At 54.1% G+C, this 57671-nt stretch carries 51 protein-coding genes and 1 pseudogene (1 of these 52 running past the window's edge); 14 read left to right on the top strand and 38 right to left on the bottom strand.

The window, feature by feature from the left end; translation table 11 throughout:
• The 5 genes in view from HYD27_RS23305 to HYD27_RS23285 are tightly spaced (at most 60 nt apart) and all read right to left on the bottom strand, a layout consistent with a single transcriptional unit that may run on beyond the window.
• On the bottom strand, window positions 1-1290 hold the 5' portion of the coding sequence (locus HYD27_RS23305) for an ABC transporter permease (RefSeq protein WP_219219086.1). The gene continues 30 nt to the left of window position 1, outside the view; 1290 of the gene's 1320 nt are visible here — the first part of the coding sequence; it begins with the start codon at window positions 1288-1290; its stop codon lies beyond the left edge, outside the window.
• Window positions 1283-2185, bottom strand: a complete 903-nt coding sequence (locus HYD27_RS23300) for an ABC transporter ATP-binding protein (RefSeq protein ID WP_219219084.1) — start codon at window positions 2183-2185, stop codon at window positions 1283-1285. Before HYD27_RS23300 ends, HYD27_RS23305 begins: the two co-directional genes overlap by 8 nt.
• Before the next feature lie 4 nt (window positions 2186-2189).
• On the bottom strand, window positions 2190-3122 hold the full coding sequence (locus HYD27_RS23295; protein ID WP_219219082.1) for an ABC transporter ATP-binding protein: 933 nt from the start codon (window positions 3120-3122) through the stop codon (window positions 2190-2192).
• Between the two features lie 16 nt (window positions 3123-3138).
• The gene (locus HYD27_RS23290) at window positions 3139-3534 is read right to left on the bottom strand and encodes a GntR family transcriptional regulator (RefSeq protein ID WP_219219080.1); all 396 of its coding nucleotides are present in this window, start codon (window positions 3532-3534) and stop codon (window positions 3139-3141) included.
• A 60-nt stretch (window positions 3535-3594) separates the two neighbouring features.
• Entirely contained in the window at window positions 3595-4323 is a 729-nt protein-coding gene (locus tag HYD27_RS23285) for a hypothetical protein (protein ID WP_219219078.1), read from the bottom strand.
• Between the two features lie 280 nt (window positions 4324-4603).
• Here HYD27_RS23285 and HYD27_RS23280 point away from each other — a divergent pair, with 280 nt between their 5' ends.
• Complete coding sequence (locus tag HYD27_RS23280) at window positions 4604-5386, top strand: MBL fold metallo-hydrolase (protein ID WP_219219076.1); 783 nt, start codon at window positions 4604-4606, stop codon at window positions 5384-5386.
• A 401-nt stretch (window positions 5387-5787) separates the two neighbouring features.
• On the opposite strand, the gene HYD27_RS23275 is transcribed toward HYD27_RS23280, so the two are convergent.
• Complete coding sequence (locus HYD27_RS23275; protein ID WP_219219074.1) at window positions 5788-6753, bottom strand: tyrosine-type recombinase/integrase; 966 nt, start codon at window positions 6751-6753, stop codon at window positions 5788-5790.
• A gap of 214 nt (window positions 6754-6967) precedes the next feature.
• Between HYD27_RS23275 and HYD27_RS23270 the strand changes: the two genes are divergently transcribed.
• From HYD27_RS23270 to HYD27_RS23260, 3 genes are read left to right on the top strand one after another with little or no spacing between them, the layout of a single operon-like run.
• A complete protein-coding gene (locus HYD27_RS23270) occupies window positions 6968-7396 on the top strand; it encodes a chemotaxis protein CheW (protein WP_219219072.1) in 429 nt (142 codons plus the stop codon).
• A 30-nt stretch (window positions 7397-7426) separates the two neighbouring features.
• Window positions 7427-9412, top strand: a complete 1986-nt coding sequence (locus HYD27_RS23265) for a chemotaxis protein CheA (protein WP_219219070.1) — start codon at window positions 7427-7429, stop codon at window positions 9410-9412.
• Window positions 9413-9441: 29 nt separating this feature from the next.
• The gene (locus tag HYD27_RS23260) at window positions 9442-11031 is read left to right on the top strand and encodes a methyl-accepting chemotaxis protein (protein WP_219219068.1); all 1590 of its coding nucleotides are present in this window, start codon (window positions 9442-9444) and stop codon (window positions 11029-11031) included.
• Window positions 11032-11129: 98 nt separating this feature from the next.
• On the opposite strand, the gene HYD27_RS23255 is transcribed toward HYD27_RS23260, so the two are convergent.
• From HYD27_RS23255 to HYD27_RS23225, 7 genes are all read right to left on the bottom strand, one after another.
• The gene (locus HYD27_RS23255) at window positions 11130-11594 is read right to left on the bottom strand and encodes a DUF420 domain-containing protein (protein ID WP_219219066.1); all 465 of its coding nucleotides are present in this window, start codon (window positions 11592-11594) and stop codon (window positions 11130-11132) included.
• A gap of 26 nt (window positions 11595-11620) precedes the next feature.
• Entirely contained in the window at window positions 11621-12547 is a 927-nt protein-coding gene (ctaG, locus tag HYD27_RS23250) for a cytochrome c oxidase assembly factor CtaG (protein WP_219219064.1), read from the bottom strand.
• Window positions 12548-13076: 529 nt separating this feature from the next.
• Complete coding sequence (locus tag HYD27_RS23245) at window positions 13077-13400, bottom strand: cytochrome C oxidase subunit IV family protein (RefSeq protein ID WP_219219061.1); 324 nt, start codon at window positions 13398-13400, stop codon at window positions 13077-13079.
• Window positions 13401-13402: 2 nt separating this feature from the next.
• A complete protein-coding gene (locus tag HYD27_RS23240) occupies window positions 13403-14029 on the bottom strand; it encodes a cytochrome (ubi)quinol oxidase subunit III (RefSeq protein WP_219219059.1) in 627 nt (208 codons plus the stop codon).
• Window positions 14030-14035: 6 nt separating this feature from the next.
• Window positions 14036-15874 carry a cytochrome c oxidase subunit I gene (gene ctaD / locus HYD27_RS23235; RefSeq protein ID WP_219219118.1) on the bottom strand — a complete coding sequence of 613 codons (1839 nt, stop codon included), beginning with the start codon at window positions 15872-15874 and terminating at the stop codon, window positions 14036-14038.
• Between the two features lie 128 nt (window positions 15875-16002).
• Window positions 16003-17052: a cytochrome c oxidase subunit II gene (coxB, locus tag HYD27_RS23230; RefSeq protein WP_219219057.1), complete on the bottom strand. Its 1050-nt coding sequence runs from the start codon at window positions 17050-17052 to the stop codon at window positions 16003-16005.
• Window positions 17053-17460: 408 nt separating this feature from the next.
• Window positions 17461-17649 carry a hypothetical protein gene (locus HYD27_RS23225; RefSeq protein ID WP_019913840.1) on the bottom strand — a complete coding sequence of 63 codons (189 nt, stop codon included), beginning with the start codon at window positions 17647-17649 and terminating at the stop codon, window positions 17461-17463.
• A 640-nt stretch (window positions 17650-18289) separates the two neighbouring features.
• Between HYD27_RS23225 and HYD27_RS23220 the strand changes: the two genes are divergently transcribed.
• Both HYD27_RS23220 and HYD27_RS23215 read left to right on the top strand, forming a co-directional pair.
• The gene (locus tag HYD27_RS23220; protein WP_219219055.1) at window positions 18290-18628 is read left to right on the top strand and encodes a DUF4870 domain-containing protein; all 339 of its coding nucleotides are present in this window, start codon (window positions 18290-18292) and stop codon (window positions 18626-18628) included.
• A 118-nt stretch (window positions 18629-18746) separates the two neighbouring features.
• Window positions 18747-19775 carry a diacylglycerol/lipid kinase family protein gene (locus HYD27_RS23215; RefSeq protein WP_219219053.1) on the top strand — a complete coding sequence of 343 codons (1029 nt, stop codon included), beginning with the start codon at window positions 18747-18749 and terminating at the stop codon, window positions 19773-19775.
• A 347-nt stretch (window positions 19776-20122) separates the two neighbouring features.
• Here HYD27_RS23215 and HYD27_RS23210 read toward each other — a convergent pair whose 3' ends face one another.
• From HYD27_RS23210 to HYD27_RS23195, 4 genes are read right to left on the bottom strand one after another with little or no spacing between them, the layout of a single operon-like run.
• The gene (locus tag HYD27_RS23210; RefSeq protein WP_219219051.1) at window positions 20123-20716 is read right to left on the bottom strand and encodes a xanthine phosphoribosyltransferase; all 594 of its coding nucleotides are present in this window, start codon (window positions 20714-20716) and stop codon (window positions 20123-20125) included.
• Window positions 20717-20763: 47 nt separating this feature from the next.
• Window positions 20764-21069: a hypothetical protein gene (locus tag HYD27_RS23205; protein ID WP_219219050.1), complete on the bottom strand. Its 306-nt coding sequence runs from the start codon at window positions 21067-21069 to the stop codon at window positions 20764-20766.
• A gap of 43 nt (window positions 21070-21112) precedes the next feature.
• Complete coding sequence (locus HYD27_RS23200) at window positions 21113-21973, bottom strand: TrmB family transcriptional regulator (protein WP_228745270.1); 861 nt, start codon at window positions 21971-21973, stop codon at window positions 21113-21115.
• A 35-nt stretch (window positions 21974-22008) separates the two neighbouring features.
• Complete coding sequence (locus HYD27_RS23195; protein WP_219219047.1) at window positions 22009-22782, bottom strand: zinc ribbon domain-containing protein; 774 nt, start codon at window positions 22780-22782, stop codon at window positions 22009-22011.
• Window positions 22783-22983: 201 nt separating this feature from the next.
• Here HYD27_RS23195 and HYD27_RS23190 point away from each other — a divergent pair, with 201 nt between their 5' ends.
• Both HYD27_RS23190 and HYD27_RS23185 read left to right on the top strand, forming a co-directional pair.
• Window positions 22984-23358, top strand: coding sequence for a hypothetical protein (locus tag HYD27_RS23190; protein ID WP_228745269.1), 375 nt, complete (start codon window positions 22984-22986; stop codon window positions 23356-23358).
• Window positions 23359-23649: 291 nt separating this feature from the next.
• Window positions 23650-24294 (top strand): GTP pyrophosphokinase, encoded by a 645-nt coding sequence (locus HYD27_RS23185; RefSeq protein WP_219219114.1) that lies wholly within the window; start codon window positions 23650-23652, stop codon window positions 24292-24294.
• 418 nt (window positions 24295-24712) lie between these two features.
• Here the strand turns inward: HYD27_RS23185 and HYD27_RS23180 are convergent, their stop codons facing one another.
• Both HYD27_RS23180 and HYD27_RS23175 read right to left on the bottom strand, forming a co-directional pair.
• The gene (locus HYD27_RS23180; protein WP_219219045.1) at window positions 24713-25498 is read right to left on the bottom strand and encodes a hypothetical protein; all 786 of its coding nucleotides are present in this window, start codon (window positions 25496-25498) and stop codon (window positions 24713-24715) included.
• Window positions 25499-25529: 31 nt separating this feature from the next.
• Window positions 25530-28619 carry a DEAD/DEAH box helicase gene (locus HYD27_RS23175; RefSeq protein WP_219219044.1) on the bottom strand — a complete coding sequence of 1030 codons (3090 nt, stop codon included), beginning with the start codon at window positions 28617-28619 and terminating at the stop codon, window positions 25530-25532.
• A gap of 500 nt (window positions 28620-29119) precedes the next feature.
• Here HYD27_RS23175 and HYD27_RS32480 point away from each other — a divergent pair, with 500 nt between their 5' ends.
• Window positions 29120-29242 carry a hypothetical protein gene (locus tag HYD27_RS32480; RefSeq protein WP_255596501.1) on the top strand — a complete coding sequence of 41 codons (123 nt, stop codon included), beginning with the start codon at window positions 29120-29122 and terminating at the stop codon, window positions 29240-29242.
• A gap of 712 nt (window positions 29243-29954) precedes the next feature.
• Here HYD27_RS32480 and HYD27_RS23170 read toward each other — a convergent pair.
• The 6 genes from HYD27_RS23170 to HYD27_RS23145 form a co-directional block, all read right to left on the bottom strand.
• Window positions 29955-32405, bottom strand: a complete 2451-nt coding sequence (locus HYD27_RS23170; RefSeq protein ID WP_219219043.1) for a glycoside hydrolase family 31 protein — start codon at window positions 32403-32405, stop codon at window positions 29955-29957.
• Between the two features lie 182 nt (window positions 32406-32587).
• Entirely contained in the window at window positions 32588-32968 is a 381-nt protein-coding gene (locus tag HYD27_RS23165; RefSeq protein WP_219219041.1) for a RidA family protein, read from the bottom strand.
• A 100-nt stretch (window positions 32969-33068) separates the two neighbouring features.
• A complete protein-coding gene (locus HYD27_RS23160) occupies window positions 33069-33731 on the bottom strand; it encodes an NAD(P)H-binding protein (protein ID WP_219219039.1) in 663 nt (220 codons plus the stop codon).
• A 53-nt stretch (window positions 33732-33784) separates the two neighbouring features.
• On the bottom strand, window positions 33785-35056 hold the full coding sequence (locus HYD27_RS23155; protein ID WP_219219037.1) for an MFS transporter: 1272 nt from the start codon (window positions 35054-35056) through the stop codon (window positions 33785-33787).
• Between the two features lie 121 nt (window positions 35057-35177).
• Window positions 35178-36575 (bottom strand): ATP-binding protein, encoded by a 1398-nt coding sequence (locus tag HYD27_RS23150; RefSeq protein WP_219219035.1) that lies wholly within the window; start codon window positions 36573-36575, stop codon window positions 35178-35180.
• A 483-nt stretch (window positions 36576-37058) separates the two neighbouring features.
• Window positions 37059-37259, bottom strand: coding sequence for a CsbD family protein (locus HYD27_RS23145; protein WP_219219033.1), 201 nt, complete (start codon window positions 37257-37259; stop codon window positions 37059-37061).
• A gap of 463 nt (window positions 37260-37722) precedes the next feature.
• On the opposite strand from HYD27_RS23145, the gene HYD27_RS32160 reads away from it, so the two are divergent.
• From HYD27_RS32160 to HYD27_RS23120, 5 genes are all read left to right on the top strand, one after another.
• Window positions 37723-38628, top strand: a complete 906-nt coding sequence (locus HYD27_RS32160; protein ID WP_228745268.1) for an FMN-binding protein — start codon at window positions 37723-37725, stop codon at window positions 38626-38628.
• A gap of 48 nt (window positions 38629-38676) precedes the next feature.
• On the top strand, window positions 38677-40557 hold the full coding sequence (locus HYD27_RS23135; protein ID WP_219219031.1) for an FAD-dependent oxidoreductase: 1881 nt from the start codon (window positions 38677-38679) through the stop codon (window positions 40555-40557).
• A gap of 302 nt (window positions 40558-40859) precedes the next feature.
• Window positions 40860-41309, top strand: coding sequence for a hypothetical protein (locus tag HYD27_RS23130; protein WP_219219030.1), 450 nt, complete (start codon window positions 40860-40862; stop codon window positions 41307-41309).
• A gap of 18 nt (window positions 41310-41327) precedes the next feature.
• On the top strand, window positions 41328-42308 hold the full coding sequence (locus tag HYD27_RS23125) for a polyprenyl synthetase family protein (RefSeq protein WP_219219028.1): 981 nt from the start codon (window positions 41328-41330) through the stop codon (window positions 42306-42308).
• A gap of 216 nt (window positions 42309-42524) precedes the next feature.
• Complete coding sequence (locus HYD27_RS23120) at window positions 42525-42998, top strand: hypothetical protein (RefSeq protein ID WP_219219026.1); 474 nt, start codon at window positions 42525-42527, stop codon at window positions 42996-42998.
• 818 nt (window positions 42999-43816) lie between these two features.
• Here the strand turns inward: HYD27_RS23120 and HYD27_RS23115 are convergent.
• From HYD27_RS23115 to HYD27_RS23055, 13 genes and pseudogenes are all read right to left on the bottom strand, one after another.
• Window positions 43817-44701, bottom strand: coding sequence for a UbiA-like polyprenyltransferase (locus HYD27_RS23115; RefSeq protein ID WP_219219024.1), 885 nt, complete (start codon window positions 44699-44701; stop codon window positions 43817-43819).
• 1 nt (window position 44702) lies between these two features.
• Entirely contained in the window at window positions 44703-46004 is a 1302-nt protein-coding gene (locus tag HYD27_RS23110; protein ID WP_219219022.1) for an aspartate aminotransferase family protein, read from the bottom strand.
• A gap of 148 nt (window positions 46005-46152) precedes the next feature.
• Entirely contained in the window at window positions 46153-48075 is a 1923-nt protein-coding gene (locus HYD27_RS23105; RefSeq protein WP_219219020.1) for a peptidase U32 family protein, read from the bottom strand.
• A gap of 20 nt (window positions 48076-48095) precedes the next feature.
• Window positions 48096-48887 (bottom strand): energy-coupling factor transporter transmembrane component T family protein, encoded by a 792-nt coding sequence (locus HYD27_RS23100; RefSeq protein ID WP_219219019.1) that lies wholly within the window; start codon window positions 48885-48887, stop codon window positions 48096-48098.
• Entirely contained in the window at window positions 48880-49779 is a 900-nt protein-coding gene (locus tag HYD27_RS23095) for an energy-coupling factor transporter ATPase (protein ID WP_219219018.1), read from the bottom strand. The genes HYD27_RS23100 and HYD27_RS23095 overlap by 8 nt, the downstream gene beginning before the upstream one ends.
• Complete coding sequence (locus HYD27_RS23090) at window positions 49755-50624, bottom strand: ATP-binding cassette domain-containing protein (protein WP_219219017.1); 870 nt, start codon at window positions 50622-50624, stop codon at window positions 49755-49757. The genes HYD27_RS23095 and HYD27_RS23090 overlap by 25 nt, the downstream gene beginning before the upstream one ends.
• A 29-nt stretch (window positions 50625-50653) precedes the next feature.
• On the bottom strand, window positions 50654-51205 hold the full coding sequence (locus HYD27_RS23085; protein WP_219219016.1) for a Gx transporter family protein: 552 nt from the start codon (window positions 51203-51205) through the stop codon (window positions 50654-50656).
• A complete protein-coding gene (locus HYD27_RS23080) occupies window positions 51189-51581 on the bottom strand; it encodes a NusG domain II-containing protein (protein ID WP_219219015.1) in 393 nt (130 codons plus the stop codon). The genes HYD27_RS23085 and HYD27_RS23080 overlap by 17 nt, the downstream gene beginning before the upstream one ends.
• Before the next feature lie 222 nt (window positions 51582-51803).
• The gene (locus tag HYD27_RS23075; protein ID WP_309242117.1) at window positions 51804-53381 is read right to left on the bottom strand and encodes an HD-GYP domain-containing protein; all 1578 of its coding nucleotides are present in this window, start codon (window positions 53379-53381) and stop codon (window positions 51804-51806) included.
• Between the two features lie 459 nt (window positions 53382-53840).
• Window positions 53841-54782: an alpha/beta hydrolase gene (locus HYD27_RS23070; protein WP_219219014.1), complete on the bottom strand. Its 942-nt coding sequence runs from the start codon at window positions 54780-54782 to the stop codon at window positions 53841-53843.
• Between the two features lie 1448 nt (window positions 54783-56230).
• Window positions 56231-56521, bottom strand: a pseudogene (locus HYD27_RS23065) (LURP-one-related/scramblase family protein); the annotation flags it as partial.
• 173 nt (window positions 56522-56694) lie between these two features.
• A complete protein-coding gene (locus tag HYD27_RS32760; RefSeq protein WP_219219013.1) occupies window positions 56695-57039 on the bottom strand; it encodes an LPXTG cell wall anchor domain-containing protein in 345 nt (114 codons plus the stop codon).
• A partial coding sequence (locus HYD27_RS23055; RefSeq protein WP_219219012.1) for a hypothetical protein occupies window positions 57032-57671 on the bottom strand: 640 nt, incomplete at its 5' end. The genes HYD27_RS32760 and HYD27_RS23055, both read right to left, overlap by 8 nt.

The raw sequence follows: 57671 nt of genomic DNA, 5'->3' as shown, positions 1-57671 counted from the left end.
GATCTCCTTGATGCTTGGGCGTTTGCCGTACATCAGGACACCGGTGCGGTAGATCTTGGCTGCGAGCCAGCCCAGTACGAAGGTCGTTGCCAGGAGAATCACAAGCGAAATTGCAATCTCCCAGAAGGCGACCTCCCCTATGCCGATACGCAGCAGCATACTGAGCGGCGAGGTGATCGGAACATAGCTGGCCACCTTCACGAGCATCGCATCAGGGGTTGAGATGCTGAACAGCGGAACGTAGAAGTTAATGAAACCGAACATCATAACCGGCATCACCGCCTGGCCCAGGTCCTCCGTCCGGCTCACAATGGAGCCTACGGCCGCATACATCAGGGCATACAGGAAATAACCCAGTACATAGAGGATAAGACCATATACAAGAATGCCGTAATTCAGCTGGCCCAAATCCAGATCAAAATCGGTCAGTACACCGGCATTATGCGGAAGCAGCAGATTGGCGGCTATACTGGCCGAGATAATGGCAATCTGCAGCAGGCCGACCAGGAAGATGCCGATGACCTTGCCGAACATTTGTGTCAGCGGCGAAGCGCTGGTAATCAGAATTTCCATGATGCGGGAGCTTTTCTCGGAGGTCACTTCAGCCGAAATCATATTGCCGGTCATTGTAATCGACATGAAGAACAGAATCAGCAGAATATACACAATCACATAATTGATAATCGGCTTGGATTCTTGGGGTTCGCTCGCGCCATCGGTTCCATCGGCGCTAAGCTGCTGGGTGGCGATGGACACCGGTGCGAACATGGCTGCTACCTGCTCCTGGGTCAGCTTATCGCCGGCAATCAGCTGCGTATTGACCTGCTGCAGCGCAGTCTGCAAATAGCTCTGTACGTCTCCATCCAGGTCTCCGTCCTTGCTGTGGTAAGTTACCGGAGGCACGCCTTCTCCGCCTTGTGCGGCAAATGTAAGGTAGCCTGCAATATCCTCGTTCTCCAGGCCCTGCTTCAGGGCGGCATCCTCCGCCGAAGCATACGCTGTGAATGTCACCTTGTCCGCTTCTTCATCTGCATTTGCATCCGCAGCATCCGCAGTTACAGGAGGCGTATAAGCAAGCAGGAGCTCGGCGGCACGGTTGCCCTGTTCGGCCACAACTCCGATCTGCGTATTCTTTGCGGCTCCATCGTCGCCCCGGAACACCTTGATGAAGTACGGAATGTTCATGCCGATGCTGAGCAGCAGCACCAGAATCAATGTTGTAATCAGGAAGGACTTGGTTCTCACTTTGTTTTTGAAGGTAAAGCCGATAATCGTCCCCATCTTATTCATGAGATTCACCCACCGCTCTGATAAAGATTTGGTTCAAGGTTGGCTCCTTGATTTCAAAATGCTCAATTTCGCTGACCGCCATCGCATGCTGCAGAATACGCTGCGCTGCGCCGATTTCGCTGATGGAGAGCACATATCCCCGCTCCTGCCGCTGCACAGCGCTTACTCCGGCGACGCTTTCCAGTCCGTTCACTTCGCCCGCTGTCCTCAGCACAACTTCCTCGCGCGGGTAGCCCTTCTTGATCTCCCGGATGTCACCCTGCACGACCGTATTGGAACGGTCGAGGATGGTAATGTTGCGGCACAGCTCCTCCACATGCTCCATCCGGTGGGTGGAGAACAGAATGCTGGTGCCCTGGTCGCGCAGTTCCCTTACGGTATCCTTGAGCAGCTCCACATTGACCGGGTCCAGACCGCTGAAGGCCTCGTCCAGGACCAGAATTTGCGGCTTGTGGACAACGGCGGCGATAAAGCCCATTTTTTGCTGATTGCCCTTGGAGAGCTCTTCAATCTTCTTATTATAGTAATCCGGAACGTCGAAGCGGTCCAGCCAATAGCGGAGGCTCTTATCCGCATCGCTTGCCGCCATGCCGCGCAGCCGGGCCAGATAGATAATCTGGTCGCTTACCTTGACCTTCGGATACAACCCCCGCTCCTCCGGGAGATAGCCCATCAGATGCTGCAGCTCATTGCTGAACGCTTTGCCGTTATAGAGAATCTTCCCCTCATCGGGATAGATCAGTCCCAGCACCATACGCATGGTCGTTGTTTTGCCGGCGCCGTTGGCACCCAGCAGTCCATAAATCTCGCCTTGCTCCACCTTCAGACTGATTCCATTCACCGCAGTCTTGTCTCCATACTGCTTCACTACTTGCTCCAGCTTCAAAGCTTCCATTCTTCTAGTCTCCTCTCTCCTGGTCAATCAGAATCGGGCCATGCCCCTGTGTCCATAAGCTTAGGATTTCATCCAGCTCCAGAATCCGGCTCTTGATAACCTTTACGCCCATATCATGAATGCGTTTCTCGTTGTGCTGTGTTTGCGGGGTAATAAATGAAGCGACGCCCGTTGTCTCCATGGAGAAATCCAGCACTCCCGGCAGCTCCGCCGCAAGCTCCCCCAGTTCTTCCTCATTCTCCGCCTGGACCCAAATCTCGCTCCAGGAGCCGAACAGGCTGTCCTTCTCGGCCATTCCGAGCAGCTGTCCCTGATGCAGCAGCACGATATAATCCGCGAGCCGCCGCACCTCTTCGACAATATGGGTGGAGATCACTACAGTAGCACCGCTCTCATCCATATATTTGCGCAATGTCTCAATCATCGCCTTCCAGGCAAAAGGGTCCAGTCCCGAGGATGGCTCATCCAGCAGCAGCAGCTGCGGGCGTGCCGCCAGGGCAGCGGCAATCTCGAACTTGCGGCGCTCGCCCTTGGACATTCGGCCCAGCCTGGCGTCCAGCGGAACCTCGAATTTCGCCAGCAGCTCCCCGAAATAGCCTTGGTCCCAAGCCGGGTACCAGTGGCGGCGGAATTCAGCCGCCTCTACGGCACTCCAGTATTTCTCCTCCGGCTGCGGTGTTTCCGGCACGTAGGCAATGCGCTGGCGGAGCGCAAGCGGGAGTCCGTCCGCATAGGGCTGCCCGTACCAGAGGATATCCCCCTCCTCAGGGAAGGTCAGCTGCAGAAGCATATGCAGCAAGGTGCTTTTGCCGGAGCCATTCTGGCCCACCAGTGCGGTAATATAGCCTTGCGGGAGCTTCAGATCAAGCGGACCTATCGTCTTGCCCTGCCGTCGCTTCTTGCTTACTTTCCGCAGCTCTATGGCCTGCTGTACCATTGAATGCCCCCACCTTTCACTCCTGCGCTTTATATTTGTCCTTCACAATCTCCATGAACAGCTCTGCCAGCTCCGTTTCCGAGCATTGTACCGACAGGCCAACCTCCACCGCGCTCTCCAGCGCCTTGCGGACCGTCTCCCTTTTGTAGCCTTCCATCGTCCCTTCTCCCACATGGGAGACAAAGGTGCCCGTACCCTGTCTGGTGCGAAGCAGGCCTTCGTTCTCCAGATCCTGGTAGACCCGGCGCACTGTAATCACGCTGCATTTCAATTCACCGGCAAATTCGCGGATCGAAGGAAGAAGCGTGCCTTCGGTGATCACTCCGCTGATAATCAGCGATTTGAGCTGGGTTTCGATCTGGTGATACAGCGGCTCGGCGCTGTTCTCATTGATTTGTATCGGAATCCACATGGTTCCCACCTGCCTTCCAGCCACCGGCAAGCTGGCTTGCCTTTTTGCCCCGCAGCCCCCTCATACAACATCACGGCTCTTCAGCCGGTATAGGGTCCATTTAGAGAATACCTGCACGGACACGGTTCCCAGCAGCAGTGTCCCCCACATCAGCGGGGAGGCAAAGCCCCATTCTTTCGAGCACTGGATGCTGTACAGGAACAGATTGCCCCCAGCCAGCCGGATGAGCAACGCTATGCCCAGGCTGAGCAGCATGACGAGAAAGAAAATACAGCAATAGGCTTTGCCGCTGACCAATAATTCAACGAAAATATACAATCCGGTTAATATAAATCCATATCCGATCCAGGTTAGCGCAAAAACAAGATAGGCAGGTACGGACAGGTCCTCCCGTATCTGTCCGCTGAGTACGTATGTCAAGCCGAAGTACAGCATTCCGTTAAGTGCGAAGGAGATTACCGCATGCAGCTTTCTTTTGCACAGAATTACAAAGGCAGGAACAGGAAGGCTCCTCATATAGGCAAGCATCCGGGTATACGAATCCTCGCTCCAGTACTTCATTGTCCGCCGGGAAAAGGTGAAGCCGAGCATCGGAATCATGGCGAGCAGCATGAAATCAGCCGTCATCCTCTCACCCCCCGCTCCCAGGGTTTCGTCAAAAATCAAGCTCATGAAAAGGGACATATAACCCATGAGCAGGATGGAAAACGCCAGTGCCCACACCAGCTTAAGCTTATCGGCCCGGAAATCTCCCCGGATAATAACCCAGACATCCTTGATTGTTGTCATGAACTCCAACCTCGCTTTATCGTCTCATCCGCGCAAGCGTCAATAAATGCACTGCGGTGTATATCTCTGTGTGCTTACTGTATATATCTATATACACAGTATATGGTCTATGGCTTTCAGTGTCAATCCAGTTTTTGATACGTGTGCGGTCCCGGGTAACCAGCATCTTTGCCGCTTAATATAATTATGGGTTGGGGAATGCTTGTCCCTGTGCTACGCTTGCAGGAAGCAGCGGCTTCAACACTTTTTGAAGCAATAATATAATGCACTGGAGGCTCCTATGATTAATGATCCCTGGTTTACTGTACAGCAGATCGATGACACGACCTTCGCCATCAGCGAATACGGACATTGGGAAAAGGTTCATTCCTTCCTCCTGCTCGGGCAGGACAAGGCTGCGCTTATTGACACCGGGCTTGGAATCGGCAATATCCGAACCATTACCGATCAGTTAACCGGCCTGCCGGTTGAAGTCCTGACCACACATGTGCATACGGACCATATTGGAGGCCACGGTGAATTTGAGCGGATTTGGGTGCATGAGGGAGATCTGGAGTGGCTGGTGCACGGCATCCAGGGACTGTCTATTGAACAGATCCGCCGGGACATCGGCAGAGAGCTCAGCCGGCCGGTACCGGTGGGCTTCGATCCGGAAAGCTATCAGCCCTTTCAGGGGGAACCCGCAGGGTTATTACGGGATGGCGATTCGGTTGAACTCGGCGGCAGAGCATTGACTGTGTATCATACGCCGGGGCATTCTCCGGGGCATCTTGCTTTCTTGGATGAGAAGAACGGTTATTTGTTTACAGGGGATCTGCTGTACGACGGGACTCCAATCTATGCCTTTTACCCCTCCACCAGCCCGGTGGACTTGGTTCAATCTCTGGAGAGGATCGGAAAGCTTCAGGGAGTAGAGAGGATTTTCGGTTCGCATAACACATTGGGTCTTGAGCCGGAGATTCTGACCGAGGTGCGGCGTGCAGTGCAATTTTTGCGGGAAAATAATCTGGTTGCCTTCGGCACGGGCCTCCATGCCTTCAAAGGCTTCAGCATACAGTTCTGAATACGGCACGCCTGTGATAATGCGGACTGCAGTTCCGTTACTGCCCGGAATGACTGTTATATAAAGGATTTCGGATGCAAAAAAGACGCTGTTCGGGGTGCCAGCCATGCACAGACGCTTAGACCTGTTCAGGCAGCGAAGGACTGTCCCGCTCCATTCTCGTGGCGCACAGACAGTCCCTCATTAAATTCCATTAATTCCTCAATTTAAGTTCGATTAAATATGTATATCATGGCGATATTTGTCGTACAATATCACTTATGCGACATTTTTCCCGTTAAAGAAGGATGTCCCTTGCATACTTGCGCATCACAATACTATCACGCGTTCATTATAGGCCATTTCCATACTGTTGTATAGGAACTTTCCAGAAAAACTAGCGTATATTGTCAAACTTTGTCTTATTGTATGAAAATCCTCAGGCTGTCCTCCACAAAATCGGGGGCGGCCTTTTGAATTTGCTGCACTGTGTGCAAATAACGCTGCGTAGTATTGATGTGGGAATGCCCCAGCGTTTCCTGCACCTGCTGAAGTGAGGCGCCCTGCAGCAGAGCAAGCGTAGCATTGGTATGCCGCAGCCAATGGGGAGTCAGCTTTTTTTCAATCGGGCTAACCTCTCCCGCCCTCTTGATAATGCGTTCCACCTGCCTCGAAGATAACGGAAACATAGGAAGCTCACCGTCCGGTTCCCCATTTTCGGCAAGAGTGCTGGAGAACTCAGCGTATAGGTGCCAGAGGATTGGCGGCACCTTGATCTCTCTGCGTTTGCCCCCCTTGGCCTTGGCAATTGTCAGCCAAATCGAGGTTTCGAGAGGATCAGTATGGAAATCGCCCCATTTCATTGCCGTCAGCTCGGATACACGCAAGCCCAGCAAGACCAGCGTCAACCCGATCAGATAGTTCCGCGGGCTCTGTTTCTGCAATTCCCCCAGCAAACTCCCAACCTCTCTTTTGGTCAAAAAATTTCTTCGGCTGGTTACCGCAATCTTGGGGATACGCACGCTTGAGGTTGGATTGGAAATAAAAATGGCAATATGCTGATCACTGCCCCATTTATAAAATGATTTCAAAGGGGCGATAAAGGCGGCAATGCTCGCCGGGGCCAGCTGCCTCGGATAGCTGTAGCCCCCTTGGGTCAGAAATATTTTATAAGCCTCGATTTCCCTCCATGTAACCTCCCGCAAGGGTGTGCCCGCTATGAATTTACGGAAAGCAGCAATCGCCCGCTCATAATTACGGCGCGTATTTCCGTTTGCGCAGCAGGTTGCCAGGAACATTTGTACGATTTGATCGTCACCGATTACGGTCTCCCCAGAGTACACCAAACCCAACTGTACACCATTAGATTCTGCCTGTTCTATTGTCATTTCACCTGCTCCTCCATGAATAAAAATGTCGCATAAGTGATATTGTACGACATCTTCCCGTTTTTTTTACACCATTTCCTTACAATCGCAGCGAATCCATTGTCCCATAGCAGGAGCACTGGCTGCGCGAATCCTGAAGAAAGGGGGGCAGAAGTCCCCGCACCAGCGGAGTATCTGTTCTTAAACCACTCATTTGAGAAACCGGAGGAAAGCTATGGAGGCGACAATACAGAAGCAATACGTCGAATTCGGGGTGGACAACGAGCATTACGCCATTCCTATCTCCGACGTCCATGAAATTATCAGAATGCAGGAAATCACGGAGGTTCCGAACGGCCGCCACTACGTCAAAGGCATTATCAATCTTAGAGGGAAAATTGTTCCGGTGCTGAGCTTGAGGGTGCTTCTGGATATGAAAGAGGCTGCCGAGACCAAGCACACACGCATTCTGGTTGTCCATCACCAGGAGGAAGCAATCGGCGTCATTGTTGACAATGTAAACAAAGTGACCACGTTCAGCGATATTCAGCCTCCGCCGGAGAACGTCTCCGGAATCAGCGGTTCCCTCTTCACCGGGATTGGGATTTCCTCTTCCGCCTTGGTCGGAATTCTGAAGCTGGATGAGATACTGCTGCGCGTATAACCGAAGGCCATGAGAGAGAGAAGGCGAACTATGGTTGATATATCCGAATATCGGGGGATTTTCCTGGAGGAATTGGAGGAGCAGCTGCAGCTTATAGAAGATGAGATCCTCCGGCTGGAGCAGACCGGGGAGACCGAGGCCGGGATTCAACGATTTTTCCGGGCGGCGCACACGCTTAAGGGCTCTTCAGCTTCGATGGGCTACAACAAGCTGAAGGAGGTCACCCATCACCTGGAGCATCTGCTTCATCAAATGAGGAATGGCGAACGGCAGGTCACGCAAGAGCTTATCCGTCTGTTCTTTCAGACCTTGGATGGAATGCGTGCGCTGCAGGGCGAAATCGCTGCCGCAGATCACGAGACCACCGACGTTTCCGGGCTGATCCGCAAGCTTGGCTCGTATGGAGCAGGCGGACAAGGCAGCATTCCCGTTATGCAGCTGCCAAGCGGAGAGGACGCCCCCCTTCCGCTTCTCTGGTTTCACGTCTGGCTGTCCCCCGACTGCGAAATGAAGCTGCCGCGCCTGCATCTCATCGATGCCAAACTGCGGAGCCTCTCCACCGTCCTGCGCATGAAGCCTGAGCTGGAGGAGATGGATATCAACGACAGCCGGCTGGACGGTGCGTCCTGGATGCTGGCCCCCGAAGGGGATATTCACGGGCTGCGCCGGCATATCGCTTCCATGATCGATGTCGAAAATATCTACATAGAAGAAGTGAAGGACACTGCCCCCCAGCGGACCAAGGTCAGGCTGGCGGAGCCTGAAACGGATAACCGGGCTGACCGGGAGCATTTCGAGGCAGCACCGTTTGCAGCCGACAAAGTTAAGCCCCCAACAATCCGCGTCCACGTCGAGCGGTTGGAGAAGCTGATGAATCTGGCGGGAGAACTGGTGATTGATCAGGCCCAGCTTCACCTCTTAAGCCGGAGGTTCCACCAGAAATACGGGGCAGACAGTATGACAGAGGAGCTTGGACAGCTTGCAGACCACCTGGTGACCGTCACCCGCGAGCTGCAGGAAAGTATGATCAAGGTCAGAATGCTGCCCATCGAGCAGTTGTTCAACCGGCTGCCGCGTATGGTCAGAGATTTGTCGCACTCACTTAACAAACAAATCGGGCTGGTGATTGAGGGCAAGGAGACAGAGCTTGACCGGACACTGATTGAAGAGCTGGGCGACCCGCTGATCCACCTGCTGCGAAATGCGCTGGATCACGGCATTGAAACCCCGGAGCTGCGGCGTGCCGCAGGCAAAAGCGAAACGGGTACCGTCCGGATCGCCGCCTCCCATGAGGACAACCAGATCATCCTTGTCATTGAAGATGACGGCGCAGGCATCGATCCCGAAGCCGTTGCCCAATCAGCCATCAGCAAGGGCATCATTACAGCCGAAGAGGCACGGTATATGAATGAGGATGAAGCTTTGCGGCTGATATTCAGACCCGGGTTCTCTACAGCCACCCAAATCAGCGATATCTCCGGGCGCGGGGTGGGCATGGATATTGTCCGCAATGACATTGAGCGGATCAACGGAATCATTGACATTGAGACTGCCAAGGGGCAAGGCACCCGGTTTCGTATCCGCCTGCCGTTGACTCTGGCGATCATCCGGGGGCTGCTCGTAATTGCAGGCAATAAGACCTTTGTGATTCCTATGAGCAATGTGGCCGAAATTTTGCGCATCCCAGCGGAGGACATCCGGAGTGTGCGGGGCAGACCGGTGATCACAGCTCGCAGCCAGCTCGTTCCGGTAGTCTGGCTGCATCATTTTCTTCAAATCCCAAGAGCAGAAGCAGCTCCGAACACCCTCCCTTTGATTATATTGGGACAAGGCGAGAAGCGGCTTGCACTGGCGGTAGACGCCCTGGTTGGCAATCAGGACATTGTCATTAAGCCGCTGGGCTCATACATAGGCAAGACAGAAGGCATCGCCGGGGCAACTATTCTTGGAAACGGCAAAGCCGCGCTTATCATCGATACCGCAAGCCTTTTTGCACAATGGAGTTATATGGTCTGACAAATACATGTTAACTGGAGGAAACTGGTATGAAGTGGTTCTATAATTTAAAAACAAGCGTGAAATTAATCTCAGCCTTTTTGGTGGTCGCTGTCATTTTGGCCTTCGTGGGAATGTATGGACTGAACAATCTCGGTTCGATCAACGACAGCCTGGAGGATATGTATGCCAACAATCTGGTTCCCGTCTCCTCGCTCCAGAACACTCAGAACAGCTTCTCCCTTATGCGCGTCAACGCCAGGGATTTGTACATTAAGGAGACGCTGGGAGAACGTCAGGAACGGGTGGAAGAGTATCAGGCGGAAAAACAGAATGTGCTGGATAATATCGCTGCATTCCGTAAAACAAAGCTCAGCGAGGACTCTGCCCAGGCGATCGCGCCGTTCGAAGCCGCCTGGAACGAATATTTGACCACTTACGAATCTCTAGTCAGCATGTCGCTTGCCGGACAGGACGAGGAGCTGTTAGAGATGCTGCGCGGCAGTACTCTGAATAACCAGGCAGATACGCTCAAGCAAATCATCAATAATCTGATCAGCATCAATATCCATGAGGCGGACCAGGCCAGACAGAATGGAGCTTCCCTCTTTAGCTCCTCGCGGACCATTACGCTTTCTGTCGTTGCAGCTGCTGTGCTGCTGTGCGTCTTGCTCGGCTATATGATCTCCCGGATCATTTCGAAGCCGCTGGCCAAGGTAGTCCAGATCCTCTCCAAGGTGGCGGATGGTGATCTCCGCAGCCAGGCGGATATTGACACCAAAGACGAAATTGGCATGCTGGCAGTCAGGGTCAACGAGATGGTGCTCAATCTCCGCAGCACCGTCGGGACTATACTTACCCATTCCCAAAGCCTTTCCGCAGCAGCGGAGGAGATTTCAGCCAGTACACAGGAGGTGGCGAGCGGAAGCACAAGCACTGCGAATGACGCCGGAACAATCAGCGAATTGTTCAAAGAGCTCTCCAGCGCTATCCACTCTGTGGCCCAGAATACTGAACAGGCCTCCTTCATCTCGGATGAGACCGTCCGGATTGCCGAGGACGGCAATACCATCATTCAGGAATCCATGGAGAGCATGCAGTCGGTAAGCGAACAAATGTCGCGGCTGGAAGAGGACTCCCAGAAGGTCGGGGATATTATTGATGTCATTGAGGATATTGCCGATCAGACCAATCTGCTGGCACTGAATGCCGCCATTGAAGCGGCCAGAGCCGGAGAGCAAGGGCGCGGGTTCGCCGTTGTAGCCGATGAGGTGCGCAGGCTGGCCGAACGCAGCGGCGAGGCAACCAAGCAAATTACGGGCATTATCAAAGGCATGCAGGTGAACACACGCGATAGTGTGAATGCTGTTCAGGGAAGCGCCGAATTGTCGGAGAAATCCGGCGCCTCCTTCCACAGGATTGTCACCATGGTCAATAACGCCGGCCAGAAAATTTCCGAAATCGCTGCAGCCAGTGAAGAACAAGCGGCACAATCAAGCAATGTCCTGGCCGCCGTCGAGAACATTTCCGCCACCACCCAGCAGTCAGCCGCAAGCAGCGAGGAGACCGCCTCCTCTGCCCAATCCCTGGCCAGTCTGGCCGAGGAGCTTCAGAATACCGTTTCCTCCTTCCGTTTGTAGCTTATTATAGTTGAACAAAAGACCTGTGGGCCTGCCCGTTCCAAAACGGAACCGCAAGCTGCACAGGTCTTTTGGTACTCTTAGAATTCTACGGTAGGTTAAGCGCCCAAAATAACTTCCCACACCGGCTTCGTATGTCCGCCCGGATAAAATATGTACAGCAGCACATAAACCATAACGCCCGTAATCGCCGTAATGAACCAGATTACCGAGGTCACTCTTCCCCATTTCCGGTGTTTGGCATACTTGGCCTTGAAGCCCAGTGTCAGCGTAGTGATTCCGAATACGGCGGCCACTGTCGCCAGCACAATATGGAATATCAGAAAAATGTGGTACAGGAGCGACAGCTCCTCCGGTCCGCCCCAGGATGTATTGCCCACGAACACCGTTCTTGACACATATACGATGAAAAACAGCACGGCAGCGACTGCCGCGGCAATCATTGTCTTCTTGTGCGCCTCGCGCTTGCCTTTGATAATTTGTCTCCAGCCAACAGCCACCAGCACCGCGCTAATGACGATGAAAGATGTGCTGATCGTTGGAAACACTGTAAAAATATCCATGATTATCCTCCTCGGTGCTCTACCCGCTATACCCGGGTCAAAACACGCTCCTCCAGCTCGGAAGAGGGTGCGGAGAGTTCCGCCTCGTCTTGCCCGTTCTCTTTTTTATACCAATGATAGAACACATAAGCAAGCATCGAGGCAAAAATAAATTCCTGAATGAACTTCATGGCAATCCCTCCCACCTGCTGGTCCACCTTGGGCGACAGCCACCCGAAGAAGGCGGGACCGCCAAAAGCCTGCAGCAGCGCCGCCGGACTGCCGGACACACAGTATCCCATCGCCCGCGCCCAGGTCTGCGGATCGTTATAGGCCGCATACAGCGGTACCCCCGCAAAAATAATCAGTCCGCACGCCGGGGTCAGCAGCACCATATTCAGAAAGATAAAGCCGATCTGGCCAAGCCCGCTTAAGCTCTTCAGTTCCGGCAGCGGATTAATCAGGTTCCACCACATCAGTGCCGAAGTCAGGAACAGCACAGCGTAATAAATCCGGTGCACCGCAAAATGCAGCATGACATAATCATGGATCGCGGGGAGATGATACAGCGAAAAGAGCCCGTTGAACAGGAGCGCTGCCGCCACAGGCTGGGCCAGGAAGGACAGCCGCCGCAGCGGTAGAGGAAGTGACTTCAGAAGAGCACGCCAGCCCCAGTCCGGAATGCCCAGCAGGATCAGCGGCACCGCCACCAGGTAGGAGAAAGCCATGCTCACCATGTGAAAAGAGAAAAAGATATGCCCCAGCAGACTGAGCGGACCGCCCTGGGCGAGATAAAGCGCGAGCATGCCGCCAACGAAAGAAAGCCGCCGCCACAGCGGCATCGCGGATGAACCCGGGAACCGTCCGGCAAGCGGGCCTATCAGAACAAAGTACCCGGCTGCCAGCAGCAGCATTGCCGCCAGAAACAGCGGGCTCCACAGCTCGGCAAAGCTGAAATAATTCAATCCCAGCATGCTTCAAAGACCTCCTCGCACGGGATGTATTGTCCAAAGGGCCGCCCGCAAGCATTCAGGACGTTCGCGAAGACAGCCCGCAGGCCTGTGCACAAGCGCTGCGCTGCACATGAGTAAGGCGAGCCGCCGCCACTGCATATCCCCCGCCTGCCCGCCGCAGCGGCCGTGAGTGCAACTGCCGCTTTTGCTGCAACTGTAACCCAACTGCTCTAACGGCCAAGTGGATTTTGTACCACTAATGTTGCGGAAACCTCTTCATTTCGGTGCTTCCAGCGATTTTAAGTTTACTTTTTACCACTAACCGCCGATAATTGCCCAAAAAGCGAAAATTAAGTTGCCTTTTTACCACTAGATCGCCGTTTGGCTAGCTTAAGCCGGAGGATGCTCGAAGAGGTTACTGCCGCTAACGTTACAATCGGAACCTCAGCCGTGCCTGATGCTTACGATCCCAGTCCCCGGCACCCCGCTCACCAATCGTCCGCCCGCCTTAGCTGGTCCTTCTTGCGATATTTAGAGAGTTGTCTGTGCGCTAATCCCACCATACCCAATAGAGCGCCATCACGATGCAGGTTCCAGCGATAAAAAAGCCGCCCAGCATGAAGAGAATCGGCAGCAGATGCCCCTTGTCCTTGAGATGCATCCAGAAGCCCATCTGCAGGAAGACCTGCAGCACAGCCATGACCAGCAGCAGAATAACGGCAAAGGCCGCATTGACGTCTCCTGCGGCCACAGCCGCGAAGGCAATCAGCGTCAGGACAACGGAGAAGATAAACACCACAATATGCCGCTGCGGCCCTTCCTGCCGGTGGCGGTGCTTCACCGCGCCGTCCCGGGAATGCTGTTCTGCCGCCATGGTTATCCCACCTTTCCGAGCAGGTATACAACCGTGAAGATAAAAACCCAGACCACATCAATGAAATGCCAGTACATGGCCGACACATAAATTTTGGGTGCAGTCACAACCGTAAGGCCCTTGCGCACCAGCTGCCCGATCAGCACGGAAATCCAGAGGATGCCAAAAGCCACGTGTGCGCCGTGAAAACCAACCAATGTGTAGAATGCCGAGCTGAAGGCGCTGGTGGTCATGCCGAATTCCTCATGTCGTATATACACGCTGAATTCGTAGATTTCCAGCACCAGAAAGCACAGCCCAAGAAATACGGTAACCGCCAGCCAGCCCCGCAGCAGCGCCGGCTTGTTCCGGTGCATCGCCTGGATGGCGAACACACTGGTCAGGCTGCTGACCAGCAGGAGGAAGGTTGCAGCCGCCACGAGCGGCAGATGGAACAGCTCATTTGCCGACGGTCCATCATTGGTCTGATTGCGCAGCGCCAAGAATGTCGCGAACAGGGTGCCGAACAGAACGGCCTCCCCGCCGAGGAACAGCCAGAAGGCCAGAACCTTGTTGCGGCCTTCCAGGGTTGCTTTTTCCGGTTCGTGCGGAAGTGTGTCCGCCGCAGCTTCAGCATGTGCCGTTGTCATGTCCGCTCACCTTCCTTCCAGCTCTTCAGGCTCAATATGCCAGCCGTGATCATCATAGAGCGACCGGATCAGCATTGACCCGAAGGTAATCAGCAGCCCGATGGCTGTAACCAGATAATTGTTGAACATAAAGCTCATGAACGCATTTCCGAAATCATCGCGGCTGAACATGAAGCCCAGTCCGGCAATAAAAATGCCGGCCGACATCAGGAACGGCAGAATTGTTGCCGACGGCATATGAATCGGACCAACCGGTTCGGATGGAGTCATGGAGGCATGGCCGGAGGTTTTTTCCTTCCAGAAGGCATCCAGACCGCGTACCAGCGGTGTCTGCTTGAAATTGTATTCCGGGGGCGGCGAGGGAATCGTCCATTCCAGCGTGCGGCCGTCCTCCCAGGGATCATCTGCCGCATCGGCCGGCTTTCTGGAGGTAAGGAAGATATTCGTGAGGAAAATAAGCATCCCCACCCCCATCAGGCCCGCCCCCACAGTGCTGATCAGATTCAGCAGATCAAACTGCTGATTCGGCAGATAGGTGAACACGCGGCGCTGCATCCCCATAAGCCCCAGGAAATGCTGCACGAAGAAGGTCAGATGGAAGCCGATAATGAAGGTCCAGAAGGTCCATTTGCCCAAGCGTTCACTCAGCATCCGCCCGAACATCTTCGGCCACCAATAGTGCAGCCCGGCGAACAGCCCGGACACCAGACCGCCGACAATAACATAGTGGAAATGCGCAACGACAAAATACGTATCATGGAATTGGAAATCGGCAGGCGCAGAGGCCAGCATGACCCCGGTTACTCCGCCCATCGTGAAGGTGGGGATGAAGCCGACCGCAAACAGGTTGGGACTCGTAAAACGCACCTGCCCTCCCCACATCGTGAACAGCCAGTTGAAGATTTTGATCCCGGTCGGCACGGCAATGAGCATCGTCGATACCGAGAACAAGGCGTTCGCTACCGGACCGAGGCCGGTGGTGAACATATGATGCGCCCAGACCATGAAGCCGAGAAAGGCGATCAGGATTGTGGCGAAGACCATGGAGCTGTATCCGAACAGCCGCTTGCGCGCGAAGGTCGGGATGACCTCCGAGATAATGCCGAAGGCCGGTAGAATTAGAATATACACTTCGGGATGCCCGAAGATCCAGAAGATATGCTGCCAGAGCACCGGATTGCCGCCTGCCGAGGTTTCGAAAAAATTGGCTCCGAGAATCCGGTCGAACGTCAGCAGCACAAGCCCTACTGTAATGGCGGGAAAAGCAAACAGGATAATGGCCGAGGTAATGAAGCTGGCCCAGACGAACATCGGCATCCGCATGAAGGACATGCCCGGCGCGCGCATCGTAATGATGGTAGCCAGGAAGTTAATTCCCCCGATCAGAGTCCCAAGTCCGGCAATTTGCAGCCCGATGGTGTAGAAATCCACTCCATGCGTGCCGCTGTACTGAATGGTGGACAAGGGAGTATAAGAGGTCCAGCCCGCATCGGGCGCACCGCCCATGATCCAGCTGAGATTCAGCAGAACGCCGCCGAACAGGAAGGTCCAGAAGCCCAGCGCATTCAGGAAAGGAAAGGCCACGTCCCGCGCGCCGATCTGCAGCGGAATCACCGCATTCATCAGCGCGAAGATCACCGGCATAACCCCGAGAAAGATCATTGTCGTGCCGTGCATCGTGATCAGCTCGTTGAACGTCTGGGCATCCAGAAAGGTATTCATCGGCTTAATCAGCTGGATACGGATCAGAATGGCCTCAAGCCCGCCGATGCCAAAAAACAAGCCTCCGGCCCACAGGTACAGAATCGCTATTTTTTTATGATCGACAGTGGTAATCCAGTCCATCAGTCCGGTATGGCGTTTCATGCTGGGACCATGCTTCAAAGGCTGGGATGGGTTCAGGGACTGCGCTGCTTGAGCCAAGGTTCGTACCCCCTTTTCAAATATGCTGCTTCCACTGCAGGCTGTTAGCTCTAGTCCAGCGTGTAGCCAGCCAGATATTCGGCGATTGCGTCTATCTCTTCATCACTTAAGCCCATATCCTGCTTCGGGTCTGGCATCTTGTTGCCCGGCTTGACGCCTTCGGTATCATGCAGCCAGGTCTTGAGGTTCTCCAGCACCGGCTCGCCGTCCACCCCTGTATCATCGTTCAGCAATATGCCGGCCACCGACTCCCGCGAGCCGATTCCGGTCAGATTAGGCGCACTAGACAAATCCGGCATATCCCCTACCGCGTGGCAGGTCAGACACTGGGATCTGAGGGTCTCGGCAAGAACCGGGTCCTCCGGCAAAACGGCAGGTGATTTCATGGAACTGACCCACTGCTCAAAAGCCGCCTCGCTGACCGATTTCACCTTGAACTCCATAAAGCCGTGGGACGGGCCGCACAGCTCCGCACATTTCCCCCGGTAAACGCCTTCATTTGGCGCACTGAAGCTGAACCGGTTGACCGTGCCTGCGGGGTTGGTATCCATTTTGCCGGAGAGGGAGGGAACCCAGAAGGAATGCAGCACATCCTTCGTGCTCAGCTCAAAGGCGATATCTTTGCCCACCGGAATCACCAGGTCCTGCGCAGTCGTGACCCCATAGTCGGTATACTCGAACTCCCACCAGTACTGATGCCCGGTGACTTTGACTTTGATCGCATCCTTGTCGTTCGCATGGTCATTTCCGGCGGCAAACACGGCTTTTACCGTAGGAACAGCCAGCACAACTACAAGAATCAGCGGAATGACAGTCCAGAGCACCTCCAGCTTGAAGCTGCCTTCCACCTGCTCGGGCATTTCGTTCTGATCCGGTTTGCGGCGGAAGCGGATCAGCACATAGGCTGCAATGGAGAAGACGATCAGCAGTACAACGATCATGATGGTGATCGCCAGCTTCATCAGATCGAACGAGCTTTCCGCCGCCGGTCCCTGCGGACGAAGCACCGACAAGTCCTCCCGGCCGCATCCGGCAAGAATGAGTCCAAGCGCTGCGGTCATGGGAAGAAGCCGCTTACCAGCCTGCCACGTTTTCATCATTGATCTACCCCGCTTTTCCCGATTTCGTAGATTAGAGTATTATCCTGTCAATTATAACAATCACTATTAATATAAGTTTGAAGGGTGTTTTTGTCAATCGTTCACAACAAATTCACAAACTGTTTTTTCACAGCATAAAGCCTTGTCCTGACTGCATTTAAGAACGCTTTCAAAATCCGGTTAAAACCGCATCTCAGCCGGTAAAGCGCATACATATGTAATTTTGTCTATTAATTCATTTGACTGTTGGGCAATGAATGCTCTCCCGCCTCTATAACGGCATACAAAAAAAACCGATTCCTGTAGCGGCAAGCCGCCCGGGCACGGTTTATGAGAATCCTCATGGATGTAATGACTAGTTTGGGTTGTCTTTCATTCAAAAGCAGGCTTCGCTTTGCTGTCTGTTGTTTAGGAGACGGATGAGTTCATTCTCACCAGCTCATGCTCCACCACCATGGTCAGCTCCTCTTCGTAGCCTCCCGTAATGCGATACTTCCGGACGTACTCCTTCACAAATTTCTTGGGATCTTTGGGCCGGAAAATTCGTGTCATTTCCCGCAGACTTTCCTTGACTTCGTTATGACCTTTACTTGCCATGATCAGTTCCCTCCCAAAACATTGAAAATGAATGCTCCGTTGTAGAGAATGCATGATGAAAAGTTCGCCGTAACCCTGAAATGCAAGATCAGAAACCATACACACACACGGCTTGCATTATCCGGTAAGACATCCAAGCAATACGGAAATCTGTCCTTCCGGTGAAGCAGGTTCGTCGTGATTTGGGCTGAGAATAAGGATATCCTGATGCGCGGACACCTTAGACACTTTAGTTACCCGAAGAGCCACTTGCTGAATCACTCCTTTCGGGCCTTATCGTTATATTGTATCATATTCCAGTCCAAGTTCCACCTTTCCTTGTAAAATGTGCGGATGGAAATTTTTTTATGCATTTTACCTTCCACAGGAGGTTAGGCTTATCGGCTTTGGACTGAAAATGTGGCTTTTGTGCACCCGGCAGATGGGGCCGATGCTGTTAGAATACCCATGGTTTGCAAAAAATATCAGCAGTTGGCTAAGGTGGTTTATGAACTGCTTATTAATTACATCGGCAAAGAGCTGTAATCCTCTTAGCTCTGCAGGCATAAAATCACATACTTTGTACAGCCCTTTCATAGGCTTTTAAGGAAGCAGGAGCACAAAAACGCCTTCTTCCATCAAGCCCAAGGAGAGTGAGCCCTTGTCCCCCGTCAAATCTTCTACCGGATTGCCGGATCATATTGCCGCTGCCGTCTGTTACTTCTTTCCGTTCATTGGAGGGATTATCTTCCTCGCACTCGAAAAGCGCAGCCGATTCGTGCTGTTCCATGCTCTGCAGTCGCTGATCGCCTTCGGTGTGCTGATGATTGCCCATGTGCTGTGCGGATTCATCCCGCTGCTGGGTCCGCTTGCTGCCGCACTCATCTCGCTGTGCACGTTCGCCGTGTGGCTGCTCATGATCTACCACGCCTTGGGCGGAAGGTGGTATAGACTGCCCTGGGCGGGAGAAATTGCCGAGCACCAGCTCCGCCAGCTATAGCCGGCTGCTCTTGCCGCCAGGATTCTTGCCGCATCTTGTTAAAAAGATTCCCTTTTGTCCCTGCGCTTCGTACAATGGAGTCAAGACATACAGGAATCTGCAGGCTGGAGGAACATCCATGTACTTATTCATCATAAATCCCCGCTCCGGCGGGGGCGCGGGCCAGCGGACCTGGCATGCCGTGGAGGCCATGCTGGAGGCCCGCGGCACCGCTTATGACGCGCTGTTCACGCGGAGCGCCGGCAGCGCCGAAGCCCAGGTGCTCCACGCGCTTGCGCGCCGCGAGAACTGGCGCGCCGCCATCGTGATCGGCGGCGACGGCACGATTCACAGCGTGCTGGGGGCGCTGCGGCGCTGCGGCGTGGCGCTGGCGGTTATTCCCGCCGGCTCCGGCAATGATACCGCCCGCGGCTTCGGCATCCCGCTGGACGCAGAGGCGGCGCTCGACGCCGCGCTGCAGGACCGCTGCCTGACAGCGGACCTGCTCTCGGGCCCGGAAGGCTTGACCCTGACCGCCGTAGCGGGCGGCTTTGACGCCCAGGTGGCCGTCAATGTCAACAACGGCCCCTACAAACGGCTGTGCAACGCCATCGGGGCCGGACAGCTGGCCTACCTCATCGGCATTCTGCACACGCTGATAACCTTCAAGCCCTGCCGTGTAAGCGTTATCTGCGACGGGAAGGAGCAGGCCTTCGAGCAAGCCTGGCTCGTCTCGATCTGCAACCTGCCAAGCTACGGCGGCGGGCTCCTGATCTGCCCGCAGGCGAAGGCCGATGACGGCCTGCTGGACGTCTGCGTGGTGCACGGACTCAGCCGCGGGCAGCTGCTGCGGCTGTTCCCGACGGTGGTGAAGGGCAAGCATACCCGGCTGCCCTTCGTCACCATGCTGCGCGGACGCAGCGTAGCCGTCCACTTCGCGCAGCCGCGCCATGCCATCGGCGACGGCGAGAGCCTCGGCACGGCGCCGATGGCCGTGCGCTGCGAGCCGGGGGCGCTGCGCGTGCTCTCGCCGCTCGCCGGCGCGCGGGGCGCGGACGGCGCAGCCGGACCCTGCTCCGCCAGCGGCCAGGCAGCGGCGGGGTGCAGGGGCCGCCCTAGCGCTGCGGGCGGCGTGCCTTCTTCGGCGCTGCGCACCGGTGTCCGTTAAGTAGCGGGAACCACCCGGAAGTCTGCCAGCTTGCCGCGGAAATTCAGCAGTTGCGCTCCATCCGGCATCAGACTCTGAGCAGTCACCATTCCGCGCGGTATGCGCAAGCGGTCAGCACAACGCGTGATAGAAGAAGATGCGCTCTTCCATACGCCGCCTTTCATACCCGGTACTTCAATAAACAATCATCAATCTGCAGCCAATAGACAGCCTCCACACATACACAAACAAACGAACCTTTTCACCACACTGTAAAGCGTGAAAAGGTTCGTTCGCGTTTTTGCTGTATTGGAGCATCCATGCCGCAGCAGCCTGACCTGTCCATTGCAGTCCATCTTCCGCCATCCTTAGTCCGAATGCTCCGCGTCTTCCTCTGCAAAAGCGATAATGCCGTCGTCCAGCGAAGCAATGCGCACCAGCGACTCGACGCGGTAGCCGGCTTCCTTAAGCAGCCGGTTGCCGGGCTGGAACGCTTTTTCGATGACAATGCCAATGCCGACCACAGTGCCGCCCGCCTGCTCGACGATCCGGGCCAGCCCGAAGGCCGCCTCACCGTTGGCAAGAAAATCGTCCACGATCAGCACCCGCTCACCGGGCGCAATGAACTTTTTGGAAACGGTGATTTCATTGCTTTCTTTTTTCGTAAACGAATAGACTTTTTCCACAAAAATGTCTTCCGTCAGGGTAAGAGACTTCTGCTTGCGGGCAAAAATCAGCGGAACCCCAAGCTCCAGTGCCGTCATAATGCCGGGCGCAATCCCGGAAGACTCGATGGTCAGCACCTTCGTGACCTCCTGCCCGGCAAAACGGCGGGTAAACTCGCGGCCGACCTCACGCATCAGAAACGGGTCCATCTGGTGATTCAAGAAAGAATCCACCTTGAGCACGCCCTGACCGAGGATAATACCCTCGCTGATGACCTTTTGTCTCAATAACTTCATCTGTGCTCCTCCTCCTTCTTCCATCCTCCGGACCCATTTCTCCCCGCTTACAATCCTGTAGGCTTCTGCGGCAGCAGATTTCCGACAAGCGACTTCAGGTCATGATCGTCTTTGCTGTTCGCCTTGCCGCTGTCAAAGCTCGTAATGCGGATCTGCGAGTAGGATTCTCCGGGATTCACAGGCTTGAAGATCAGCTTCTCACGGTCATCCAGCCGCACAGCAAATTTCATGTCCTTGAACATGTCAATCAGCTCTTGCTCTCCAGGGGTCTGCCCTTCATCCACAAACAACAGCCCGCGCAAATTCTTGACGCCTCCGGTATGATCCACTTCAAAATGAACGATACACTCCATTGCTTTTCACCTCCCTAAGCTAATATCAGTTCCCCCGGCGCAGCTAATCGAAATGCTCCCCGGGCTGTTCTTCCCCGGACGATTGCTCTTCCTGGCCCTCATGCTGCCCCCCATCCTGATCATGCAGCACATACTTGCTGTAGATACGGCTGTAGCGCTCTCCGTAACGTTTGATAAGCTCGGGTCCCATGTCTTCCTCCAGCTCAAAGAGCACCATTTCCTGTGTAAAGTGGTTCAGCAGCAGCTCCACCAGCACCGGATGCTCCGTAACCACCGCCTGCGCCGTCCCATCCTCATAACGCATTCCCAGCATGCACCAGCACCGGTCGATGACAAAAGAAAACTTCCGCCCCCCGCTTCTCCGCGGCTTCCCGTCCAAGGGCGGCCAAGCCGGATACGTAGCCAGCGACGCGTTCCCTCCGTCAAAAGCCCACAGCAGCTTCACTCCGCGCAGCTCCGCCTGCGCGAGCTCACTGCGCAGCAGCGAGGCCTCCTCACGCCATACATCGACCACAATCTCCTGCCTGGCGAGATTCAGCTGCCGGATCAGCGCTCCCATCACATTGCGGTCGCCTTCCACATTATAGAAAGACGGGCTGACCGGTCCGCCGCGCGGCATTTCACTTTCCATATAGGCGAGCGAAGCCTGGACCCGGCCGGAAATCATTGTCGCCAGTTCTTCCGGGTCCAGCACGCTGTAGCGGGCCGGCTCTCCTTCACCGCATCTTACATATCCTTGCTGAGTCAGGCGCTGAAGCGCCGCATATACGTTGGATCTTGATACTCCGAGCTGTTTGGCGACTTCGTAGCCCGAAGCCTGGCCCTTGCCGGCCAGCTCGACCATAATTTTGGATTCCATCTCTGTGAAACCCAAGTTGCGCAGATGCAGCAGCAACTGTTCCATCTATGTTGTCCCCCTAGGCTGACTGTGACTCCTGTCTATATTTGCTCCGAACCGCAGCGCGGACACCACATTGAGCCCTTGGGCAGATCCGCCCGGCAAATCTGGCATTTCACGATATCGCGCACGCCTCCGCCCTCGCTGACGGCCGCTTCTTCCGGTTCGCTGGCCTTCCAGTCCCGGATTCGCCGGTCCAGCTCCAGCTGCCGCTCGCGTTCACGCTCCAGCTCATCGGCTTCCCGGCGGCTGCGTTCCTCATCCTGAGCCTTTCCGGCGTAATTCTCCAGAGGCAGCTCTTCCTCTTCGGGAAGCACCTCGGTATATACCGCCCGGTGCTCATGTCTCATGGCGAGTTCTTTTTCAGCTTCGGTCAACTCTTCCTCGCCGTAGAATTCATCCTCTTCTTCGTGCTCATGAACGGTATGTACGTTCACTGCCGCAGGTTCTTTTTTGGGGGAGGCGGCCTCCAGCTTGCGTCCGCAGTGCGGGCAGAAATTGGCATCCAGAGCGACCACATGCCCGCAGGTGCAGAGCCGTTCATTCTTAAGCTCGGCAATCCGTGCGCGCAGCCCGTCGATCTGCTCCTGAAACTTGAAGCAGCCCCGCGAAAGCTCCACCATTTTGCCCTCCGCGAGCGACATATCCCTTGAACGGTAGCCTTCGTAGAAAAGCTTCCCCATTTTCAAAAATTCAATTTCCATCTCGCGTTCAATATCGGATATTTGACCATTCAGCTTGCCGATTTCCACCGAGTTTTGCGCTTTTTCGCTCACCCGGCTGGCGCTGTCTTTGATCCGTTGCAACAAATTCATTGTAGTTCCTCCTTCTCCAGAATGAGAACAGGGCTGATTCGCAGCCTCAGTATAGTCTAGTTACCCTTTAATGCTCCTTGCAGAAGCGGAATTGTGCTTCTATCATACCAAATGTCCCGGTCAGATTCATTATTTGCCGTTCTGTGTATAATAGTTAAAATAAGCCTTGGCAAACCTTACCGAATGATGGAGGGATTCCACTTGCATGGCAATGACAAGAAAAAATATTTCGTGTCCGTCAATCATGGCCTTATCCAGGATGTGCGCAATGACTCCGGTGAATATGAAGTCCTGCTGACCGCTGAAGAGCTGACAGGGCTTCAGGATATTCTTAAAGATTTGGCCAGGGAGGATGAATACGCCTTCCGCCGCGCTTTTGTGCCTTACAAGTCCGCTGACCACGATGAGGCCATCGACCAGTTCGACGATCAGACGATCCGGGTATTTCAATATCTGCACCGTTATGGCACTCCGGAGACCCGTCAGACGATCGAGCAGCTGAACGTGCTTCCGAAGCTTTCCAATACCGGTTATGAGGACAAAGGCTATGATGGAGGCTCGCCTGCCAACAAATAATTACGCGTCCGCCCGCAGCTTTATGTGTGCTAATACGCGGCAGGCTTCAAAATGTTTCTGTATAAACAGCAACAGGCTGCTTTTCTTCCATTGCAGGACCGGACTCTTTGGCATTTAAGCCAGGGAAGTCCGGGCCTTATTTTGCTTCCGGGGCTGTACTTGGGTTAAAATAAAATCAGGAACCAGTCACAAATAATGAAAACCGGGAGAGTCTCAGTGGAAGAAAATGACAGTACACAAGTTACGCTGAATCAGTTGCAGGTACATGTTAAGGATTTGCAAAAGTGGCAGATGAGCGAGGATTTCGCCAAGCAGATTGAAAATTTCAAGGCGCTCCCAGCGCTCTACCGGCATGCGCTGAATGAGCTGGAGAATAAAATAGACATCATTAAGACCGAGTGGCAGGTGCGCGACGGCTTCAGTCCGATCGAGCATGTGAAGTCACGGATCAAGGAGCCTAAGAGCATTCTTCAGAAGCTGGAGCGCAAAGGGCATGAGTTCACAGTGGAAAATATGGAGCAGCACATTCATGATATCGCGGGCATGCGGATCGTCTGCGCCTTTGTGAAGGATATCTACCGTCTGGTCGATCATCTGTGTGCACGCGAGGACATGCGGGTGCTGGAGATCAAGGATTACATCGCCCACCCCAAGCCCAATGGCTACCAAAGCCTGCATCTCATCGTGGCGATACCGCTGGTGCTGCTGGAGGGCACCCGCTGGGTGAAGGCCGAAATTCAGCTGCGGACCCTGGCTATGGATTTCTGGGCCAGCATGGAGCATATTCTGTATTACAAATTCGATAAGCAGCTCCCCTCGCATGTTGCCGAGGAATTGAAGGAAGCGGCACGCGCCGCCGATGAGCTGGATCAGAAGATGCTCCGCCTCCGCCGGGAAATTCTGGAGCTGGCTGAAGGCCCCGTCAAGGAGCAATAGCCCGAAGAACTTATAATATCTGAAAAGGCAGCCCATGAACAGCCGGTAGACTGTTCATGGGCTGCCTCTGGTTAATGCACTGATTGATGCGGATTCCTGCCGAGTCCCTTTCAGGTTCAGGTCAAGTCCGGACTGGGGACTGGAAGCCAAACTCAAGGGCTTTCTCCGAAATGTCATCATCTGAAGTGCCGCGAAAGAGCGCCATGAATACCTGTTGCACTTTGTACAGCAGGCGACCCCATAATCCACCGGGAAATAGAATCTATTGCACAATATACAGCAGAATACTACTCCCCGCACAACCAAGGGCTTTCTATTGCAGAAAGTGCAATCACTTAAAAAACCCTTAGAATAATCAGCATGGACGCTGCACATTTCATGTTCCATCAGTGTGAAAACTGCTGCTGCCACTTCGCATTTACAACTTATTCAAGCCTGCTGCCCGGCGGGCAGCCGCTTCAGCCACCTCCCGCATGATCAGCGCCAGCCCGTCGGCCGCTCCGGGCGTCTGCGGCAGCAGGGACGCCCAATCCTCCGTGGGCTCCGCCACTACCGGAGACACCGGAAACGGCCGGGCTGCGATCTCATGAAACAGCGGCCCCGGCTGGTGAAGCGAGCCTTCGGCAGCGGCCTCCGCCAGCCATTCCCCCGAGTTGGCAGCCGGCCCTTTGCGCTCCAGCCGGGCAAGCTCGGCAGCCAGCAAGCCGGATGTCTCCGGTTTGGGATTTCCCTCTTCCCCGTTATCCGCTTCGGCCCACAAGCCAAACACACCTGCCAGCAGCTCCTCCTTGCCCAGGCCGCGGAGCGACAGCGCAAGCAGAGGCTCCTCTGTCAGCCGCTGCTTCAGCAGCTTCAGCAGCGCCGTCCTGTCCGCAGTTCCTGCCCCCTGCTCATAGACCGCAGCTGCAAGCTCCTCCTCGGCAGGCAGCAGCTTCAGCCTTGCCAGCCTTGCGCTGAGCTGCCCTTGCAGCAGTTCATACAGCTCTCCCGGATGTGCGGCAAGCTCGCGCAGCACCCTTCTTTTATGCTCAGCCGGCCATGGCGCAACCTCCATAGAAAGAACAGGCGGAGCCGCCGGTTCTTGAACGGCAGCAGCCGCTTTTCGCGCAGCCAGCATTTCCGGCGTTTGGCCGGTTGCCTGAAGACCTCTCGCTCTAACTATGCCGGGCTGAATTTCCAGCCGCAGCTCAAGCCCTTTGCTCATTGCCGATCCCCCTTTACACATTCCGTTTCCGCTACATCCAGTCTTGTCCCTGCAGCTCGATAAGCTCCTTAAGCTCATGATTGGACATCTCGGTCAGCCAGTTTTCTCCGGAGCCGACAACTTGTTCCGACAGGCTTTTTTTGCGTTCAATCAGCTCATCGATCCTCTCTTCCAGCGTCCCCTGGCAGATCAGCTTATGCACCTGCACGTTCTTGTGCTGGCCGATCCGGAACGCCCGGTCGGTTGCCTGATTCTCCACTGCCGGATTCCACCAGCGGTCATAATGCAGCACGTGGTTGGCCCGGGTAAGATTAAGCCCCACACCTCCAGCTTTGAGTGAGAGTACAAAAAAGGCCGGGCCTTCCCCCTCCTGAAAAGCATGCACCATTTCATCGCGCTCCCGCTTGGGAACCCCCCCGTGCAGGAAGAGCGGTGCTTTGCCGTACCTTCTGGCCAGCCTGCTGACCAGAAGCTCGCCCATCGCCACGTACTGGGTAAAAATAAGGGCGGACTCTCCAAGCCCGGCTATGCTGTCCAGCACCTCGAACATCACTTCCATTTTGCCGGAAGCCTCCATCCGCAGCCCCCGCCCTTCGTCCTTGCGGAACAGCTGCGGGTGATCGCAGATTTGCTTCAGCTTGGTCAGGGAGGACAGCACCAGCCCGCGGCGGGCCATACCCGAGCGTTCCCCGATCACGCCAAGCATCTCATTGACTACCCCCTGGTACAGCGCCGCCTGCGTTTCCGTTAGCACGCAATACTGCTTCAGCTCCAGCTTCTCCGGCAGATCCTTGGAGATATCCGGATCACTCTTCAGCCGCCGCAGCAGGAAGGGCGATACGAGGCGGTGCAGCTCACGCAGCCGCTCCCCGCCTTCTCCGGAGACATAACGCTGGCGGAACGAATGATAGGTCCCCAGATAACCCGGATTCAGGAAATGAAAGATGGACCACAGCTCGCCAAGCCTATTCTCCACCGGAGTACCAGTCATGGCAATGCGGTGCGGCGCCGAGAGCTTCATTACGCTCTGCGCCTGCTTGGTGCGGTGGTTCTTAATATATTGCGCTTCATCCAGCACAACAGTCGACCATCGTACACCCGCCAAATCCTCACTGTCCCGACCCGCAAGATGGTAAGTGGTCAAGATAATCTCGTGGCTGGCCGCAAGCCGGGCAAAGCCCTCGCCGCGGACCCGCCGCCCCCCATGATGGATATGCACCCGCAAGGACGGGGCGAAGCGCTGCAGCTCCCGCTGCCAGTTCCCCAGCAGCGAGGTCGGACATAGGATCAGCACAGGCTCGCGCTTCCTTTCAGGCGGCGCGGCCAGCTCCCTGTCCAGCAGGCAGGTAATCACCTGCACCGTCTTGCCCAGACCCATGTCATCGGCCAGACAAACGCCGAAGCCCAGTCCGCTCAGCGCGGCCAGCCACTGGTAACCGCGTTCCTGATACGGTCTAAGCGTTCCATGCAGATCCGGCGGCACCGGACGCATGGGCAGATGCCGCAGCATATCGCCCTGCATAAGCGATGCCAGAAGGCCGGTAGTCTCCATTCCGGTAACCGACATCCCTTTCCACAGACGCTCACCGCTCGTTTCCGCCTCCAGCCGCATCCAGTCGGCCGCCGACATTTCTCCGCTTTCATTGCGCTTCATGTACCTGAGCACCTGGCGGATTTCCTTCGGGTCAATCTCAATCCATTCCCCGCGAAACCGTACAAAAGGTACGCCTGCCTCCACCAAAGCGTTCAGTTCATCCTCACTGACAGCTGATTCGCCCAGGGAAGCTTCTATGCGGAAGGCAATCAGCTGTTCCATTCCCAGCGCGGCCTGGGCAGGCCGGTCACTCCCGCTTGCCGGCGGCTGCATCTTCATCCTCATGCCGATCTTCCGCCGGCCTTCCCGGCTCCAGCGGGACGGCATCTGCACCGTGATGCCCCGGTCGCGCAGCGGCTGTACTGTCTCCTTCAGGAACAAATAGAGCTGTTCCGGCGTAAGCTCCACGCCGTCCGGGGCCGGTGCGGCAAGCGCACGCTGAATATCCGGGGACAGCTTGCCCGCCCGGCCGAGGGCGGCGAGCAGCTGCTGCTGGATATTGCGGTAACGTTTCCCCCAGAGCGTGAATTCACGTTCCCGGCTGCTCCAGATCGCAGCAGCGGGAAGCCAGAATTCCCCTTCCTCGCGGCTCTCTACCCAGAAGGACAGACGCCACTCTGCACTCTCATCCGCAGGCGGCTCCAGACGCAGCCCAAGGCTAAGCTGCCCGCTGCGGGCTTCTTCCGTCTCCGCATGCGGCACCCCGTTGCCTGCGGTTCCGTTCACTGCGGCCAGAAGCTCTGCCACTTCGGCCGGTGTCCCCTGTACCGGGATATCGCGGCTGCCCGTAAGCAGGCTGTTCCACCACAGCTCTATCAGCGGGGAGTAGCCCCGGCGGTAATTCGCCTTGTAAGAAGCCAGCCTTCCTTCGTTCTCGGCGACGATCCGCTTGATCTCCGCAGTCATCACAGACTGCAGGAAGGAATACAGAACATAAGCACCGGCATCCTCACGGGAGGACAGATCGCCTTCTCCGGCCACATGCGTTCCCAAGGCCAGCACCGGCATGGAGGCCGCCATTTGCAGGAACAGCTCCCTGTCCGCCTCGTGCCGGAAGGCCGGAGACCAGGCGGCCGACGCCGCCTGCTCTCCTCCGCGCCGGCGTGAGCCCAAGGGCCGCGGCGGCAGCGCTCCGGGCACAATGCCGCCCGTGCCCATAAGCTCCAGCGCGAAGCGGGCCGCTGCCGCCCAATAGCGCAGCTCCCCGCCCGGCTCAAGGCCCTGGCTGCGGCACAGCTGCTCGTCCCAGCCGAGCAGCAGCTCAAAAGCGTCGCCGGGCGCGAGGGCCAGGCCTTCAAGCGTGCGCCCCGGCACGCCGCGCCGCGCCGCCCGCCCTTCCACAGGGGCGGCAACCGGGTATTTCACTTCCGTAAGCCGCAGCGCAGCACCCGCAAAAGGACGCCAGCCGCTCCGAAGCTCCAGCCGTTTGACCACACGCATCCATGCGTCCACCTTCGGCTCCGAGGTTTCGCCGGAGAAGCAAAAGAATACGTCCCCCAACCATATTGCATACAGATGCTTAATCATTGATGATCTCCATTCTTTTTGAGCAAACAGAAAGAACCGGTCCGCCTGCCATCAGGAAGACTGCTTCCTTCTCTGCAAGAAATATAGTTACAGGACAACCGGCAGGCCTTGGATTGATTCACTCCCGGATTTCCTGACGTTTTTTCTTCATCCCTTCATCTTATACGAAAAAGGCCATATTTAAAAACCCATTCTGCATTTTTCTGCAGATTTATTCGGATTTGCAGAGGCTAAAATAAAGCCACACTGCTCACACAGCAGAGGGGCAGGTTCTTCCAAGCGTCCCGTGAAAGGGAGCCGTTTCCCCTTGGCCTTTGTGTTAACAAAGCAGAATGCGAATAGACCGAGCGCTTTTATTTACCTTTTTGGCCCAGTAACAAAGTTCGCGGTGCGGACTTCACTTGGGTCCATAAGCCGCTGATCCTGGCGGATATTCATCCTGTTCTTTGTGGCAGAAGCAAAACATTGGATGATTTACCCTTAAGGAGTAACCCTTCTATATGTATGATCCAGAGGAGATCATCGGCCATAGCCTGCCCAAGCTGCGGATTGAGAACAGCATCCGGCATGGAGGGGGGACGGAAGAAGACGGTGCAGCTCCTAGCGGTACGTACACTCGTTAGAGAAGTCAACTGCGTAAATTTTGCCGCCCTGAAGATCATTAGGGCAGAGGGGACAAGCAAAACCTGAATTGTTGTCAGGGTTCAGTGCTGACGCTACCGCTGCACCAGGTTCTAAGTGGAAAAAGTAACACTAATCGAAGCTTTTTCGGCCCCCTTGGCAGCATGAAGTGGAAAAAGTAACACTAATTCGACCAAATTAGCGATCAGCCGCCGAAATTCCCAAATTAGGTGTACAAAATCCCACTAGTCCCGTTGTGGCACGAATCCCGGAGAATTAGGAGTACAAAATCCACTTAGCATCTCTGGTTACGAAAGGCTGCTGCGGGGCTTGCGTAACTCAAGTTCAGGGAACGATTCTCGCTTTGGTCCGGCTCTTAAGCTGCGGATCTGGCGGACCTTAGAGGCTCTAAAAGTGTGGTGATTTTGTCGTTTCATATGGCCGGGCAGGGGTTTCCACCCGCTGTTGTAGCCGGATTTCCCCCTATAGGGGGAAATCCGGCTACAACGGCGACCGCTATCGCTGTTCCAGCTCCCTACCGGCTCTCCGGACACTTTTTCACCACGCTTCTAAAGCGGGGGAAGTACTTACGGGACAACGTTGTCTAGCGGCATTGGCGTTACTTTATGTCGCCAAAGTCGCTTAAATGCCAAAAAACCCGCAGCCTGGCGGGTTTCTTCACAGCAGCTTTCTGGCAAGGGCAGGAGCAGTCCTCTACCTCTCCGCTGCCTGAATGCGCAGTTCTCCTCCATCGGGATCATCCTGCACCTGGACAATAAGCGGGCCATTCTTCCCGTTGCAGGCCCACCCTGCCCGTCCCTCTTCCAGCTGCTCCAGACTCATTTCGGCGAGTCCGTCTACAGAAGCCGCAGAGAACTCCGGATAACAGAGCGCAAAGCGCAGCATCTCTCTGCGCGGGGCATACTCACGGACCGTATAGGCCCAATTAAGCCGTAATCCCCCCTCTTCTCCCGTGGCTTGCACACTGATCTCTGCATAGTGGCCTCTCTTGTAGCTGAAGCTGTGCCCGTCATCCTCATAGAGGGCAAAGGCTGCAAAGAATCCGCTCTCTGCCTTAGCCCCATACAGATGAAAAATCATCGTCTCCGCCGTATCCTCAAGCGCATACTGCTTCAGCGGGCCTTCGGCGATAAAGGTACCCGCCTTGACGTACATCGGCATAATATGCAGCGGAGCTGCGGCCAGGATGTGGCGGCCGCCTTCATGGACCTCCCCATCCCAGTAATCGATCCACTGCCCCTCCGGCAAATACACGGAGCGGTGATCCGTATCCGGGCGGTAGACGGGGGCAATCAGCACATTTTCCCCCAGCAGAAACTGGTCGCACAGGTTCGTAACATGCGGATCGCGCGGATATTCCAGAATGAGCGGCCGGATCACAGGCAGCCCCGTCATCTCGGCTTCATGGAAAAGATTGTACAGATGCGGCATCCAGCGGTAGCGCAGACCGATAAATTCCCGCAGAATTCCCTCCACCTCTTCCCCGAAGGACCAGGGCTCCTGGCGCAGCGTGCCAATCGAGGAATGATTGCGGCAATAGGGGAAAAAGACGCCCATCTGCGTCCAGCGCACCAGCAGCTGAGCAGAGGTATGGTGGGCAAACCCGCCGATATCCGGTCCCGAAAAAGCGAGACCCGACAGGCCCATATTAAGCACCATCGGCATAGCCATCGCCATATGCTCCCAGAAGCTGCGGTTATCCCCGGTCCATACGGCGGCGTAACGCTGGATGCCGGCATAGCCGGCACGTGTCAGCACAAAAGGACGTTCCCCGCCCATATGCTCCGCCAGCCCTTCATACGTAGCCTTGGACATCATCATGCCGTACAGGTTGTGGTATTCCTCATGCGTAACCGGACGGCCGTTGTTGAAATGCATCACATCGAGGTCCATCGTCTTCGACTCATTGAAGACTGCCGGCTCGTTCATATCATTCCAGATGCCCTGGATGCCAAGATCGGTATAGTATTTGTGCAGACCGCCCCACCATTCGGCAGTCCGGATATCGCTGAAATCGGGAAATGCGCTGATTCCCGGCCAGACCTCGCCGAAGAAGATATCGCCCTCCAAACGGCGGCAGAAATGTTTTTCCAGCACACCTTGCTTGTACACCCCGTAGCTGGGGTCTTTTTTGACGCCGGGGTCCACAATCGGTACAATGCGCACCCCCAGCTCGCCCAGCTCGGAAATCATCTTCCCAGGCTCGGGGAAGTTGACCGGATCAAAGGTGAACACCCTGTATTCGTCCATATAATGGATATCCAGATAAATGACGTCGCAAGGAATGTTCTTCTCGCGGAAGGTCCGTGCGAGCTGAAGCACCTCCTGCTGGTTCATATAGCTGTAACGCGATTGGTGATACCCGATGGCCCATTTGGGCGGAAGCGCAATCCGGCCGGTCAGGGAGGTGTATCTCTTGACCACATCCTTCATTTCAGGACCATTGATAAAATAGATATCATAAGCGCCGGTAGAGCAGCCGATCGTAAACGCCACTCCGTGGGAGCGCATATCAAAGTCACTGCGGCCCGTATTGTCCAGGAATAATCCATAGGACAGATCACCGTGCATATGGATAAGCAGCGGAATCGACTCGTACAGCGCTTCAATCTCGGGCAAATGGGGGGCAAATACATCAGTGTTCCAGTTCGTATAACGCTCCCCCCGCTTGTCGAGGAAGCTCGCCTTCTCGCCCAGCCCGTAGAAATGCGAATCCGGCTGCATGTCATATTCGGCGTGGCTGGCACCGCGCGGATTCCAGCTGGTCAGGTTCTGCTGCATAATGATCTTCCCGTCCATGTTTTCAACACGCAGAAGCAGGGAGGTTTTCTCGATGACCAGACGGATGGCACTGGTCGTAAAGGTCAGCTGATCCTCGTTTTCCTCCACAGGGAACAAGTGCGGGATGCAGCTCTCGGCCAGCACCGCAGCCGTAGTCGTCAGATCGGGAACTTTGTCCCGGAACACCTTCATCCGGAACATTTCATCGTTCAAAAATACAAAAACAATGCCTCCGTGTTCTCCCCGGACAATGTAAACATTCTCGGAGCGTTCCCATGCTACAAGGCTTCCCGGTGTGTTCCAGGTCTCCTTCATAACCAGCGGACCCATCTTCTCGGGCCGAATTGCCTCACTGCTCTCCATCGTTTGCTTTCCCCCTTCGGCTGTTGCAGCTCATTAATATTACATATTACCCAGCGGAGGCCGGCTGCTATCCGCAAATTTCATGACCTGCAGGTCATTTTTGCGGCGGAGCAACAACACAAAAAATCCCTGAGGGCTTCCCGCGTACAGAAACACCCAGGGACAATTCATTCTTGAAGGATTTATTTCTTGCGGGCCACCGCTTCAATCTCTACAAGCCCGTCTTTCGGGAGACGCGCAACCTCAACAGCACTGCGGGCCGGATACGGTTCGGCAAAGAAGGTGCTGTACACCTCGTTCACCGCTGCAAAGTCATTCATGTCCTTGAGGTACACCGTTGTCTTCACAACATGTTCAAGCGATGCTCCAGCCTCTTCAAGAATCGCCTTAACATTGCTGAGCGATTGGCGCGCCTGTTCCTCTACGCCCTCTGCAAGTGTTCCTGTTTCCGGATTCAGACCCAGCTGGCCGGAAGTGTATACCCAATTCCCGGCGATGACTGCCTGGCTGTAAGGGCCAATGGCACCCGGGGCTTTTGCGGTTGCTACCTGTTTTTTACTCATATTCTCCTCCTGTGTGTTGTACAAGACAGTATAATCGCTATGTACGTATGATTTATGCTCATTGTAAGTCCTGAGCTTGGCTTATTGCAAACCCCGGGCCTCAGTTTTTCCCGATTACATGGATAACATCATTAGTGTAGATATGCACGCCCCGGGTATCCGCCAGAGCGATGTTCATCATCGCTCTGGCCACCTTGGCGGCAGGAACCGCCCGATACTTGGCCGCCTTGCCAATCATGGCGAAGTCCAGCGCCTTCATGACCATGGAAGCTGCCCGTTCGCCGAACCGGGATTCCTCACGTTCTCCCAGCAGCAGGGAAGGACGGAACAGATGCAGCCCCGTGAATCCGGCAGCTATCAGCCCTGCCTCCACTTTTCCTTTGGTTCGGGTATAGAATGTCCGCGACTTCGCATTCGCCCCCATCGACGAGACCGCCAGGAACTGCTTCACCCCGCATGCCGAGGCCAGTGCGGCTGCCGCAAGCGGATAGTCCAGATCCACACGCTCGAACTGCTCCTGCGAGCCGGCTTTTTTAATGGTTGTGCCGAGGCAGCAGAAGACGGCGTAGACACCGGCGAACTGCTCCTTATACTGCCCGAGCTGCTCCCAGTCGATGATCACCTGCTTCAGCCTGGGGTGCCTGAGCTTCAGCGGATGGCGGACCAGCACACGCACCTCCTCCCACTGTCCATTCAGCAGATCCTCAGTGAGTGCACGGCCTACCAGGCCCGTGGCCCCCAGCACTAACGCAATTCTCGTCATTGAACGGCCTCCTTTCGCCCGGAATCTGCGAGGAAGGCTGGCCCTCCTCTTTTTTAGTCCTTCAGAATGCGCCGGCCCAGCATTAGCGCAAGAGCAATCATCAGTGTGCCCACGATAAGCTGCATCCCGTAGACCTGCGTCCAGTGCGGCCATTCCCGGATCCATTCGTAAATGCTTCCGCCGATAAGCGGCCCAAAAAATGCGGCAAGTCCCGTCAGCCCTGCATACGTCGCCATATACATCGGGCGCTCCTTTTTCGGCGTATCGCCGATGATGAAGTTAAAGGCCAGCTGGTTGAACCCCCCCACTCCCATGCCGAACACAATGTGGGCGGCGAACAGCACCGGCAGCATAGGCAGCACAGACAGCAGTCCCCAGAGCAGCGAGGAAGCAGCGATAATCGGCAGCGTCCAGAGCAGCAGCCGCTTGTTGCTGTACTTGGCATTCAGGTTGCCCCACACATAGAAGCTCGCCATCATAAAGACCGTCTGCGAAACGTTCAAGAGGGACAATGTTTCATAATTAATCTCCAGCAGCTGCAGCATGACATAGGAGTAGAGCGGCACCGTCAGGTTCTGCAGCAGCAGCCAGGCGGCAAGAAACAATGTCGATTTCATAAACAACGTATCATGAAGCGGTTTGCGCAGCATCGGCAGGAAATCCTTCTCTTCCGATTTCTCGAACGGAACATCCGGATAGAAGATGAACACGATGATATTGGAAATGGAGAAAATCCAGACCACAATATAGAGAATCAAAAATCCGTGCCCGCCGGGATAGCGGTCTAGCACAATGCCGCCGCCGTACATTACTAGACTTCCCAGGGCGTTCAAGAAGGTATTGCGGATTCCAAAATAACGGCCTCTTACCCGTGCGGGAACCAGATCGCTGATTACAGAGGTCCACAGCACGCCGCCCGCCGTATTGGCAATGAATGCAATCGTATACAATACGATAAAGGCAGTAACCCAATGCTCTTCCGGAAAAATAAACGGGACCAGTCCGGTGGAGCCCCACAGCAATCTGTGCAGGCCGATAAATGTCACCATGGCCCATTTGCGGCTCGGCAGCTTTTGAATCAGAAAAGCCACACCGACCTGCGCCACATTCACCAGTGTAGTAAGCGCAATAACAAAGCCGATCTGACTGGAGCTGGCTCCCAGATATAGCAGAAAGCCTGTCAGGAACTGCCCTTGGAGCAGCACCTGAAATATCGTTGACGGGATCCCCTCTAATGTAGCGATCTGCAGATTCTTCCGATGTACGGAGGCTTTGCGGAGACCTTTCGGACGTGAACCGCCGAGCCTGTTTCTCATGATGTTCATGGGGGTGAATAACACTCCTTTGATGCGGCTTTTGCTTCATTCTACTCCGCATCAAGCTCCTGTCAATACGCCAAAATCACAAATTAAGTTGGATGTTCATGATACCTTCATGCACCAAGGCTCAAAGCGGCAAATACAGAGAAAACAGGCTCCCCTGTTCCTCCTTGCTGGACAGTGTAATGAAGCCGCCAAGCAGTTTGGCCAGATCACTGCTGATCGACAGACCCAGCCCCGTGCCGCCAAATCTGCGGCTGATATTGCTGTCTGCCTGCTGGAAGGCCTCAAAGATTACCGTATGCTTGTCGGCGGCAATTCCAATGCCGCTGTCCTGCACCTCAAAGACCACCCAGCGTTTCAGAACCGCGCCTTCCGGCCGCTCTACCATCCGGATATTCAACGAGACAAAGCCGTTCATTGTAAATTTGAAGGCATTGGAGAGCAGGTTGCGGAGGATCTGCTGCACCCGCTGGGGATCGGAATGTATAACCTGCGGCACATCCTCGCTCAGGGTAATGTTGAAATCAAGCCCCTTCTGTCTGGCCATCACAGTAAACTGCAATGCCAGCAGCTCCGGAATCTCGCTGACACTAAGCTCCTCATGAATCACATCCAGCTTGCCCGCTTCCACCTTGGACAGATCCAGAATATCATTAATAAGCGACAGCAGATCATCGCCGGACCGGTGGATAATCGCTCCATACTCAGTGATTTCCTCCCTGCTGAGCTCTTCATCACTTTCTTCTATAATCTGTGATAAATTAATGATGCTGTTCAAGGGCGTTCTCAGCTCATGCGACATATTCGCCAGAAATTCAGATTTGAATTGGGAGGCCAGCATAAGCTGCTTGGCCCGTTCCTCGAGCACAATTTTGTTCTTGTGCAGCTCCTCCGCCTGTGCGGAAAGCAGCTTATTCGCTCTCGCCACCTGACCGTTGCGCTGAAGATCAAGCTGGAAATCGCGGATGATCAGCGCAAACAGCATGCTGAGAATCAGCCCGGCGGGAAATGTCGACGGCAAAATTTTCATTATGTACACCTGATCCGGTATCACTCCAAACACAAGGATGTTCACCGCATTCATTACATTCACAACCAAAATGACGGTCAAGCCCTTGTTCAAGATCGAAGCCGAAGAGCTTCTCACCCAGAAGCTGAGTCCCGCACAGACAAATCCCAAAATCGATAAATTCAGCATACCCGCCACCGCCGCCTCAGTCACTCCGAAGGTAAGCCGGGTCAATCCTGTGCCGACGCCGATTAATATCAGGAGGAAGGGCTGGGGAAACGCCAGTGTGGAGATGATCAATGGGACAAACCGCAAATCAAAAATAACATTTTCTTCCAGCCTGTAGCCAAAATAAGAACTGATCCACCCGGCAAAGATGGCCAGTACCACCCAGCTTGTCTTTTTCACCGGTTCGGGAGCATATGTGATCGTATGCTTATATATTAAATTCGCCAGATAAGCGACAGTTATCAGCAGGGCTGTATTCATAAAAAAAATCTTAAGGTATTCCATAGCATCGCTCCTTCGGTGACTATAAAAGGTCCGGCACCTATCATTCATAGTAACATATTAGTAAAATGAATTCATGAAATCACAGTCCCATTGCGAAATCAACAAACCGGGATTTTATGGACCCGCCAGCAGAAGAAGAGCGCAAATCAGATGCGATTTGCGCTCTTCTTCTGCTGCGGAAACCAGGGCCTTCTAGGACTCCAGCGCCTTCTTTTCATACCCATGGCTCCGCTCTTCTCATGCAATATCTTTACAGGCTCCTCTTTCAGGTCACATTCCGCGGGTGTCCACATCTCTGCATCCGGCAGCATATAGTACCGGGGATGAAAGGAGCAGAACACCTCTCCTTGCTGTGTAAGTACCCGATCAGCGTGTATCTCGATAATTCTGCCGGTCACGACATGGGATTTATACATAGACAACCGCCTCTCCCTGCATATGTGATTATCCTGTTTCGAGGTAGTACTTCCTTATTTATAAATGTCAGCGGATGGACTGTTCCCAGTTGCGGTATTCCGTTTCCGCATCATCCTTGGTATGGCCATAGCGCTCCTGAAGCTTGCCGATCAGCTTATCCTTCTCGCCAGCAATGACATCCAGATCATCATCCGTGAGTTGTCCCCATTGTTTCTTGGCCTCGCCCTTAAGCTGCATCCATTTTCCCTTGACAACATTGCTATCCATTGTATGCTCAACTCCTTAGGTGTCTTTTTAGTATGACCAGAGGCTCATGTCTTAAAAAGAAATTACCCATGATCCTTAAATTTGAATCGGATATCCGTCCGGAGCAGAACCGCTGTTTCCGTCGTATTTTGTCACATAATAGTCTTTTTAATCCCATATCTAATTATTTTAAAATTTGATATAATCCAAGTGCTGATAAATTAATTTATCTTTAAGTGATTATTTTCACTTGTCTGGCGGTTTACTTGTGCTAGAATGCCATCGAAGATAAAACGGGATAATTAAATTTTTTTGTAATGTCCGCCGATATATGTCATGTGTCTGCTACAAAAAGGGTCTTTAGACCGATTCAAAAGTGACAAATGTCATTTATAAAGTGATTTTTATCACTTCCATTGACTATTAAAATGTTTTACATTTTAATATATATATTTTAAACTATTTCTTTGGAGGTCATACTAAAATGAAGAAAGCTTCTGTAATTTTGTCGAGCGCTCTTGTACTGGGTACATTGCTCGCAGGTTGTGGCAACAACAACAATGGCAACAATGCGGCAGCAACCAATGCTCCAGTCGAGTCCGCTGCGCCTGCAGCAACAGATGGCGGCACTGCAACTGCCGAAACAGGCACGTATCAAGATGGAACTTACTACGGAACCATTGATGCTGATGCCGAAACCGGCTGGCAGACTTACGTTGTGTTGAATGTAGAAGGCGGAAAAATCACAAAAGCCGACTGGAATGCCTTCAATGTTAAAACCGCCGGCGACCTGAAGAAAAAAGTTTCAGAAGACGGTAAATACGGGCTGGTAGAAAAAGGCGGCGCTCAAGCCGAATGGCATGAACAAGCAGCCAAAGCCGAAGAGTTCCTGATCGAAAAACAAGATCCTGCCGCTATCACTTTTGATGCTGAAGGAAAAACCGACGCTGTCTCCGGTGTTTCCGTACACGTTAATGACTTTGTTGCTGCTGCCCAGGCTGCTCTGGCTGCCGGTCCGGTAGAAGCTGGTCCATACAAAGACGGCGGATATACAGCTGAAGGTGAAATGGATGCAGATTCCGGCTGGAAATCAACCGTTGCCCTCTCTGTTGCGGGCGGCAATGTCGTAGCTGTCAATTTCAGCGGCGTGAATGCTGCAGGCGATGACAAGAAACAATACTCCATAGATGGCAAATACGGAATGAAAGCCGGCGGCGCTTCTGCTGAGTGGCACGAAGAAATCGCTCTTGCCGAGAAATACTTCCTTGAAAATAAAGGCGCTGCTCCTGTTCTGGATGCAGAAGGCAAAACCGACGCCATCTCCGGCGTATCCATCCATGTTGGCGAATACTTTACACTGGCAGAAAAAGCACTTGAAGGCGCGAAATAATATTCGCTTCCCTTTTGCAGCTAATCAGACGAATGAGGTGAGCTTCTCTTGAAAAAAATAGTCATTTTGGGCGGCGGCTACGGCGGCGTACTCACGGCTAAGAAACTGGCAAAGAAGTATAAGAACAACAAAGATGTAGAAATTAAGTTGATCGACCGCAATCCTTATCACACTCTCTTGACTGAGCTGCATGAGGTGTCCGCGAACCGCGCGCCTGAGGATTCAATCAAAGTTGATTTGAAGAAAATTTTTGCCGGCCTTAAGGTGGATGTTGTTCTGGATGAGATCAGCAACATTGATTTCAAGAACAAAAAGCTGAAGTCCGACAAGGCTACCTATGCTTATGATTACCTGGTAATCGGCACAGGCAGCAAACCAACGTTCTTCGGAATTCCCGGAGCTGAAGAAAACACCTTCTCCTTCTGGTCTTACGATGACGCGGTTGCTCTCAAACGCCAAATCCGCGATATGTACACCAAAGCAGCCAAGGAAAAGAACCCTGCGGTCCGCCGCGCAATGCTGACCTTCGTCATTATCGGCGCAGGCTTCACCGGCGTCGAGCTGGTTGGGGAAATGGCCGAGCAGCGCGAAGAGCTCTGCAGAGAATTCTTCATTGATCCATCCGAAGTACGCTTGATCGTTGCCGATATGGCTCCGAAGATTCTGCCTATCCTGCCGGATAAGCTGATTCAGAAGGCTGAAGCCAGACTGCGCAAGCTCAATGTCGAAATCGTTACCGGCGCCAAGATCACCGAAGTGGGTGAAGGCAGCGTAGCTCTCGGCGAGAAGAACATCGTGGATGCCCAGACCATTGTCTGGACTGCCGGTGTGGAAGGCTCCGAAATCGTCGGCGGCCTTGAAGTACAGCAGCAGGGACGCAAACGCATCGTTACCAACGAGCACCTGGAAAGTGTTGACCACAAGAACGTTTATGTAGTAGGGGACAACATCTTCTTCATTCCTGAAGGTGAGACCCGTCCGGTTCCTCAGATGGTTGAAAATGCCGAACAAGCCGCTCCAATCGTTGCCGGCAACATTGCCGCAGACATCAGCGGTACCGCCAAGAAGGCTTACAAGCCGGGCTTCCACGGTACGATGGTCTCCATCGGCAGCCGCTACGGCGTAGCCAACGTGGGCCTTCCAGGCAAGTTGTTTATGCTCACCGGATTCATGGCGATGCTGTCCAAGCATTTCATCAATATGTTCTATCTGTCTCAAGTGGTCGGTTTTAACAAGGTATGGACTTACATGATGCACGAGTTCTTCCATGTAGAAAATCGCAAGAGCTTCGTTGGCGGCTACTTCTCCAAGCGCTCGCCGAATTTCTGGCTGGTTCCGCTCCGTATGCTGCTCGGGGGCATGTGGTTATATGAAGGCATAGATAAGCTCAGAAAAATTTGGGTTGATCCGGATAAGATCTTCCTGATTCCTGCCGCTCCTTTCGCAACGGATGCCGCTTCATCAGCAAGTGTAGCCGTAGATGCCGTAAAGACAACGGTGGATGCACAGTCCGCAGCTTCGGCAGTTTCCACCGCCAAAGAAGCCGTATCGGCATTGCCGGTTCCAGGCTTTATCTATGATATTACGAACTGGTTCATGGATCTGATGTTCTACAACAATGACGGAAGTTACACTTTCCTGGCTAAATGGTTCCAAATCGGCATGGTTTGTGCTGAAATTGTCTTCGGTATTATGCTTATCGTAGGTCTTTTCACTGCCATTTCTTCACTTGCCACCATAGCGATGGCAGTCATGATCTGGTCCACCAAGATGGCCGCAACGGAAATGCTCTGGTATGTTGGGGCAGCTATCGCCTGCATCGGCGGATCAGGCAGCGTCTTCGGTCTGGACTACTACGTCCTGCCGTGGCTCAAGAAGCAGTGGAAACGAATCCCGCTTGTGCGGCGATGGTATCTGTTTACCGACTGATATTAAGCCCGCTGTTTAGCGCTTCTCAAACCGTTTAATTAAATATAACAGTGACTCATGTGCATTTTATGTTGCTGCAGCTGAATATGATGTTCTTAAGAGTAATGTGTCCCTAGGACACATTACTCTCCTTATTTAATAAGGTGAAAGCATAATCCATCACAGATTTGTAGTTTATTTTCCAGCTAACAGGGACTGTACCGACTGGAACCAGCTCCCATTTTTGTTTTATCAAAAGGTTTTGTAGGGATAATCAAGGCTATGGTTTCTTCCGGCAAAACCGACAAGAAGGAGAGAATCTTGTGAACAGAAAACTCATTGAAGATGCCTTCCGGTTGCTCCAGGCTGAAATGTCACCGGTCGCCGGAATTCAGTTGCATCTCTCTCCGGCAGAATGTGAGCATCTGCTCTCGGTACTGGAACGCCATGATCTGGAATATGACCGCAAAGTCCATTTGCTAGGTATTTATACCATTCTTACCGTGGCTGCCCAGCGCCATATGGAATGTGTCCCACATCATCCTGACCTGACCCGCAACATTTTGGATGGAGATTATTTGTACAGCTTTTATCTGCAATTTGCGGTGAAATGCCGTGAACTGGACCTGGTTGCTTATCTGGCTCCCTCGATTAAAAAAATGCAAATTGCGCGGTCAAATGGAGACTTCGCAGAACAAAACCCGGCAGCCGGCATCGAAGAGTTCCTGATTCAGGAGCAAAGGCAGCATAGCCGGACAAGCAAAGCCATTTGACAGGTGGGAACCATAAAGATGAAGCTGCATGAAGCCTTAAAGATCGACCTGAATGAAATTAACCGTGAAATTCAGAACATTGTGGCCCGTGATAAAGACGTACCCCAAAAGTCACAGCTGGCGCAGAGCATACTGGAGCTGACCGGCTCCGGCGGGAAACGGCTCCGTCCGCTGATGGTCATTGTTGGCAGCCGTTTTGGACGCAAGCCCCCGGGCCGCAGAACCCTGCAGTTGTCTGCTGCTGCCGAATTTATTCACGCGGCCTCATTGATTCATGATGATATTATTGACGATGCCGAGCTGCGGCGCGGAGGACCGGCCTTGCACACCAAGACCGGCGTCCTCTCCGCGGTGCATATCGGCAATTATATGTCTGCCCGGGTAATTGAGCTGCTCAGCAAATACACCGGTGATAAAAACCGTTATGTCCACGACTTGTCGTCGGTGGCTACCGCCCAGCTGTGTCTGGGGGAATACCAGCAAATGGAGCACGCCTACGACTACAATCTCACCTTTGAAGAGTATCTGGAAAAATCCCGCAACAAAACAGCCCTGCTGATGGCTACCTGCTTGCGGGTGGGTGCACTGTCCACCGAGAGCATGGAAGAGGTCGCGGGCTTGCTCTACAGCTTTGGAGAAGCGCTGGGCATGTCTTTTCAAATCCAGGATGATATTCTTGATTTCACCCAATCTGCGGATATCCTGGGCAAGCCCGCCGGCAGCGACCTGCGCCATGGCCAGGTTACGCTTCCTGTGCTCTTCGCCTTGCAGGACCCGGAGATGTCACCGGTCATCCGCACTATCGGTCCTGCCTCTTCGGAGGAAGAGGTGGCTCATGTGCTGGCTCTGATCAGCCGGAGCGACGCCCTGGCCCGCACCGAAGCAATCAGCCAGGATTATCTCGCACAGGCTGCGGCAATTATCCGGCAGCTCTCCAGTTACCCGGCACATGCCGATCTGGAGACCTTGCTGCAGTATTTTGCCCGGCGCGACCGCTAAAAAATCCCCCCGGTTAACACCTTTGGGTGCCACCGGGGGGATTTTTGCGCTTGCGCGCTTGCCCGCCTTGTGCCTAGCGAACGCAGCTAAGCGCTCGTGAGCGGGTTTGGCCCTGTTGCTCTTGTTTCTGCCCTTGCCCTTTCGCTAAACTAGTGCAGCGTCCCATAAGTTCCTCCCCCCCATGTTGACAAGAGGCTTGCGGAGGAATACGAGAAGTTGTACCTCGACAGTTTGACCAGGAATAACGGCAGAAATGCCGTTGTTGGAGCGGGTCTGGGCAGGTTGACCAGGAATAACGGCAGAAATGCCGTTGTTGGAGCAGGTCTGGGCAGGTTGACCAGGAATAACGGCAGAAATGCCGTTGTTGGAGCGGAGCTGGGCAGGTTGACCAGGAATAACGGCAGAAATGCCGTTGTTGGGGCGGATCTGGGCAGGTTGACCAGGAATAACGGCAGAAATGCCGTTGTTGGAGCGGGTCTGGGCAGGTTGACCAGGAATAACGGCAGAAATGCCGTTGTTGGAGCGGGTCTGGGCAGGTTGACCAGGAATAACGGCAGAAATGCCGTTGTTGGAGCGGAGCAGTTGGCTAGTCGCTTAAGCTCTCAAGTTCCTCCACCATGGTTACTAACGGGCGTGCTTACACAACAAAGGCACAAACTACTCCCTTGCAAGGGAGTCGCTTCCCATTAGCTTTTGTGGTAGCAAGGCAGTGCAAATAGACCGCAGCGATCTCCCTTCTTTTTCCTTTAAGGCCCTAGCCGTGGGAAAGAACTTATGAAACGTTGTACTAGCGAACGCAGCTAAGCATACGTGAGCGAGTTTTTTCCTGTTGCTCTGGCTTCTTCCCTTGCCCCTTGCGCTATTGCTCTTGGGTCTCATTTTTTGGGGTTCGGGAGCGGAATCGACACGACACGATTTCCCACGGCCGGGCTTTTTTAGGTTAGGTTGGGTTGGGTTGGGTTGGGTTGGGTTGGGTTGGGTTGGGTTGGGTTGGGTTGGGTTGGGTTGGGTTGGGTTGGGTTGGGTTGGGTTGGGTTGGGTTGGGTTGGGTTGGGTTGGGTTGGGTTGGGCCTTTTGCTTTTCAGGCTACTTATTAGTCTTATTACTTCTGATTACTGTAGTAGACGTGTCTCATAATTGCACTTTGTGCAATAGACATCCATGCCGCTCGACCCTTCAGAATATCCGGCTCGTCCCGGAACGGAAGTACTGCCGGTTTAACCAATGGCACCGCAGAGCCGGGTCCAGGGGCCACAGTCCCGGTCAGGAAGGCGGCGGCTAGCAGGCCCTTCCGCGCTGATGCCCGCCACGCCTGCTGGCGGGCTTGTTGTCTTTTTTTGTGTTAGTCTTTTGGGATGCCAAGGCAGGTTAGGACGGAGCGGAGGGGAAGTTTGGAACTGGAGGAGCGGCAGCGTCCGGAAGTCCAAACATTCCCCGGAGCGCTGCCTCTCCTAACCAACCCCGGCTCTAGCTCCAGCCTCAGCCAGGCCCCAGCCGGCCTCCCACCCCTAACTAACATAAAAATAATCAGTCAGCGTGCACAGCAATATCACCATACTGATTACCTGATTCAAATTATACGAGGCCATCTTCATCAGCCGCCGGTTATGCGGCTTAATAATCCGGTGCTCCGTCATCAGCAGCACCGTAGCCATGCCGATGCCGACCAGGTACATCCAGCCCAGATCCCGCCAGAGGTACAGGAACAGCAGGAGCATGATCATGATGAAATGCAGGCCTTTGGAAATGCGCAGCGCATTCTCCAGTCCAAAAAAGCTTGGAATGGACCACAGGCCGTTCCGGCGGTCGAAATCGATATCCTGGGTACCGTAAATAATATCAAAGCCGGCAATCCAGAGCATCACCACCGTGCCGATCACAAATGGGGTGAAGGCAATATTGCCCGTCACCGCAAACCAGGCCCCAATCGGGGCGGACGCAATGACAAAGCCCAAATACAGATGGCTTAAGAAGGTGAAGCGTTTGGTATAGGAATAGGATGAGATCAGCACAATAGCGACCGGCGACAGCAGCAGGCAGAGCAGGTTCAGCATGCCGGAGGCCACAATAAACAACGCATAGTTGATTATGATGAAAAATATAACTTCCTTTTCCGCAAGCAGCCGCTGCGGGAGATGACGGTGCGCGGTGCGCGGATTTTTACCGTCAAAACTTCGGTCAACGAGGCGGTTAAAGGCATTCGCACCGTTGCGCGCCCCGATTAGAGCAATAAGACCCCACAGCATCATATGGCCGGACGGCCACCCTCCTGCCGCCCAGACCATCGAGATGACAGCGAAAGGCAGCGAAAACAGCGTGTGGGAGAACATCACCAGCTCGCTGAACATTTTCAGCTTAAGTGCAGAGGTTTTGACAGCATTTAAGATTGCCATATTATTCTTCCTTTTCTGTGGAAACTTGCCGCAGTACTTCATTCAAAGCAGTAAGCATGCCGTCAATATCATCGGCGGCAACAACCAGCGGCGGCTGGAAAGCGAGCACGTTGCGGCCTACGCCATTTTTGCCGATTAAATAGCCCCTGTCCTTCATTGCTTCCAGCACATTGTCGGTCAGCTCAGCGGAGTCTGCAGCGTCCGCACCCGCCAATTCCGCACCCAGCATCAGCCCGGTTCCGCGCACATCCTTTATCATTGCCGGGTAACGTGCCTGAAGGGACTCAAGCCCTCCCTTCAGACGCGTTCCAAGCTCGGCCGCACGCTGCGGCAGCCGTTCGTCACGGATATAATCCAGCACCGCGAGCGCGGTAGCCGCCGACACCGGATTCCCCCCGAAGGTTGAGGCCGATGGCCGGTTCAAGGAAGCGGCAATGATATCCGTAGTTGCAAAGGCGGCTACCGGAACTCCGTTGCCCAGCGCTTTGGCCATGCTGATAATATCCGGCACCACGCCAAAATGCTCCATCGCGAACATAGCTCCCGTGCGGCCGTAGCCCGTCTGTATCTCATCGTCGATCAGCAGCACGCCATACTTATCGAGCAGCGCTTTGACTTCGCGGAAATATGAAAGGACAGGCATAATCATGCCCCCATTTCCCTGAATCGGCTCTACGATCATTGCCGCGATTGTGCCGCCTTTCTCCTCCAGAACCCGCTTCAGGCTTTTCAGAGAGACAGCAGCTGCCTCCTCCAGAGTCAGCTCCGGGTGAAATGGCCGTTCAATGAACGTAACCTCCTCATCCAGGTAATTGTCCGTTCTCCACATTTGCAGCCCGGTTACACTCATCGTCAGATTGGTCCGCCCATGCAGCCCGTTCTCCAGAGCAATGAAGCCTTTGCGTCCGGTATGCATTCTGGCCAGCAATAGCGCTCCCTCATTGGCCTCGGAGCCGCTGTTGACGAAAAAGCTCCGGCGCAGGTTCCCCGGCAGCACCTCTTCCAGCCGCTCGGCCAAATCCACACTCTGCTGCGTGAGATACACCGTCGAGGTGTGCTGCAGCTGCTGCAGCTGCGCAATGGTGCGCGCCGTAATCACCGGGTTGCAGTGTCCACAGGAGACAACGGATACTCCGGCGAAAAAGTCCGTATACTGCTTGCCGTTCTCATCATAGACATACTGCATGCTCCCACACACAAGCTGCGGGGCATCGCGGTAAAAATGTACCGTACATGGGTAGAAATATTCTTTTCTTTTGGCGGCAACCGCCGTTCTTCCAATGGCCGTCTCTTGTTGCTTCATGAAGGATTCCCTCGCTTTCAGGCGCCTGTCCGGGCGATACAATCTGGAATAAAAGTTCAGTTCAATTATTTGTGAAAAAAGTAACTTATCAACCTGCCGCATATCATTTATTATACGCCCAATCCCAATATTTTAAAATTCAAATATATCAATTGAACTGCAAGGAACCCAGGGTATAACCGGCATATACCGGCTTCAGTCCGCCCAGCAAATCCTCCTGCGGAGGGGCGTCCAAGGCTGCCTGGTAGGCGGCAATAATGGTCCGAAGCTCTTCTGTGCTGTAGGTTGCCCCTTCGATCCGGAAGCTGGCAATGCCCAGTCCGCTCATTTCGTTCAGCATAGGCAGGTAGCAAAGCTCTTTGGAGAACAGCAGATGGCAGCGGCCGTACTGGTCACGGTAGACCGGATTTTCACCCTTGTCGGTTTTGAGCACCAGCACATCGTTGCTGACATACAGATTATCCTCTTCGGCAATAGGCTCCATAACCTCGGTGTTCTCGTAAAGATCATGCTCCATGTACATAAGCGCCGGTGTGCCATGAACGACAACTTCCAGCGGCAGATCACAGCGCGAAGTGAAGGCGGCAAAATGCTCCATCGTCATTTCCGGCGATACAGTAAGCTTCTCCAGGCCCAGCCCGGCGTACAGTCCGGCAGAAAGGTGATTGTATACATTCAGGTTGGCATCGCCAATCATTGAATACCCTGCGCCTCTGTAGCGGCGAATCGCCCCCAGATTGGTAATCATCAACCCGTCAATCGGCAGCCGTTCTCCGTTCAGCAGGTGGTCATACTGGTCAAAATGCAGCTCGGTCATCATCCGCGGCATCCCTAGGTACAGCTTCGTTGCACCTTTAACCGCTCCAAGCTCCTTGATATCCCGCTTCGTAAACGGCCGGTCCGGCTCGAATACATCTCCTGGCAGGTACAGGCTTTCCACGCCCATTTCGAGCACAAGCCGGGCCTGCTCCATGTTATTCACACGTACAGCCAGCTCCGGCTTCGCCTTTGGCGCATGTCCTGCTTCAGCCAGACATTCACGCAGCTGCAGTACCCGGGCCTCGGACAGCTCTCGTTCGGCAGTTGGCGTACTGAAGACCTTGCCTGTGCTGTAGAATTTGCCGGTTCCCTCATACCGGCGGTTAATGTTCGCCAGTCCTGGTTTGCCAAAAGCATATGCAGTGGAGAAATCCCGTTTGCGGTTTTTGTACAGCTCTTTGGAATTCACGGTCCGGTCAAAGCCCAGCGGATCTTCAATATACCGGTCAATCGCCTCACTGTAGCTGTTCGCAAGTGAGACCATAAATTCCTTATCGCGCATCCGGCCTTCGATTTTGAAGGAGGTGATGCCCGATTCGATCAGCTCGGGAAGATGCTCATACATGAACATATCCTTGACGGCCAGCGGGTATTCCGCCGGGAAGACATATCCGTCCCGCTTAATCCGGTAATCCCAGCGGCAAGGCTTCATGCATTTGCCCCGGTTGCTGCTCATGCCGAATACCTGGGAGCTAAAATAGCAGTTCGCCCCATGCACGGAGCACATATCGCCATGAATGAAGTATTCCAGCTCCATACCGCTCTTCTGCCCCAGGAGCTTGGCCGTCTGCAGATCCATTTCCCGCGAGGTAACCACCCGGCTCACTCCCAGATCACGCAGGGCATAAATCATCTCCAGATTGTGGACATTCATCATGACTGAGGCGTGGATTGGAACGGTAAGCTCCATCTCGCGGATCAGCTCCAGCACCGCCATATCCTGAACAATCAGCGCATCCGGACGGGCCTCGTCCAGAAACCTCAAATACGCTCTGGCTTCCTCCACATCGTCTTCGCTGAAGAGATTGTTTACAGTGATATATACTTTTTTATCCAGACTATGTGCTATCCCAAGGGCTTCTATAATTTCCTCGCGGGACAGATTATAGCCTTTGCGCATCATTCTCATATTGAGCACCGGACCGCCGAAATACACAGCATCACAGCCCGATTCAACAACTGCCTTGAAAATCTCGAACGTTCCCGCAGGTGCGAGCAGTTCAACTTCTTTGCCATTAAAAAATCTTGCCATTGTTGGTTCCCCCTAAAATATTACAATAATGCGACTGTAACTCCCATGATGACGAACATAGCGACAAAAACGGTATCGGCAGCGCCCCACCTCAGGCGGTGATACCGGCTGCGCGGAGCATCCATGCGGAAGCCTCTGGCCTCCATGGAATAGACCAGATCCTGTGCCCGCCGAAAGGCGCTGGAGATTACAGGCACCAGCAGCGATACGAGCATCCGCGCTTTCTCTTTCAAGGGCAGCTCCTGCAGATCGGCTCCGCGGGAGGCCTGGGCTTTCATTATGATCTGCGCTTCATCCAGAATCGTCGGGATGAACCGCAGGGCAATGCTGATCATGAGTGTAATCCGGTCAGGCGACAGCCCGAATTTCTTGAACGGCGACAGGATGCCCTCCAGACCCTGATTCAGCTTGCCAGGCGTTGTCGTAAAAGTAAGGAGCGCCGTGAACGTGATCAGCAGCAGCATGCGGATGACGGAAAAAGCAGCCAGTCGCAGCCCGCCCTCATGCAGGGCGAACGAGCCGATGGACCACAGTACATCGCCCTCTTTGACGGTCAGCAGCTGCACAATGAAGATGAACAGCATTAAATAACGCAAAGGCTTGGCGGCCTTAATGAAGTATTTCAGCGGAATACGCGTCGAGGCCATCACTGAAATCGAAAACACTGCCAGCAGCGCCATCGACATCCATGAAGCCGAGAGCAGAATCACAGCCACATACAGCAGCATCCCTGTAAGCTTCGAACGCGCATCCAGCTTATGCACCCATGAGCCGGTCTCAATGCTGCGTCCCAGCAGCAGCCGCTCATTCATGGGCATCCCCCATTTCTGCCGTACCGGCTGAAATGCCCGTCCCGGGCAATGAAGCGAGCCGCTCGGCCAGGCTCTCAGCTGTAAGGCAGGGCTTCTCTCCTGCAAGCCCGAAGCGGTCGGCAATTGCACGCCAGTACCGCAGTGAATGCGGCACGCCAAGACCGCAGCGCGCAAGGATGTCCGGATCTTCAGCAAGCTCGCCGCCGCTGCCTTGAAAAGCAAGCTCCCCGTCCTTCAGCAGGATCCAGCGGTCGGCATAAGGCAGCAGCTCGTCCATCCGGTGGGTTACAATGATAATCGTCCGGCCCTGTTCGCGGCAAAGGCGCTCCAGTTGCGAGATCAGCTCAGCGCGGCTGACCGGATCAAGCGTAGCCGTCGGCTCGTCCAGCACCACAATTTCCGGGTCCATGGCAAGCACAGAGGCAATTGCCGCCTTGCGCATCTGTCCGCCGCTTAGCCGGAACGGATTGCGCGCAAGCAGGGCCAGATCCAGGCCCATTTCAAGCATGGCCTTGCGGGCACGCTCCCTGGCCTCTTCGGGACTCATGCCGAAGTTCAGCGGCCCGAAGCACAAATCCTTCTCCACGGTATCCTCGAACAGCTGCTGCTCCGGAAATTGGAACACCAGTCCAACCCGCCGGCGCAGCGGCAGCAGCTTCGGCGATTTCTCGCCGGCGCGGATGGTAACCTCCAGCACACTTACCGTCCCTTGCGTCGGCTTCAGAATGCCGTTGAACAGCTGCAGCAGCGTGGACTTGCCGGAGCCAGTCGCACCGGCAATCCCGGTCAGCGAGCCCTGGGGAACCCCGAAGGTGATATCATGCAGCGCCGTCTGCTTCCATAAACTATTGTCGGCGTAAGTATAGCTTACTTGCTGTAGTTGTATGGCCATAGTGTATCTATAAGCTCCTTTTCACTGGCGGGAACTTCCACCCTGATTCCCCGGCTCTGGAGTTCAGAGGCAAGGCGCCAGGGATACGGCGCCAGCAGATGGCATTTCTCCAGCAGCTCTGCATTCCGGAACAGCTCTTGCGGGGTGGTATCGGCGGCAATTCCGCCGCCGTGCAGGGCAAGCACACGATCCGATGCCAGAATCTCGTCGGCATCATGGGTAATCATCAGTAGGGTGTACTGCCCCTCGGCCTGCATCCCCTGCAGAATGCGCAGCAGCTCATCTCGGCTGGCCTCATCCAACATGGAAGAGGCCTCGTCAAAGATGACGATGCCTGGCTTCATGGCAAGAATGGATGCGATGGCAACACGCTGCTTCTGTCCGCCCGAGAGCTCGCCCGGATGCTTGGACAGCAACTGCTCAATCCCCAGCTTCACGGTATAGGTTCTCAGGCGTTCCTCCATTTCAGCGTAAGGCAAACACAGGCCTTCCAGGCCAAATAACATATCCTCCTCAACCGTAGCCCCGATAAACTGATTGTCGGGATTCTGGAATACCATGCCGATGCATTGCCGGATTGTTCCAATCGTTTCCTCACCCAGCTGGTGGCCGCAAATGACGATATTCCCCTCACTTTTGGGCAGCAGGGCGTTCAGCAGCTTGACCAGCGTCGACTTGCCGCAGCCGTTCGGTCCTACCACACTCACCCACTGGCCTTGGGGAATGGATAAGTTAATATTATGGAGAATGGGATGCTCCGGGTCATAGCCGAACGATACACCGTCCATTGTAATCACAGCCGGCGCTCCTTCTGCCTCCTTCAAGCCTTTATATGCTTCAATCATGTTAGTCATCCTTCCGCTGATGGTTCGGCTCAGCCCAAAAACTCTTCAAACAGCGATATTTTGGACAGCGACGCCACCAGATAGCGAACGGCAAAGCCGACGGCAATCCCCGTCACGATCCCGGCAATAAGCAGCACAGGCAAGTAATAGAAAATACTTGTGGATTTGAACACTATGGCAGCGGCGAACAGCTGCCCTGTGTTATGGGCCAGTCCGCCGGCTATGCTGATTCCAATTACGCTGAAATTCCTGCCCCCCCATTTCACCAGCAGGTACATCACCACAAAGCTGAGAAGCGAGCCGAACAGACTGAATAGCAGACTGGAGAATGTACCAAGCAGAAATGCAGTAAGCAAAGTCTTCAGGATAACCAGCACGAAGGCGTCGCGGCCCCGTAAAAAGAAAATACAAGTCAGAATCATAATGTTGGCAAAACCAAGCTTGGCTCCAGGCATCAGACCGACCCCGACGAGCGGGATCTGGGCCTCCACCAGACTCAGCACGACAGCGACTGCGGCAAAAATCGCCACAATTACCGTCCGCTTCAAAGCCGTTGCCGATTCACTACTGGACATAGGCATCTATATCATCCTCTCCCGGCACGCTGCCTGCTATTTCTACTAACACCCGGTGCGGCAGACATACGATAGTCTGCTTGGGACGGGTGATCAGGCCAAAGCTCAGGCATACCTTGTCGGGGCAGTCCGCATCGAACATTTCAATTCCGTACTCGTGCACCTTCAGAATGTTATAACCGCGCTCTGTGCGGATATCAATGGTTTGTTCTTCTTTTGTAAGCTTCACTGTCTTATACAGTTTGCCATCCACCGTAATATTGGCTACGAGATTATTGCCGGGTCCCGCTTTGTCAGTGTCGTTCGTTAACCATCTCGGCACAATAAAAGCAAGCGCGGCAATGAGCACGATGGAAATCAGCAGCACATCTGCGCGTTTCATAATGATCTCCCTTAGTTTTTAATTAAAATCCAGACTTATTAATTATAACGGTCCATTTGCAATCCTTCAATGAATGTACTCGGGATTTGTCGGTTTTACGGAGCAGTTCACAAAATAGGCACGCAAGCAGAAGCGGATACCATTAGCAAACTGGATGGCATCCGCTTACGCATGACATATTAGGATAAATGCCACTTGGCCTGTGGCGCCTGCCTTATTCTATCACCCTACCCGGCTGGGAGAACCGGAGTCCCCGGATTTCTCAGTCTTGCCGAAATAGGCCAGAAACAAACCTGCAAACTCCGGGTCCCACTGGGAGCCTCTTCCCTGCTCCAGAATACCCAGCGCCCGCTCATGATCCATTCCTTTACGGTAAGGGCGGTCTGAGGTCATGGCATCATAGGCATCAGCCACAGCGATAATCCGGCCATGCAGAGGAATGGAGGTTCCGGCCAGCCCGTCGGGATACCCCTTGCCGTCATATCGTTCATGATGCGAACGGACCCCGCCCAGATAAGGCGCCATTTTCTCCACAGGCTCAATTTGGCGCAAAATATTCTCTCCAAGGACCGGATGGCTTTTGATCTGGTCGAATTCCTCGTCGGTAAGCGCCTCCTCTTTGAAGAGGACACTGTCGCGTACGCCGATTTTGCCGATATCGTGCAACAGCGCCGACTTGCGCAAATTATCCAGCTCCAGCCCGGTCATACCGGCCAATTGCCCAATAATGACCGAATATTCCGCCACACGCAGCGAATGCCCTGCCGTATACGGATCACGCGCATCCAGTGCTACGGCGAGTGTAGTGAAATAGCTGTCAAGCAATTGCCTGCTCTGCTGCTCCCGGGCCTGCAGACCGCGGACCATCATGTTAAATCCGGCCACAAGCTTCGAAAATTCATCGGAATATTCGTCCTGCACCTGCAGCAGACGCCCGTCCTTGACATTGTTCATCGCCTTGTACAGTTCGTTGATGGGATGCTGCACGCTCCGGGTCAGAAGCCAGGCTGCTATGGAAGAAAAAAGAGTGCCGATCAGCAGCACAAGCCCCGCCCATTCCCAGTAGCCCTGCAGACTCTCCACTGAAATGCTCCGCAGGGTTTCGAGCCGGATTTGGGTCGCCATAATAAAAAGAAAAAGCGGGAAGGTGCCGATCAGCATACAGGTTATAAGGAACTTGGGCCGGATCGACACAAAAACATGCCCCTCCAGGGAAAAATCGACTTTATACATTTCCAGAGCCCGGTTCCTGAATTCCTTAATAAGCGGAATGATAGCCGAACAGGTCAGGAAAAATTCAATCAGCGCATGCATGCAGGCCACGAGAACCGCCCCGGCAACCGCAAGCACAAGATAAAAGTAGGGAAGACTGATTAATCCTGTACGGATCAGCCAAAAGGTCATCAGCGAAGCAGGCAGAGACAAACCCAGAAAATGCGGCCCCAGTATCCGCTGTATGGCAAGCTTCGGCAGCCGATGGGTATGTAAATAAGCCTCTTCCAGCATAGCGAGTGTGGGCTGCCGCTCCTTCAATGCCTTTCGGATGGGCCGGAGCTGCCTGACGAAAACACTGATCTCCGCAGCAGCCATAATGATGAAGGAGAGCAGCAGCACCGTCAGCAGCTTCAAGTGCTCCTCCAGGCTTATTTCCAGCGAGGAGAGCAGGATCAGACTTCCCACTGCCAGCACCGCGACCACAGAGCCGAATATATAATTGCGAATCTGCTTTTTCAAAAAAGCTCCGTATAAATTCATCCGTCCCCCCGTTTCCAGCCCTGCTGCCAGCCCTGCTATTTGCATTCCAAAACATTCCGTGCTATAATCAAAGAATATTTGTTTTCTGTATAAAACATCCCCATCAAGAAGATGTCAAGCCGATGCGTTGCCCGTTTATCTATTATCGGCATTTTGGACACAAAATCTTACGTTTTCTTGCAGTACTCTTCCTTTTTATGAGATTAAATTCGAACATAGTTTTCCGATTCGCACTGGCGCGGCCACGGAGCCGCAAGGACAAAAGAGAGGTAGGGCTTTTGTCGTTTTGGAAGGATTATTCTCGCCACACGGCTGCTGGAAATAACAAGGAATCAAGATACCCGTTTTGCTCACGGACGGCGGGGGATTAAATATACTGAGAATGCATGGCTTCGCCGCTTCCTTGAAGGCCAAGGAACGGCCCCATGCGTGGAACATATTAGCGCCCGATAACCGCTGCTTGCGGATATCGGGCGCGTCTACGTTTACGGGACTTTTTCAAGATCAATGTATATATCTGCCGGCAAAATCAACTATTTTCCCTACATACGCTGCCTTATCCGTGTCATAAGCCAAGCCGTGACCCGCACCGTGAACCACAAGCTTGTCCTTGGGACTCTTGCACGCCCGGTACAGCTCATCCATCATATGGAACGGCACGAACTTGTCGGCATCTCCGTGTATGAACAGTATAGGCACGCGGGCTTTGCGGACCTGCTTCAGGGCCGAGGCCTCTCCGAAGAAATAACCGGCCTTGACCCGGGTAATCAGACTCGCGCTCGGCACAAAAGGAAAGCTTGGCAGATGGTACATCCGCCACAGCTGATAGGACAGCTGCGCTTTGACGGAGGTGTATCCGCAATCGGCTACAATGGCTTTCACCTGCGGGGGGAGCTCTTCTCCCGAAGTCATCATCACGGTTGCTGCGCCCATGGATACCCCATGCAGCACGATCTGCGCCTCCGGTCCGCTCTCCGCGAGGGTATATCCAATCCATTTCAGATAATCCCGGCGCTCCGGCCAGCCAAACCCGATGTAATCGCCTGTACTGCCGCCATGCCCACGGGCATCGGGAATCAGCACATTATAGCCTAATTTTTCGTAATAGATTTTGGCGTATGCCCCCATATCCATGCCTTTACCGGAATACCCGTGAGCTATAATAGCCGTCCGACCTGCGGCACGCTCTGACGGCAGATAATAGCCCCGCAGCCTCAGACCATCATCAGAAGTGATCTCAATATTCTTGAAGCTGTGGCGTGACACCCATTCCGCCCCTTCCCCCCAGGACACTCCGGCGACCGGCGGCTCCGCCTTAAGATCAGGCGTCTTGGCCAGGAACTCCTTGGGAGCCCGCTTGATCGCGATGCCGTAAAAAAAGAATCCCGCATAGGTAACGGCGCCAGCGATGATAATCACAACTGCAAGTATAATTGCACTCCACATGAACGTATGTCACCTTTCCTTCGGTTTAATGGAAACCTGCCCAGGGGCAAGCCTTATCTCCGGCCGATTTCCAGCATAGTATACCATGGCTCCGGGACCATCCGGAAATACGGCATAAGCTGATTAATAAAGGGAGTGTTTAATCACCGCCCCCGATGGCGGCATAAACTCGCGACTTGTGTTGGTCCTCTGACAGGTCAGTCTGTCGCCTTGCAGCGGACTCAGGGGTTCTTATTTCATGCGGAAGCCAGGTTTTCGCCATGCTAACGGACTCAACTGCACTTATTACAGAGTTTCTTCCGGAAAATGCCTGCCGGAGAGGCAATAAGCGCGTTCCGGTCCGTTAACCGGGCTGCATGGGCCGTATGCGGAAAATAGAGCCTGTACGGTCCGTAGTGGTCCGAAGGAATGACAACAGGAATCGGAAACAGAAACAGTAAGCAATATGCTGGAAAAACTTCAGTCATACCTGCATGACGCGTTGCTACATAGATTGAACTTGTAATTTTTCTATTTAGGATTGGTCGTGACTCCGGAGAATGCTTGGACTTCCCGCCGCTGCCCGTTTGCAGATTTCTTGATGTATATCACTGTTCGCGGTGGAAATCCGCAGACAAAGGCAGACGCTCCGCTCCTGCAGTCTCCAAATTCCCTTCCGCCGCTTTTTCGCCAGCCGTAATTAGTGGTAAAAAGGAACACTAAGGTAGCGCATTCGGATAATGGATCATCCCTAGTGGGAAAAAGTACAGCTAATCCGGCTGAAATCAGGTGTATGGGGGGAGATGGCCTCCAATAAGTGTACAAAATCCCACTAAAGCCTGTTAAATCCAGAATTCCAGCCCATTAGTGTTACTTTTTCCACTTCGCTTCAGTTCCCTATGGGCTCCTTGCGTTCCATCAGCTTTTTCAGGTTTGCCGGTTCAATTCATATACATAGAGATTCAGAAAATTTAATTTCAAAGGAGTATGTAGATTTTTCAGTTGGATTTAAAAGATGAGGCGGGTTCCTTTACTTTATCCAGAGATATTCCCCAACTCCCTTCGTTAATGAAATCGCGGGCAGGTTTACTGATTCTTTTCAAAGGTATGCTGGGGTAGCCGGCTATGCGGTTTCCGGAGAAGATCAGAATTGGCAAAACTTTTAAGCCCGATCCCTTTCGAAAAGAAAGAGGAAGCATTGATACTGGATCATTTCCAGGACATAATCATATTACGAGCGAAGGGATTTGGTTAGGGGCATCGTGGAAAATGCGGTTTGGAAACAGGCATTTCTCATTATGCCTAAGGGATAAATTACTTGCTTTTCCGGATGTTTATACGAACTTTGGGATTACGACAATTCCATCAACAGGGACTTACAGTGGAAATTCCGCAAAATGTTTGGTATGGACAAGGCAGCACATAAAAGGCTAAATAAATGGAAATAACAGCGGCGGCCAAGACTTGCATCACTGGTGAGAAGCGGCAGCTTGGTCAGCCTTCACACAATCAATTGCGACAACAATCGCAATCATGATGGCCTCAATCTCCTCATTCAATATTTGAACCTTGTAGCTATCGCCCCAAGTGAACCACTCCTTGCTCACTTCACCTATGACTACTCCATGCTGTAAGACCTGAAAATTCATGTCCCACCAATTACCCTGTACCTCAAGGTCAGCCGAATCAATTGTATAGCGTGCTTTTAAGGAAGAAAACTCCTTCGATATAGAATAGTCCCATAACTTTTCTTCCTCAGTGCCCTCTTGAAATAATTGATCGTTTACTGGTTAGGGTGTAAAGTTTTCAGTTCAATCTATATAGCCGCTTTCTGCTGTCAAAAAGCTGCTTCTGGAGAGAATGTCTCCTGAAGCAGCTTTTTCTAATTGAAGAAGAGGGACAGATAGAATAATTTGTTACACCTCATAGGTGCTTAACGTTTGCGTTTACTGCTTCCTGCTCTTCTGCTGAGGAGCAGGCCCAACCCGGCTATCCCCAGACCCGCGATATAATACGGTGCCGGACTGGATTCCCCGGTCTGCGGCAGCTTATCGGCCTCTACGCTGCCCAGCGGAACCTCGTCATCAATTACGATTTCTTCCCCGGTCTGCGGTGTGGCCGCCGGAGCAGGCGCAGGGGTCGGCTGCAGTGATGCTGTCGGTTCAGGAACGGCCGTTGGCACAGGTCCCAGCGGTACTGGACCATCATTAATCACCGTATCATCCACAATCGTACCAATTAACGTGAGCGGTGTAGGCGTTGGCACAGTTTCAGGCACAAAAGCTACTGTAGTGGTTGGCGTCGGCGTTGCCGATGCGCTTGGCGTCGGCGTTGCCGATGCGCTTGGCGTCGGCGTTGCCGATGCGCTTGGCGTCGGCGTTGCCGATGCGCTTGGCGCCGGCGTTGGCGTTGCCGATGCGCTCGGCGCCGGCGTTGCCGATGCGCTTGGCGCCGGCGTTGGCGTTGCCGATGCGCTTGGCGTCGGTGTTGCCGATGCGCTTGGCGTTGGTGTTGCCGATGCGCTTGGCGTCGGCGTTGCCGATGCGCTCGGCGTCGGCGTTGCCGATGCGCTTGGCGTCGGCGTTGCCGATGCGCTTGGCGTTGGTGTAGGTCCTGGTGTCGGTGAAGGGTCCGGTGTTGCCGACGGGCTTGGTGTTGGCGTTGATGATGGATTTGGTGTCGGCGTTGCCGATGCGCTTGGCGTTGGCGTCGGTGTAGGTCCTGGTGTCGGCGAAGGGTCCGGTGTTGCCGACGGGCTTGGTGTTGGCGTCGATGATGGATTTGGTGTCGGCGCCGGTGTCTCGCCCGGTGTCGGCGTTGGTGTCTCGCCCGGTGTCGGCGCCGGTGTCTCGCCCGGTGTCGGCGCCGGTGTCTCGCCCGGTGTCGGCGCCGGTGTCTCGCCCGGTGTCG

Origin of the sequence: Paenibacillus sp. S150 (assembly GCF_019352175.1) — a bacterium.
Taxonomy (GTDB): Bacteria; Bacillota; Bacilli; order Paenibacillales; family Paenibacillaceae; genus Paenibacillus_AQ.
Note: the sequence above shows the minus strand (reverse complement) of the source record. Positions and strands in the feature narration are given on the sequence as shown.

What these genes read in the sequence shown, in the direction of transcription:
- HYD27_RS23215 (WP_219219053.1), top strand. Translation starts at nt 18,747, where the DNA reads ATGTACTTATTCATCATAAATCCCCGCTCCGGCGGGGGCGCGGGCCAG.
- ctaG (WP_219219064.1), bottom strand. Translation starts at nt 12,547, where the DNA reads ATGCTGGGATTGAATTATTTCAGCTTTGCCGAGCTGTGGAGCCCGCTG.
- HYD27_RS23105 (WP_219219020.1), bottom strand. Translation starts at nt 48,075, where the DNA reads ATGGCAAGATTTTTTAATGGCAAAGAAGTTGAACTGCTCGCACCTGCG.
- HYD27_RS23080 (WP_219219015.1), bottom strand. Translation starts at nt 51,581, where the DNA reads ATGAAACGCGCAGATGTGCTGCTGATTTCCATCGTGCTCATTGCCGCG.
- HYD27_RS23100 (WP_219219019.1), bottom strand. Translation starts at nt 48,887, where the DNA reads ATGAATGAGCGGCTGCTGCTGGGACGCAGCATTGAGACCGGCTCATGG.
- HYD27_RS23115 (WP_219219024.1), bottom strand. Translation starts at nt 44,701, where the DNA reads ATGGCAATCTTAAATGCTGTCAAAACCTCTGCACTTAAGCTGAAAATG.
- HYD27_RS23090 (WP_219219017.1), bottom strand. Translation starts at nt 50,624, where the DNA reads ATGATTGAAGCATATAAAGGCTTGAAGGAGGCAGAAGGAGCGCCGGCT.
- HYD27_RS23255 (WP_219219066.1), bottom strand. Translation starts at nt 11,594, where the DNA reads ATGGATATTTTTACAGTGTTTCCAACGATCAGCACATCTTTCATCGTC.
- HYD27_RS23205 (WP_219219050.1), bottom strand. Translation starts at nt 21,069, where the DNA reads ATGGAGTGTATCGTTCATTTTGAAGTGGATCATACCGGAGGCGTCAAG.
- HYD27_RS23300 (WP_219219084.1), bottom strand. Translation starts at nt 2,185, where the DNA reads ATGGAAGCTTTGAAGCTGGAGCAAGTAGTGAAGCAGTATGGAGACAAG.
- HYD27_RS32160 (WP_228745268.1), top strand. Translation starts at nt 37,723, where the DNA reads ATGAAGAAAGCTTCTGTAATTTTGTCGAGCGCTCTTGTACTGGGTACA.
- HYD27_RS23095 (WP_219219018.1), bottom strand. Translation starts at nt 49,779, where the DNA reads ATGGCCATACAACTACAGCAAGTAAGCTATACTTACGCCGACAATAGT.
- HYD27_RS23240 (WP_219219059.1), bottom strand. Translation starts at nt 14,029, where the DNA reads ATGACAACGGCACATGCTGAAGCTGCGGCGGACACACTTCCGCACGAA.
- HYD27_RS23210 (WP_219219051.1), bottom strand. Translation starts at nt 20,716, where the DNA reads ATGAAGTTATTGAGACAAAAGGTCATCAGCGAGGGTATTATCCTCGGT.
- HYD27_RS23265 (WP_219219070.1), top strand. Translation starts at nt 7,427, where the DNA reads ATGGTTGATATATCCGAATATCGGGGGATTTTCCTGGAGGAATTGGAG.
- HYD27_RS23200 (WP_228745270.1), bottom strand. Translation starts at nt 21,973, where the DNA reads ATGGAACAGTTGCTGCTGCATCTGCGCAACTTGGGTTTCACAGAGATG.
- HYD27_RS23160 (WP_219219039.1), bottom strand. Translation starts at nt 33,731, where the DNA reads ATGACGAGAATTGCGTTAGTGCTGGGGGCCACGGGCCTGGTAGGCCGT.
- HYD27_RS23225 (WP_019913840.1), bottom strand. Translation starts at nt 17,649, where the DNA reads ATGGCAAGTAAAGGTCATAACGAAGTCAAGGAAAGTCTGCGGGAAATG.
- HYD27_RS23075 (WP_309242117.1), bottom strand. Translation starts at nt 53,381, where the DNA reads ATGCAAATAGCAGGGCTGGCAGCAGGGCTGGAAACGGGGGGACGGATG.
- HYD27_RS23085 (WP_219219016.1), bottom strand. Translation starts at nt 51,205, where the DNA reads ATGCCTATGTCCAGTAGTGAATCGGCAACGGCTTTGAAGCGGACGGTA.
- HYD27_RS23180 (WP_219219045.1), bottom strand. Translation starts at nt 25,498, where the DNA reads ATGAGCAAAGGGCTTGAGCTGCGGCTGGAAATTCAGCCCGGCATAGTT.
- HYD27_RS23295 (WP_219219082.1), bottom strand. Translation starts at nt 3,122, where the DNA reads ATGGTACAGCAGGCCATAGAGCTGCGGAAAGTAAGCAAGAAGCGACGG.
- HYD27_RS23165 (WP_219219041.1), bottom strand. Translation starts at nt 32,968, where the DNA reads ATGAGTAAAAAACAGGTAGCAACCGCAAAAGCCCCGGGTGCCATTGGC.
- HYD27_RS23125 (WP_219219028.1), top strand. Translation starts at nt 41,328, where the DNA reads ATGAAGCTGCATGAAGCCTTAAAGATCGACCTGAATGAAATTAACCGT.
- HYD27_RS23260 (WP_219219068.1), top strand. Translation starts at nt 9,442, where the DNA reads ATGAAGTGGTTCTATAATTTAAAAACAAGCGTGAAATTAATCTCAGCC.
- ctaD (WP_219219118.1), bottom strand. Translation starts at nt 15,874, where the DNA reads ATGGACTGGATTACCACTGTCGATCATAAAAAAATAGCGATTCTGTAC.
- HYD27_RS23275 (WP_219219074.1), bottom strand. Translation starts at nt 6,753, where the DNA reads ATGACAATAGAACAGGCAGAATCTAATGGTGTACAGTTGGGTTTGGTG.
- HYD27_RS23145 (WP_219219033.1), bottom strand. Translation starts at nt 37,259, where the DNA reads ATGGATAGCAATGTTGTCAAGGGAAAATGGATGCAGCTTAAGGGCGAG.
- HYD27_RS32480 (WP_255596501.1), top strand. Translation starts at nt 29,120, where the DNA reads ATGTATGATCCAGAGGAGATCATCGGCCATAGCCTGCCCAAGCTGCGG.
- coxB (WP_219219057.1), bottom strand. Translation starts at nt 17,052, where the DNA reads ATGATGAAAACGTGGCAGGCTGGTAAGCGGCTTCTTCCCATGACCGCA.
- HYD27_RS23285 (WP_219219078.1), bottom strand. Translation starts at nt 4,323, where the DNA reads ATGACAACAATCAAGGATGTCTGGGTTATTATCCGGGGAGATTTCCGG.
- HYD27_RS23175 (WP_219219044.1), bottom strand. Translation starts at nt 28,619, where the DNA reads ATGATTAAGCATCTGTATGCAATATGGTTGGGGGACGTATTCTTTTGC.
- HYD27_RS23185 (WP_219219114.1), top strand. Translation starts at nt 23,650, where the DNA reads ATGAGCGAGGATTTCGCCAAGCAGATTGAAAATTTCAAGGCGCTCCCA.
- HYD27_RS23290 (WP_219219080.1), bottom strand. Translation starts at nt 3,534, where the DNA reads ATGTGGATTCCGATACAAATCAATGAGAACAGCGCCGAGCCGCTGTAT.
- HYD27_RS23110 (WP_219219022.1), bottom strand. Translation starts at nt 46,004, where the DNA reads ATGAAGCAACAAGAGACGGCCATTGGAAGAACGGCGGTTGCCGCCAAA.
- HYD27_RS23170 (WP_219219043.1), bottom strand. Translation starts at nt 32,405, where the DNA reads ATGGAGAGCAGTGAGGCAATTCGGCCCGAGAAGATGGGTCCGCTGGTT.
- HYD27_RS23195 (WP_219219047.1), bottom strand. Translation starts at nt 22,782, where the DNA reads ATGAATTTGTTGCAACGGATCAAAGACAGCGCCAGCCGGGTGAGCGAA.
- HYD27_RS23280 (WP_219219076.1), top strand. Translation starts at nt 4,604, where the DNA reads ATGATTAATGATCCCTGGTTTACTGTACAGCAGATCGATGACACGACC.
- HYD27_RS23150 (WP_219219035.1), bottom strand. Translation starts at nt 36,575, where the DNA reads ATGGAATACCTTAAGATTTTTTTTATGAATACAGCCCTGCTGATAACT.
- HYD27_RS23270 (WP_219219072.1), top strand. Translation starts at nt 6,968, where the DNA reads ATGGAGGCGACAATACAGAAGCAATACGTCGAATTCGGGGTGGACAAC.
- HYD27_RS23245 (WP_219219061.1), bottom strand. Translation starts at nt 13,400, where the DNA reads ATGGCGGCAGAACAGCATTCCCGGGACGGCGCGGTGAAGCACCGCCAC.
- HYD27_RS23070 (WP_219219014.1), bottom strand. Translation starts at nt 54,782, where the DNA reads ATGTGGAGTGCAATTATACTTGCAGTTGTGATTATCATCGCTGGCGCC.
- HYD27_RS23155 (WP_219219037.1), bottom strand. Translation starts at nt 35,056, where the DNA reads ATGAACATCATGAGAAACAGGCTCGGCGGTTCACGTCCGAAAGGTCTC.